The organism is Oceanicaulis sp. UBA6590 (genome assembly GCF_002433705.1).
Lineage (GTDB): Bacteria > Pseudomonadota > Alphaproteobacteria > Caulobacterales > Maricaulaceae > Oceanicaulis.
Map to the genome: position 1 here is coordinate 1 of NZ_DJIQ01000043.1, position 50,912 is coordinate 50,912.

Genomic DNA, 50,912 nt, shown 5'->3' on the forward strand with positions numbered 1-50,912 from the left:
CGATATTCCAGCAGAGCGCCGCTAAGAATGGCTCTGTCTATTGTTGACATATAAGGTAACAACCGTGTCGTAAATAGGGCGTGGATGAAATGCGCGTGATGTTGTCGATGTGTCGCATTATCTAGCTTTTCCCCAAATGGGTGAGAAAAGCTTACATATTCCCGCGTTGGCGCCTAGAGCATCACCTCGTACTTGCCGATCATGACCCGGGCGATGCGGGTTTCATCGCCGTCGCGGAGCATGTCATCGGTCAGCGGGATCTTGCCGGCCCATTTGGGGTTGGATGAGCGCGCCTCGAGCGCATAGCCGGCGCGATCGCGCACCAGGGCCTTCAGCGTGGCTTCAACAAGGCCGCCCCGCAGGCGTTCGGCCACAACAATCAGGTCGCGTCCCTTGGCCTCGAACTCCCTGAGCAGGCCTTCCAGGCCGTCAACGGGCAGGGCCATTTCCAACGGCACGGTGTTCACATAGGCGCCCGGCTGAGCGATGAGGTCGCAGCTGTCGCCGCGCACGCGCAGAGCGAGCTGGGCATCCTTGGGGAAGCGGGGGTGCGGGATGAAGGGAATGGATTCCCCGGTATCAAGCATCTCGATTGCCTCTTGCCAAACTCCGGCGGCGATTTCGCCAATGACGGGTATCTCGCCGGAAGAATGCACCTCAATCAATGCTTTACCGTGATCGCGATTATGTTTGACGTCGACGCCTTTAGGCGGCGTCCCCTTGCCGGTTAGCAGCCAAGCCTCATCAGTTCTGAAAGCCTTGGCGTAGCGCACCGCAACCTCATTTTTGAGTCCGCGTCTTCCGCTTTCGTGGGCCCGATAAGTCGTCTCGTTCCAGCCGAAGGCCCTGGCGGCATCGGTTGCGTTAGCATAGCCCGCACATCGGCGTGCTGCCTGTAGGCGCTCGTACATCTCGTTCATGAGACGCTCCGTATCGCATTCGGCGAGACAAAAGGTCTTGTATGTGCGCGAGACGTTTTGTATCGTGGCGCTCATGAAAACCATCTCCGACATTATTGGCCAGTGGCCGGACGGACTGACCACGTTCTGTGATGATGTCCAAGTAAACCCGTTTCGCGCCAAGAAATGGGCGGCCCGGAATTCAATCCCCGGCCCTTACTGGCGCGCTATCGTCACCGCTGCTGAGAAACGCGGCATTGAAGGCGTCACCTATGACGTACTTGCCGAGATAGCTGCTGCTTCCAGCGACAAGGTGCCGGCGTGATGTCGGGCTCATCCTCACTTCCCCTTAATGCGGAGTCCTTCCATCATGACGGACATGACGGATGCCGAGTTCAAGCAGGCCGAGGGCCAGCGCATTCTGGCCGGTCTGGGCGCGATTGCGGCCCTGCCGGGCGCAGGACTTGTGACCGGGACGGGGGCGGGCGCGCCGCTGTTCGCGGCGGCGCTGTGCTGTGTGGCGCTGGCGTATCTGTTCTGGCTGTATACGGACGGGGTGTACGCCCTGTCGGTGCATCTGAAGCGCCGGGCCGCGCTGGGCGCCTGGCGTTCGCGGCTGCTGGCCGTGGGTATCCCGTTTCAGGTGACCACACTGATCATGGCCATTCTGACTGTGCTGTTGACCCTGTGCGGGTTCGCCGGAGAGCGGGCGGACATCGCCTTGCCGATCAGCGTACAGGCCGGCTTCGCGCTGGCGCTGGGCTGGGGCCTCGTATGCGCGGCGCTCGCCTTCTTCGGGCAGGTCGCGCTGGGTCGGCTTCGCCGGGCAGCGCGGATGGCTATCGCCCCTCAAGACTGAGCCTCACTGACAAGCTTGAGGTGCGGGCGGCCCGGCGCCGCCCGGCGGCGCGCGCACTGTGCCGCGTCCATCTCTCGCGCCCGGATCTCGAGCTCGACGGCCTGACGCATCAGGCGGACGCTTTCGGCGCGCAGTTCGCGGGCGCTGGGCTGGGCGGTGTGTCTGGTCATGCGGGCATCATTGCGCGCCGCCTTTCGCCTGTCATCGCACATTCAAATCAGAACACCACGGGAACGGGGAGCGCATCATGATGGACGCCCAGACCGCACGAGACCTGGAACAATGGTTCGCAGGCCAGTTCAAAGCCATGCCCGGCGGCTTCGAGGGTGCGTGCTCCCTCCCTGATTGCCCGATCACCGCCCGCAAGCTGGGGGAAGCCTCGCGCGCTCTGGCGCGGGTCAGCCTAGCTGATGCGTTGTATCTGTGCGCCGCGAAGGGGCGGGCTGATCTGCTGCGCATGCTGGCTGACCAGATCGATGGCGGGGAGAGCGCCACTCAGGCGCTGGCCCGGCTGGCCCGCGCCGCCTTGTACAGCACCGCGCATCTGGCCGAACGGGTGGAGCGCGCCGAAGAGGATGGCGTCTACACCGCCGCAGAAGTTCATGAGCTGCAGCAGGACTCCGCCAAAAACCTGCAATCGGCTGTGGCGGTGAACGAGGCCACCCAGAAGCTGAACCCCGGGCCGGTGACGCGCCAGCGCGCCGTGGCGGAATAGGGGGCTCACATGGCTATGTCCCTGACCCACAAGCAAGCGCGCTGCCTGCTGCTCATCCAGACGTGTATCGAGCAGAACGGGATGGCGCCGTCCTATCGGGAAATGCGTGTCGCCATGGGCATCGCCAATATCAGCGGCGTTGCGGCCCTGATTGAACGCCTCAAGAAGCGAGGGCGCATCAGCACCCGGTTTGGACAAAAGCGCTCTATCGAAGTGCTTGTGCCGCTCACTGCTGCCGAGATCGCTTGCGCCAAGGGCAAACAGTCTTTGCCGGATGCTTTGCGCGCCATGGCCGACCGGCTTGAAGCGCGGGAGGTGGCGTGATGACGGCCCTAACGCTTGACCTCTCCCCCGCCGCCACCAAGCGTCTGAAGGCCATGGAGCAGCGTAACCGCGCCCGCGCGCGCAAGGCCGGTGTGCCGGTGGCCCCGGTGGACTTCATCGCCGTTCTGAAAGCGCAGAACTGGGCGTGCTGCATCTGTGGCGAGGCGATGGACCCTGAACTGATCGTTGAGGGCAAGGTCCATGAAAGCCGCGCCATCAGCCTTGAACATGAGATCCCGATCGGCGTGGGCGGCGGCCATGTGCCGGGCAATGTCTATGGCGCGCACTGCCGCTGCAACCTGAAAAAGGGCAATGAGCGCGATACGGGCGATGCGGCCTGGTGCGTGCGGATGCAGAAGAAGCACGGCCCGGTCGAGAAGATCCTTGTCGCGGCTGGCGAGACGCCCGCCAAGGCGAAGCGCCGGATCGAAAGCCGGGGTTTCCAGAATGGCCGCAACGGCCCCTTCAAGACACCGCTGGGCGGCAAGACCGTGCGGCGGAAGGGGGGGTGATGGCTGTTCGCATTCTGGTTTCTGATGTGATGGACGGGCTCGCCGCGCTGGGAGATGACAGCGTGGATTGCGTCGTGACTTCGCCGCCCTATTGGGGTTTGCGCGATTATGGCGTTGAGGGGCAGTTGGGACTTGAGCCCACGCTTGCCGAGCACATCGCCGCCATGGTGGCCGTGTTTGAAGAGGTGCGCCGGGTTCTGAAGCCCACCGGGACGCTCTGGCTGAACTATGGCGACTGCTACGCCAGCACCCCGAATGGGCGCAGCGCGGCGGACACCAAGGCCGCCGGCACGGATGACCGCACCTTCCGGGACAAACCGTTCTCGACGGTTCAGGGTGTCCTGAAGGCCAAAGACCTGTGCATGATCCCGAACCGCCTCGCCATCGCCCTGCAAGAGGCTGGCTGGTGGGTGCGCAGTGAGATCATCTGGGCAAAGCCGAACCCGATGCCGGAAAGCGTGACGGATCGGCCAGCCGGATCGCATGAGAAGATATTCCTTCTCACCAAATCGCCCCGCTATGCCTATGACGCGGATGCGGTGCGTCAGGGTCTGGCGCAGTCCAGTGTTGAACGTTTCTCACAGGACATTGCCTCGCAGACTGGTTCAGACCGCGCCCATGCGGGCGGCAAGACCAATGGTCGGATGAAGGCGGTGGGCAAGCCGAAAGCCCGAGGCCACGCCCGAGAGCATCAGGGCTTCAAGGACTCCTGGGACCAGATGACCCGCGAAGAGCAGCAGGCCAATGGCCGCAACCTTCGCAATTGGGAACCTGCGCCCGTCGAAGTCTGGCCCATCGCCACCCGTCCTTTCAAGGATGCGCACTTCGCGACTTTCCCGCCTGAACTGGCTGCGCGCTGCATCAAGGCCGGTTGCCCAGCTGACGGTGTGGTCCTGGACCCGTTCGGCGGCGCCGGGACCACGGGACTTGTGGCGGATCAGCTTCGCCGTGACGCCATTCTTGTCGAGTTGAACCCCGAGTACGCCGAGATGGCCGCGCGTCGGATCGAAGACGCCGCGTCCCTGTTGGCGGATGTGCGCCTTGAGCGCCCCAAGCAGGAGGCATGCGCATGACCGATCATTTCGACCCCATGGAAGCCAAGCGCCGCGTCGACAACGCCAGCCGAGGCCACAAGCAGATCATGCTGGGCCGCAATTACGAGCGCTGCCATGACGCCCTGCGCCGCTGGACGAAGCTGAGCCGGTCCCTGGCTGAGCTTCCCGCTCTGGATCGTGCCGCCATGCGGGAGATCGAGAGGGGCGCGCATGGTTAAGCACAACCTGACCACCGCCCAATGGGAGCGGGTTCTTGAGGTCTATCAGGCCTGCCGCGCCCATGGACATGAGTATGCCCAGGCCGTGATCGAGACCCACAAGGCGCTGGGTTACGCCGAGGCCGATGTGCGCGCCGTCATCGAGGATTTTGAATACATCAACGAAGGGAGCGCGGCATGATTGCGAGCGGCGCCCGCAAGATCGACATCGTGACGCGCCATCTGCGCTTCTCTCCGTCCAAGTCCATGGATGAAATCGGCAGGATTGCGGGCGTGTCTCCATCTTATATCTCGCAGATCAATCGAGACCTGAAGATTCGCACCCAGACCAAGGCAGGACCGCGCGCGAACATCAGTGAGATGGAAGCGTTGGCGCTGGCCGATCTTCAGGCCGCCCTTGCGGATTATGAGACACCGAAAGATCGCCAGCTCATGCTGGAAGGATATCGCCGCGCCGCCGTGTCACTTCTGTCAGAGGTGGGCGGCTGATGCTGGATCATGATGATTACAACCCGGCCCATCCCCTGGATGACGACGCCTACGCGCCGCCCAGCAATATTGAAGCGGAGCAGGCTTTTCTGGGTGCGTTGCTGTTTGAGAACGAGGTTTATTGGTCCGTCTCGGCGTTCCTGACCGCTGATGACTTTTACGATCCGCTTCACGGCCGCATCTATGCGGAATGCGCACGGTTGATCGGCGCGGGGAGTCTGGCGGACGCAGTGACGCTGAAAGACCGGTTCGCCAGTGATGAAGGCATCGCTCAGGTGGGCGGCGTCCGGTATCTGGCCGATCTGATGTATGAGCGCGCCGAGGCGCGTTCAGCGCCCGAGTACGCCCGGCAGGTTCATGATCTGGCCAAGCGCCGAGCGCTGATTGCAGCCGGTGAGGGGCTGATCGTATCGGCCCGCCGCCCTGAAGACGATCAGAGCGCCGATGACGTGCTGGAAGCGCATGAGGGCGCCATCTTCGCGCTGGCTGAGAAGACGCCCGCCGCCCGCAAGGGTCCGGTGAGTTTTCTGGATTCGGTGCGCGCCCAGCTGGACCGTGTGGACGCCTCGGTGAAGTCGGGTAAGGGCCTTGCGGGCCTGTCCACGGGGTTGATGGACCTTGATAACCGTCTGGGCGGACTGTGCCGGTCTGACCTGATCATTCTGGCCGGTCGGCCGAGCATGGGCAAAACCGCGCTGGCCACGAACATCGCCTTTAGCCTGGCCCGGAAATTTCACGCCGAGACGGACGCCGAAGGCCGGGAAGTGGTGAAGGCCGGCGGGCGCGTGGCGTTCTTCAGTCTTGAGATGAGCCATGAACAGCTGACAGGCCGTATTCTGGCCGATGTATCTGGCATCAGCACGCATGACCAGCGCCGCGGGCGGTTGAACCGCGATCAGCTGCAAGACCTGCACGAGGCGGGTCGTGAGATCGAGCACGCCCCGCTGTGGATCGATGATCAGGGCGGTCTGGCCATCGGCCAGCTGTGCGCCCGTGCGCGGCGCCTCAAGCGCATGTACGGGCTGGACGTCATCGTGGTTGATTACATCCAGCTGGTGACCTGTGCGGGCTATGCCGGGCAGCGCGTGCAGGAAGTGTCCGCCATCACCCAGGCGCTGAAGGCGTTGGCCAAGGAGCTGGATGTTCCGGTGCTGGCGCTGTCCCAGCTGTCGCGTCAGGTGGAGAACCGGGACGACAAGCGCCCGCAACTGTCGGATTTGCGGGAGTCCGGATCCATCGAGCAGGACGCCGATGTGGTGCTGTTCTGCTATCGCGAGGAATACTACCTCGAGCGGCTGGAACCGAAGATCGGCACCGCTCAGCACGAAGAGTGGGAGCTTCAGATGGCCGACGCCCGCAACCGGGCAGAGGTGATCATTGGAAAGCAGCGCCACGGGCCCATCGGGGTGGTGCCCCTGCACTTTGACGCCAACACCACGAAATTTTCAGATCAAGACCGGAGGGACGGGCAATGAGCTTTGATGCCGTTACCTGGGCCGTGAAGGCCCCATGCCAGTCGGGCAATGAGAAAGCGATCCTGCTGATCATCGCGAACTATGTTGGCGTTGACGGAACCTGCTATCCGGGTCAGGCGACCATCGCCCAACAGGCGTGCTGCAGTGAGAAGACCGTCGAGCGCGCGCTGAAGGCGTTTGAGGAGCGGGGGTGGATCGAACGCACCCCGCGCCGGCGCCGGGACGGCTCGCGCACGTCCGACCTGATCACTCTGTTGCTGGTTCCGCACCCGGAACCCATTGAGAACGCACAACCCGACACCCTGTCGGATAGGCCGGAACCAACCCGACACCCTGTCCAGACCAACCCGACACCCTGTCCAAAGTCACCCGACACCATGACGGGGCTCACTACGTTTGAAGCGCCAGAGGAACCATCAGGGGACACAGGGCGCGCGAAGCCGGGATTGGACCAGAAGGCCTGTGATCTGTTCTGGGAGGCTTACCCGGAAGCGGGACGGGTGAATTTCGCCCGGTCGAGCCTGCCGATCGCGCTGGGTCGCCATGTGGCTCGCCTGAGATCGGTGGAGCGGTTGATCGGCGCGGCCCGGAACTATGCCGCCGCCATCCGCAAGCAGGACACCAAGCCCAAGGCGCTGGGGAACTGGTTGGCCGATCCGGCCCTGGTGGACCAATACGCCCCACCAGAAGCCCCCCAAGGGTCGGATACGCTCACGGACCCTGCCTCCATCAGCGACCGCCAATGGCGCAGCTATGTCGGGTATTTCCACCGCAAGGGCGACTGGGCCGGGCCGGGGCCGCGCCCGGATCGAGACGGCTGCCTCGCGCCGCAGAGCGTGCTGGATGAGTTCGGCTTCGCCAAGCGTGAGGGGGATGCGGCGTGACCTTCGAGCAATTCGCCCAGGCCCATGCTGGCCGGGATTTTCCAACACATGACGCGTTCACCGCTGAAGTGGCCCGCGCTGGGCTGTCAGACGCCGACAGGCAGCGCGCTTACGAGGCGTGGCGTCTCGGGTGGGGCAGGGCTGTTTCGGGCGGTGGTGAGCTGATTTCAGGCCCGCGCGGACGCGTGAAGACATGGAGCTAGGGATGAGCATTGAACTGGAAGCGCTGAAGATGCTGGCGACGAACTATCGCAGCCGGTTGGAGCGCCTGGCGAACATCCGCGAGCCCATGGCGCCTCGGGATATGTCGGGAGTGGAGGCGACAGCTTTCCGCGCTGGGGCCGCTGCCATGCGTGACCAGCTCACCGAAGTCTTTGGCGACATCGCCCGGGATGAAGCGGCTCTGCACAAAGGAGCGAAGGCATGAAGCGCGTGATTATCGAGAGCCCCTATGCGGGCGATTTGGATGCGAACGTGGCCTATGCGCGTGCGTGCCTGAAAGACAGCCTGTTGCGGGGTGAGGCTCCGATTGCCTCGCACCTTCTGTACACCCAACCGGGCGTTCTGAATGACGACAAGCCCGATGAACGCGCGCTGGGCATCGATGCTGGCCATGCGTGGATGAGCGCCGCCGATCTGGTGGTGGTCTATCACGATATGGGCGTGACCGAAGGTATGCAGGCCGGGATTCGCCGGGCGTTTGCCGAGGGCAGGGCCGTGGAATTTCGCAAGCTCGACGGGTGCGTGATGCCCGTGCGCTCCCATATCGTCACCTGCTCGCCTGCAGACCTGCCCGCTGATGACCCCCGGTACGACTGGGCCGGGTTCGCAAGCCAAAGCAAAGCCGCCGTCATGGACAGTCTGGCATTGCCAACCACCATCGTTGACGGCCCCTCTGAAGGCTTCACCACAGCCTGGTCTTGCCCCCTAACTGGCATCCCGTATGCCGATGTGGACAGGCTGCTTAATGGCTGGTCAGAAGGGGTCACCGCCACGGAGGCCGCCCAGAATGGCTAATACCCGAGGCCAACAGCGCGCCGCTGCCCGTCTTCGTCAGCCCAAGCGTCGGCTTTCCATCACGAGCCGCGAAATCGAGCTGTGCGAGTCCCTGATCTGGTTTGTGCTGGCCACGAAGCCGCAATGTGAAATCCGCGCCGAGAAGGTGATTGCGGAGATGATTCCGGGCGTGTTCGTGTTCACCCCTCGCAGCACGCGCACCATCAAGAAGCCCCGCCATCGCAAGGGTGAGCGGCCCTATCGTGAAATCGAGGTCAGCGCTTATCCGCGGTATCTGTTCATCGGTGTTCCCGAGGTGTGGGGAGGGCTGCCCTGGCACGCGTTGGCCCCTGTGAGCTTCCTGACGGGCTATATCGCTGATCCGTTCGGAAATCCCTATCGCTTGCGGTCCAAGGCCGTGGAGACGGTCATGCGCGCCAGCACGACACCCCTGTTCAAGGGCCGGGACCGCGAAGAAGAAGAGGCTGCCTTCTGCGAGGTGTTCTACCCCTCTGAAATGACGATGGGCGTTGGCGCGCTGTCTTCGTTCTCAGGCCAGATCATCGCCACCCGCGGCGGGTATGCCGAGTTCGACACACAGAGCGGCCCGCTCAAGATCCCGTTCGAGATGCTGCAGGCGTGTGCGTGATGGCTTTAACCTTGACAGAGGGCATGGGCTTTGCCCATGATGCGCGATGTAAGGGGCAGCGGCCGCCGCATGACGGAGGGGCCGGGCCTACGGGCAGAGACGCCTGATAGGGTCAATGTGTCCTGAGTTTCCCAAGATGCGCTGCGTTCACTTTGTCGGCTTCCGGGGTGAAGAATACTGGTCTGCGGTCAGAGCATTCGGCCCACCGGATTACATTCACCGGGGCTGGGACAAGCGGGCGCGCCGAGAGATAGATTTTGCGGTGGATTTGATCGTATTCGCGACCGGGCCACACGATCAGGCCCCAAGGGTCTACAGCTATGACGACATAGACCGCGCCCTGACCACCTGACTGGCGCGCGGGAACGAGGCAAAGTCGGCTGGTTGCGGTTCCCATGCCGTCTCACGCACTAAACCGCACAGCCCCGCTCGCTTCGGCAGGCGGGGCTTTCTCTTATCGGTCAGGTGGTCTCTGGCGCTTTCCACGGTGGAAGGCCATAGGCCAGCGCCGCACAGGCCAGCCCGATGTGATAGGGTGCGCCTTCGTCCTTGTACTTCTTGATGCTGTTGCGAGACATGCCGCCCAGGGCGCGCGCCGCCTGAGCATCCTTGAAGCCCATATGATCTAGCCAGGCTGTGAAGTCTTTGCCGGTCATGCTGATCTCCGCTATAAGGAGGGAAGGCAGCCCCGGTTTGGACCCGGAGCCGCCCTCCTTCTTACCTGCGGCTGGTGACGTACAGGGCGGCCAACCCGATCACCAGTTCGCAGGCTTGAAGGATGAGAAGCGAGACTTCAAAGATCGTCATCGTTCTCTCCTTCTGCGCTTCCGGGGTGCACGATTGCCTCCCGCTCTGCGCATGATCAATATGCTCAAAAATGAGCAGATAAGCAAGCATAAATGCGCATAAATGAGCACTTTTCTGCGTCAAGTGGGAAGGGTGTTTGATGCGCTTTGCCAATCTCAATCACGGAGGCGAACATGACCACTTGCTCTGCATGCAGGCATTGGAGCCAGACCGGGGCCGGGAATGCCCAAAAGGTCGGTGAGTGCCGCCGCTCGGCTCCGTCGCCGTCCACAACGGGCGGCCCGGATCACCAAGCCGCATGGCCGAAAACCCTTGAGCTTGATAGTTGCGGGGAGTTTACGGCGCGTAAGGTTGAGGCCATTGAAAAGCGCGCCGAAGAGCTGCGCACGCCTCGGCGGGTCACCAAAGGCGGGACTGGCCGTCGCAAGCGTTAGACCATGGCCCGCGCAGGGTTTGACATCAGGACCAATGTCAGGGAGTTCAAACGGGGTCTGAACCGGGTAGAGCGGCAACAGCTGCCCTTCGCCACCTTCCTGGCTGTGAACAAGACGGCGACTGACGCTGTAGTTCATAATCAGCGTCAGATGCAGCGCTATATCGACCGGCCCAAGCCGTTCACCATCCGAGGCGTCTATGCCCGGAAGGGGCGATACATGCGCGGTCGGCGTCGGCGCGGTATGGGTGAGGCCATCGCTGAGGCCTCGCTGATGTGGCGTGAGTTTGCTGGCAAAGGCGTTGCAGCAAAGAAGTACCTTCGGCCTATCGTCTATGGCCAGCCGCGCCGGGCCAAGCGTCACGAGATCGCCTTGCGACGGCGTGGCTTCCTCGGACCGAATAGCTTTCTAGCTCCTGCGCCCGGGCAGAGGTTGAACCAGTATGGCAACCTGACCGGCTCACGGTATGTCCAGATATTGAGCGCGCTCGGATCATTTCAGGAGAACGGGTACGTCGCCAATCGCACGGCTCGTTCTGCCGCCCGCAATCAACGCCGCAAGAACTACTTCTACGCCAAGCAGGGCGGGGCTCTTCACCCTGGCGTGTACGAGCGCGCACGCTCGGGCAAGATCAAACCTGTCCTGATCGAGATCAACCAGCCCCGCTATGAGCGGCGCTACGACTTCTTCGGGATATCTGATCAGTTCGTTGCCCGGATGCTGCCCATCAACCTGCGCCTGTCCATGCGCCGCGCGATCCAGACCGCAAGGTAGGGTGTGGCCTGAGCGCCACAGCCGCAGCTACCCCACCCCCACCCGGCTAGGTTCTTCCAAGGGGTAGGGGGATCGTGGGTAAGTTCGATCCCCGTTTTGTCTCTAGCCATAAGGTTTTCAGGCCGGGCTTTCTTCTTTTTCGAGTGAGGATGCGGCGGTGGCGAGAACCTATTCAGGGCTAGAGGTCAATCGCTCAAAGCTCGCTGAAATCTTTGGTGTTTCCGTTGACACGGTTTCCGCGTGGGTAAAGCGCGGCTGTCCGGCTTTGGAGCGTGGCCGGAAAGGAGTTGAGTGGAAGTTCAACACCGCTTCGGTCTCGGGTTGGCTGGTGGAGCAAGCTCAGGAGCCTTCACCGCCTGAAGGTGACGCGCGTCCCGCGCCGAACTTCGACAAAGAGCGCGCCCGTCGAGAGCAAATTGACGCTGACCTTGCGGAGCTCAAGCTGCGCCGGGAGCGCGGCGAGCTCATCGAGCTTGAGACGATCCTGTCTGCGGTGCGGTCCGAGTATGCGGTTGTGCGGACCCGGTTCGGTTCCCTGCCGGGCCGCCTCGCCGCCCAGATCGACCCGACCCGCGCCATTGAGCTTCAGCCGATCATAGCCGACCAGGTGGATGACATTCTCCGGGAGTTAAGCGTGGATGACGATCTCGCCGCCCAACTTGACGGCGATGGCGAGGGCTGTGACGGCGCTGCGGACGATACGCCGCTCGACGCTGAAGCCGACGCCTCGCCGGAATCTGATCGAGTGGGCTGACGAGTTCCGCCGCTTGAGTGCGCGCGCCGCCGCCCAGCCGGGACGCTGGCGCACGGCCACAGTTCCCATGGCGCTCGGGCCGACCGCCGCCGTAACAGATCCGCGCGTGCGCTTTGTGTCGGTCATGGCTCCGACGCAGGAATTCAAGACGGAGCTGATCAATAACGCCGCCGGGTATTACGCCCATCAGGACGCCTCACCGATCTTGCTAGTCCTGCCCACGGTGAACCTGGCCGAATCCTACACCAAGGATCGTCTGGACCCGCTTGTTGACGAGACGCCGGCGCTTGCCGCCATCGCGCCGCCGAAGAAGTCGCGTTCACCCGATCGCACGCTCGACCGTCTGGCTTTTGAGACGGGCGCGGTGATCGACATCGTGGGCGCCAACAGCCCGACTGATCTGGCCTCGCGTCCCAAGCGCATCGTCCTGGCTGACGAAATTGACAAATACCCGCCGAGCGCAGGCAAGGAGGGTGACCCGCTCGCTCTCGCTGAAGAGCGCCAGTCCACCTTCTGGAACGCCAAGTCAATCCGGGCTTGCTCTCCCACCCAGAAGGGCTTCTCGCGGATCGGGCGGGAGTATGAAATGAGCGATCAGCGCAGGCTATTCGTGAAGTGTCCGCACTGTGACGAGGCGCAACCGCTGACCTTTGACCGGGTTCGATGGGACAAGGACGAAAACGGGCAGCACATGCCCGAGACTGCGGGTGTGGTCTGCAAAGGCTGCGGCACGATCTGGACGGAGGCCGAGCGCCGCAAAGCCATTCAGGCGGTCGCGCTTGAGCCTGATTTCGGCTGGCGTCAGACCAAGCCCTTTCGCTGCTGCGGTGAAGACCACAAGCCGCTGAACTGGACCGACGGCGGGCACTGGAATGAACACGGTGAGGCCTGCTGTCCGAAGTGCTCAAAACCCGGCGTGCCGGTGCGGCATGCAGGTTTCAACGCCTCGAAGCTCTATTCGCTGACGCAAAGCCTTGAGCAGACGGTGCGAAAGTTCCTGTCGTCCAAAGATGACCTGTCGCTTTTGCAGGTGTTCACGAACACCCAGCTTGCAGAGCTCTGGGAGGAAAGCGGCACGGCGGTTGATCCTGAAAGCCTGTTGGCGCGCCGCGAAGCCTACGGCCCAGACAATATCCCGTCTGGCGCTCTGGTGCTGACGGCGGGCGTGGACGTCCAGGACAACCGGCTTGAATGCGAGATTGTGGGCTGGGGCGCGGGCCGTGAGAATTGGGGAGTAGAGTATCACGTCATCCATGGCGATCCTTCTCAAGATCAGGTCTGGCATGAGCTCGATCAGATTCTGTTGCGCAGCTACCGCCGCGATGACGGCGCCCTGATGCGCATTCAGGCGGCGTGCATCGACTCCGGCGGTCACCATACCGAGCGCGTCTATGCGTTCACAAAGCCGCGCTTTGGTCGCCGTGTTTATGCGATCAAGGGTGATGGCGGCCCGGCAAAGCCGATATGGCCCAAGCGGGCGTCCAAGTCCAAGACCCGGCAAGTTCTCTTCATGGTCGGCACGAATGCCGCCTCTGACCAGATTTACGGCGATCTAAGGGTCAAGCGTCCTGGCGCAGGGTATTGCCACTTCGCCGCGAATTACGATCAGGCGTGGTTCACTCAGCTACTCGCCGAGCGTCTGGTTCGCAAGCGCGTCAACGGGCAGGACGTGCGTGTTTATGAGTGCCCGAAGGGGACGCGGAATGAAGCCCATGACTGCCGCCGTTATGCGCTCGCTGCTCTTCACGCCTTGCCTCGGCAACTGCCCCCTGGATCGATCCCCGTTTCAGAGCCCCAGCCGACGCAGGAAGCGCCGGAAGTCGAACAGGCGCCTCAGCCCGCGCCGGCCAAGGCGCCCGTAAAACGCAAGTCCCGCCCCCGGCGCGGGCTCAACACCACCGGCAGGAGCTGGCTATGAGCACTCGCTATTCGCAAGCCGATCTTGACGCTCTCAACGCCGCCATCGCCACCGGCGCCAAAAGCGTCAGCTATAACGGCCAGCGCGTGGACTATCGCGACCTTGCCGAGATGAAGTCGGTCCGGGATGAGATGGAGCGTGAACTTGGCGTGGTCAAAACCAAGCGCCGCTCGCGCGCCGTTTTTGCTCGGGGGCTGTAGTCATGGGCTGGTTCACTAAGGCGCTGGGCGCCGTGGCGCCTGAAGCGGCGCTCAAGCGCGCCATGGCGCGCAAGGCGCTCGAAGTTGCCGAGAAGCGTAACTATGACGGCGCATCAAAAGGCCGGCGCATGAAGAACTGGAACCCGCGCGGCACCAGTGCAAATGCAGAGATCGGCCCGGCCATCCAGACTTTGCGCGCTCGCGCCCGTGACTTGGACCGCAATGACGGCTGGGCCAAGCGCGGTGTGGAGATCGTTTCCGAGTGCTCGATTGGCGGCGGCATCATTCCCAAGCCTGAAACGGGCAAGGATCGTCTCGACAAGGAGATCGCTCAGGCGTTCGCTGACTGGTCTGAATTCTGTGATGCTGAAGAGCAAGCGGACTTCTACGGCCTGCAAGACCTCGCTGTTCAGACCATCGCTGTGTCAGGTGATGTACTGATCCGCCGCCGTCGTCGCCGCTCTGATGAAGGGCTCTCTGTCCCGCTTCAGCTTCAGCTGATGGAGCCGGACCATCTTGATTTGACCCACATCAAGAACAACAACACCGGCTTTGACATCATCAACGGGATTGAGCTCGACCGCATTAACCGCCGCGTGGCGTACTGGTTGTACCAGACCCATCCCGGCGAGGTGGGGCTTTACCGCCCCATGCGCTTTGACAGCCAGCGAATCCCGGCTGACCAGATCGCGCACGCCTATCGAAAGACACGCCCCGGCCAGCTTTCGGGCGTGCCGTGGCTGACGGCCGCTATGATCGATCTGCGGGATCTTGGCGAATACGAGAACGCCGAACAGGTGCGCAAGAAGGTCGAAGCCTGCTTTGCGGCCTTCGTCACCACGTCAGACCTTTCCGACCCCGGTCTCCTGGGTGAGGAAGGCGAAGACGATATCGGCCGGCTTGAAACGCTTGAGCCGGGCATGATCGAATATCTTGAGCCTGGCGAAGATGTCTCTTTCGCTCAGCCCTCACCGTCATCCGGCTATGACAGCTATACCCGCGCCCGGCTTCACAAGATCGCCACGGCCATGGGCATGCCCTATCAGCTGCTGACCGGCGATGTCAGCCGGGTGAACTGGTCGAGCTACAAGGCGGGGATCGTGCCGTTCAAGGCCATGATCCGCCGTTTTCAGAAGCGCACCATTCTGCCGATGGTTTGCCGCCCCGCATGGCGCTGGTTCATCGAAAGCGCCTTCGCGGCGGGCCGCATCTCTGAGCTGAACTATGGCGTTCAGTGGACCCTACCCGGGTTTGAGCCCATCGACCGGCAGAAAGAGCTGTTGGCGGACCAGATGGAAGCGCGCATCGGCAAGGCGTCGATGACCGAGCTTATCCGTGCGTCGGGTCGCGACCCGGAGGCGGTCATCGCTGAAATCAAGGCGTGGACCAAGCTGGTGGATGAGCAGGAGCTCGTATTCGACAGCGATCCGCGCAAGACCTCGAACGCTGGTCTCACTCAGGCCCGCCCGGACGGCACTGTTCTGCCTCCGACCGACATTTCCGACGACAACCCCGCAGAGGAGTAAGCCATGCCGAAGGACATGGACGAGACGGTCAAGCTCTCCCGGCTTGGCCGAACGGCAGAGGTGCGCGCGAGCACCGTTGATGAAGATGCTCGCACGGTAGAAGTGACCTGGACTGCCGGCGCCGCCGTGCCGCGCTACATGCCCGGTCTTGGCCGAGTTCTTGAGGAACTTGAAGTCAGCGCCGCCGCCATTCGGCTTGACCGGCTGAACAATGGCGCACCCTTCCTGAACACGCATTCTGACTGGTCCCTTGAGCACGTGATCGGCGTTGTCGAGCGTGCATGGATTGAGGACGGCGAGGGTCGAGCGATCATCCGTTTTTCGGCCCGCGAAAGCGTTGAGCCGATCTGGCGCGATGTGGTCAGCGGCATCCTTCGCAATATCAGCGTGGGCTATCGGGTCCATGGCTATGAGGTGATCGACGGTGATGACGAAAGCGTCACCCGTGTGATCGCGCGGGATTGGGAGCCGATGGAGATTTCCGCGGTTCCTATCGGAGCGGACGACATGGCGGGGTTCCGCTCCCAGAACGACGAAAATCCCTGCCACATCAAACGGGCGGAGCCCGCACATTCTGAAATGGAGACTCCCATGACGGAGAAGACCCAGGGCGCCGCTCCCGATGGCGGCACCGTGACTGAGCAGCGCTCGGAAGCGGACATCAACGCGGCGAAGGCTGAGGCTGTGACGGTGGAGCGCAAGCGCGTTGCCGACATCAATGCGGTTGGCGCCAAGTTCATTGGTCGCGGCCTTGAACAGGGCGACATCACCAAGGCCATCAATGACGGCCTGAGCGTCGACGCCGCCCGCGCGACTTTCCTTGACAAGCTGGCGGACGCTGATGACGCGCCGGGTGAAACCCGCGCCCGTCTCAGTGTCAATCAGGACGAACAGGACACCCGCCGCGCGCTGGCGATCAACGCGATCGAGCATCGCCTCAATCCCAAGGTCGAGCTTGAGCAAGGCGCCCGCGAGTTCCGCGGCATGTCGCTTCTGCGCATGGGTGAAGAACTGCTGCAGGCGCGCGGCGTCAAGGTGCGCGGCATGAGCCGTTCGGAAATCGCCAAGGCCATGCTGTCGCGCGGCGCCCACGGCACCAGCGACTTCCCGTTCATCCTGGCCAATGTGGCGAACAAGAGCCTGCGCGCGGCTTATCAGGCCGCCCCGCAGACCTTCCGCGCAATTGTCAACCAGACCACGCTGCCGGATTTCAAGACCGTCAGCCGTGTTCAGCTGTCTGACGCTCCGTCCTTTGTGCGCAAGCTCGAGGGCGCGGAATACAAGTTCGGAACCATGGCGGAAGGCCGCGAGCAGTACCAGCTGGCGACCTATGGCCGTGGGCTGACCTTCACCCGTGAGATGATCATCAATGATGATCTGGCGGCGTTTGACCGCATCGTACGCCAGTTCGGCACCTCTGCGGCCAACCTGGAGTCCGATCTGGTTTGGGGCCTGATCACCGGCAACCCGGATATGTCGGACGGCACCGCGGTGTTCCATGCCAATCACGCCAACCTTGCGACTGCCGGCGCCATCACCATCGCCAATCTGGGCACTGCGCGGACCCTGATGCGCAATCAGCGCTCACTCGCGCCGGACGATGATACGGACGGCACGCTGCTGAACCTTGAACCGGCCTTCCTGGCTGTTCCGGCCGAACTGGAAACGGTCGCGCTGCAGTACACCCGTCAGACCTCTGTGGTCACGGATCCCGAAAAGCAGAACGTGTATGCGGGCAGCATGCAGCCGATTATCGAGCCGCGCCTTGCCTCGCTGAGCGGCGGTTCGGCTGATGACTGGTACCTGTTCGCTTCGCCCAACCAGGTGGACATCATCGAGTTCGCCTATCTCGAAGGCGAGCAGGGCCCGCAGATCGAGCAGATGGAAGACTTCGACACGGACGGAATCAAGCTGAAAGGCCGTCTCGATGTGGGCGCCGCCTGGATCGATCACCGCGGCGCGGTGAAAAACCCCGGCTCGTAAGGGCTGATCTTCTGAACTGAGACAGGGACGGGCGGCAATGAGCCGCCCGCTCTCGTTTCCGGCCTGAGAAAGGAAACCATCATGGCCAAGAATTTCATTCAGGACGGTCGCCTTCTGACCGTCACCGCCCCCGCCGCCGTGTCGTCTGGCGACATGGTGAAGGTGGGCTCCGTGTTCGGTGTGGCCCAAAACGACGCGGCCAATGGCGCGGATGTCGTTATCGACACCGAAGGCGTTCACACCCTTCCGGTGGCGTCTGCAGTCGTGGTCGCGATCGGTGACGCCCTCTACTGGGACGTTGCTGACGGCGAATTCAACAAGACCGCTGCGTCCAACTGGTATCTGGGCACTGCCGTCACCGCAGCGCCGAACGGCACCGCCGTTGTTCAGGTTCGCCTGAATGGCGCCATGCCTGCGGCTGCTGGCGCGTAAGCCATGGCTGGCCGCGTCTTTTCCGGCGTCGGTCGGGTCTTCACAAGCGCCCTGGGCGAGGGCGTCACCTACACCCCGCAGGGTGGGGCTGGCGTCTCCGTCCGGGGCGTCTTCACGCGCAATTACGTCGCTGTCGGCGCGGATGGTGATCTGTCAGTCGAGAGCGTCAGCCCTGCAGTCTCGGTTCGCGCAGCGGATGCGCCGAACGCCGCCCAGGGTGATGGCGTGACGGTGGGTGCTCAGGATTACACCGTGGTCGAGGTCCAGCCTGACGGGTTCGGCATGATCACGCTCATTCTTCACGAGGCCTGATCATGGCGCATGCCCGCACCCAGATCCGCGATCTGCTGGCGACCCGCGTGACCGGCCTTGAGACCTGCGGGGATCGTGTCTTCAAGAACCGGGTCAAGCCGCTGCCGCAAACAAGCCTGCCCGCCATCAACGTCATGTCCGGCGATGAACAGATGCAGGTTCTGTCCCAGGGCGTCAGCCGCCGCCTTGGCCGTGTCATGCAGGTGCATTTTGACCTGATCGCTGATGCGGATTCAGACGGTGCGGCGGACACGCTCGACACCATCGCCGCCGAGATCGAGGCGGCCATGGTCGAGGGCGCCTGGTCGTCCGCCCTTATCTTCTCCATCAGCCCGGTCAGCCTGACCGAGAGCTATGACGGTGAGGGCCGCAAGGTCATCGCCCAAGCCCGCCTCACCTATGAGGTGGAATACCACACGGCTGAAGGTTCAGCCGGTTCCGTTCTGGCCTAGCATGAAAGGAAACGCTCATGGCCACTTCCCACGGTAAAGCCGGACTGGTCAAAGTCGGCACTGATACGATCGCAGAGACCACCGGCTGGAGCCTCACCGAAACCGCCGAGACGGTGGATGACACCGCCCATGGCGACACCGCCCGGACTCATCTGGTCGGACACACCAGCTGGACCGCCTCAATCACTTGCCATCTGGATCCGTCCGACACGAGCGGGCAGGGCGCTTTGACAGTCGGCGCCAGCGTGACGATCAAACTCTATCCTGCGGGCGATACGTCCGGGGATCGTGAGTATTCGGGGACTGCGACGATCACCAGTGTTTCCCCGAATAACGCTCTGGATGCGGTGAATTCCGTTTCATTTGAGTGCCAGGGCAATGGCGCCCTGACCACGGGCGCGGTGAGCGCATAGCGATGGCCAACGCCACGACCAAGGGCGGCGGCTTTCTTCAGGCCGCCGCCGCCCGCCGCGATGCGGACGGCGCACTTACGCAAATCGCTGTCCCTGAATTCGCCGCCGAGGGAGAGCCCCCGGTCATCGTCTATGGCCGCAAACCCACCCCGGCGGACCGCGCCGCCATCGAGCGCGCCGCGATGGACGTTGAAACCGGCAAGATCAATCATGCCGAGGCGGCGGTGCGGACGGTGATCCAGCTTGCTTGTGATGAAACCGGCGACCGGCTGTTCACGCTTGAGAACGCCCAGTTCATGCGCAGCCGGGTTCCCGCCGATGTGATCGAGGCGCTGGCCTATCGGCTGAACGCCGGTCTGTCGCTTGCGGCCGCAAAAAAAAACTGAGCGAGAACCCGGACCTTCTTTACCGGCTGAACCTTGCCGAAAGGCTGGGGATGACCCTTGCACGCCTTGACGCCGAGATGACCTGTGATGAGCTGATGCTGCACGCCGCGCGTGATGTGCTCAGAGCAGAAGAGGCCAAGAAGGACGGGCGCTAGATCAAAGAGGCCGCCATGCCCCTTGGTATGCCGTCAGATTTCCGCTTTGACATCTTCGCCCGTGACCGGTCTGGCCCGGCATGGCGCGGGGTGGAGAACTCGGTCCAACGCACGCAGCGGGCCGCCGAGAGCTTTGGGCGCACACTGACTGGACTGCTTGCCGGCGTCAGCGCAGCCCTATTGGTGCGCGAGTTCATTCAGGTGGCGGACTCGGTCACCCAGCTTGAGGGGCGGATCGGGCTCTACACCGACAGTGTTGAAGAGGCCAATTCGGTCATTGCCGCTTTGTTCGACCGCTCCACCGAACTGGGGGCGTCTTTCGACGGGCTGGCTGAGACCTATGCTCGCATCGCGCCAGCACAGGACGCCCTGAACCTATCCACTCAGCAGATGCTGGATCTGTCAGAAGCCGTCGCCTCTGCCTTCATTGTCTCCGGGGCCTCCGCAGAGGAAGCGCGTAACGCTACCTTGCAGCTGTCCCAAGCCTTTGCCTCTGGCGAGCTTCGCGGTGAAGAGTTGCGCTCAGTCATGGAGCAAGGCCAGCGCATCATGCTGGCGCTACAGAATCAGACTGGTCTCACGACGGGTGAGCTTCGCGAGCTCGCAGAGCAGGGCGGCTTGACCGCTGATGTGGTCTCACGGTCGCTCCTAGCGGAATTGTCCACTCTGCGGTCAGAGCTGGATGAGATGCCAGAGACGGTTGGCCGGGCGGCCACGGCGCTGGGTAATGAGCTAGCCGCCGCCGTGAGCGACCTCAATGACGAATTAGGCGTGACGGCAGGAATTGCGCGCGTGCTGCGATATGTGGCCGATGACCTTCAAGCCATGCGTTCCGGTCTAAGTCCTGCGGTGGGGGACGCTACCGCTCTGGCTGAACAAATGGAGCGCATAGCGGCGGCTGAATCTGAAGTCGCAAGGCTGGCGTTCCGTGGCGCTGGCGTAAGTGTTATTGACGCCCAGGCGCGCCGCATTCTGGGCGCTGACCGGGTCGAAGAGATCCGGGATAGCATCGAGCGGGGCGAGAACTTCGGTACACAATACGCCGAGGCGCTTCAGGCCGCGCTTCTGGCGAAGCGCCTCGAGGTCCGCGAAGCAATCTTGTCGCTGACGGAGGTGGGCCCGGTTGACCCTGTGCGCGTTCGTCTGGGCGCTGGGGCCGGAGATGGCTCGAAGTCGCCAGCCAATCGCCTCTCCGCCACCGCCACCGGCATGGACGATCCGAGCAAGACCAACACGGCGCGCGAACTCGCAAGGATCGAGGCGGAGGCCAAGGCGGCCGCGTTGTCAGAGGAAAAACGCACGGCTGAAGAGCTGGGCCGTCTTCAGGCTCAGGCTTACAAGGATCAGCTGGGTGAAGATCGCGGCGCGTTCATGGATGAATTCGCGGCGGTGTTCGCGGGCGGCGCCAAGGCGGCATTTGACGGCGATCTTGAAGAGTTCCTGATCGAGCGCCTGCGTCAGGCTTCGTATCAGGGTCTGTATGACGCTTTCCAAGCGCTAGGTGGTTCTCTGTTTGATGGTTTGGGCGGCTCCAAGGGCGGGGGTTTTCTGGGTTCCGTGCTGGGCGTTTTCGGCTTTGGCGGCAAGCGCGCGGCGGGCGGCCCGGCCCGTCCCGGCATGGCGTATCAGTGGCAGGAGAATGGCCGCGAGTTCTTTACCCCTTCGGTTCCCGGCGAAGTGATCCCCGCCAGCGATATGGGCCGCGAGATCATCCGCGAGCGCGTTGTCGTGGTTCAGGTGGACAAGTCCCCTCTGTTCGAGACCGCCGTTCAGGAAGCCGCCGCGCCGGTGGCCGTGCAGGCTGCGCAAGGCGCCGTCCAGCAATCTCGGGCCGACATGGCCGGGCAGACCGCCCGCGCACGCAAGCGTTTGAGGTAAGCCATGGGATTGCTGTTGCCGTCAGGGCAGGTCCGCAACTGGTCGATCACGGTCACGCCGCGCGCCGCGCGGGCCATGTCCAGCTTTGAGACCAATATGAACCATATCACGCGCACCGGTCAGCACCTTGAGGCGCGGGTGCTTCTGGTCCCGATGACCCGTTCGGATGCGCTGGCCTGGTCTGATCTTGAAGAGCCTTTCGACACGCTGATCTGGCCGATCGATCAGGGCGATCTGGTTGCGGCGAATGAGGGCGCGCCCCGTGTGGCCGGTGCAGGCCAGCTCGGCCGCACGCTTAATGTCGACGGCGTGACGGCGGGCTATGTCATCCCCAAGGGTGCCTATGTCACCCACATTGCCAGCACAGGCCGCCGCTATACCTATCCCATCGCCTCGGCGGTGACGGCGAGCGGTTCCGGTACCGCGGCGATTGATCTGCGCATTCCGCTGCGGGTTTCGCCATCGGACAATGATGTGGTCGAGATCGCGAGCCCCAAGCTCGAAGGTCTTGTGACCAGCGATAGCGGGCTGGAATTTGGCGAGGCGGCCCTGTCCCTGCCGCGCACCTTCACCCTGCGGGAGCGTGGCTGATGATGTGGGCTTCGCCGTCGATCAGGACGCGCAATCCAGTCCCTTTGTAAAGCGGGTCCACATAAAAACCTCTGGGCGGCTTGCCGCCATTCGCTTCGCGCACTGCTTTTAATAGCCACCCCGGCGCCGCTTCCCAAGGCAGGCCCTTTATTTCGTACATGCATGGCGAGTGATTTTTCATGGACACTCTTGTAATTGCCGCCTGGCAGGCCGACAACCCTCACGCCTTCATCGCGCTCGAGCTGACCTTGCCCGATGAGACGGTGCGGCTGACCTCGGGCGGCACGGTGGTGTTCGGCGGGCAGACCTATCTGCCCGAGCATGACGATCTGGGTGTTCTGTCTTCGGTGGCCAATATCGAAGAGGGGCAGGTGTCTGAAGCCATCGCGCCCGATCTGACGTTTGAGCCCTATACCGATGACGGCGTTGCAGCGCTGACGGACCCGGCTGCGCAGGGTTCGCCCTGGGTGCTCTATTGGGGGCAGATCAACCCGAACACCGGCGCCGTGATCGGCACGCCTGACACCCTGACCACGGGCCTTCTGAATGTAGCGTCTCTGGCGGTATCGACGGGGCGCCGCTCCGTGGTTCTGACTTCCTACACGTTCGAGCAATTCCAGCTGACCCCGCGCGGGGTGCGGCTGGCGGAGACGCCCGCCCTCAAGCCGCTGATGTCCAGCGTGACGCGCAAGATCTACTGGCGCGCCGAACAGCCGCGCGGCGCGATCCGCTACGGCACCGGCGGCGGCGGATATACCGGCGGCGGCAATGAAGTCGGCGGCGGCCCGGGCAACAGGATCGGCTGACCCTCATGACCGTGAAACACAAGAGCGCCCTGCTGGCCCGTCAGCAGGCGGTGAGCGCGTGCGTGAAGCGCTTTGTGGGGCAGCCGCTCAACTGGGGCCGGACCGATTGTGTGAAGCTGTGCGCGCTGGCCCTGCGCAAGCAAGGCCACCCCGTGCCGCTTCTGAAGGGCGTGCGGTATTCGAGCGAGCAGACCGCCCTGCGCCGGTTCCGCGAACAGGGCCTGTCGAGCCTGTGTGAGGCGGTGGACGCACTGGGGCTGGTGAAGATTGCTCCGGCCATGGCCATGCCGGGCGATCTGATCGCCCTGCCGACGCCGGAGGGTGATGCGTTCAAGGCGTCCCTGATGGTGGTCCACACCGCCGCCGCGCGCCGGGTGATCGGCCTTGATGGTCAGGGCGCCTTCGCGGTGCTCGTTCCCAATCTTGAATTGACTCTCGCGTGCTGGCGCACGCCTGAAACCCGGAAAGGATAACTCATGAGCCAGACTGCCAAGGGCGAACAGGTCTATGATCGCCGCCTTCATGAAGCCCGCATCGCCAAGCTTCAAGCTCAGGTCTCGTCCCTGATGCGTAGCGTTGATTGTCTGGACGCACGGTGCGCGCAGCTCACAGCTGATCAATCAACTCTTGAAGATGAGCTTTCGCTGCTTCGCGAGCAGCTTGCTGGCTCTCAGACTCCGACTGCTCCCCAGGCTGGTCAAACGGCAAGTTCGTGATGGAGACCATCGGTTTCCCAGACAGCAGTTTCCCGCCCTCTTTGATCCATGTGATCTTTGCCGAGTTGCCGCCGAAGTCGAGTTGAAGGCGAAATTCTTTCCAGTCGCTCATAACGTCCTCCCGTGATGGGGGAACGCTACGGCGCCTTTCTTCTGAAAGTCGAGTCTTTCTGCTCACCCCGCCCACGCGCGGGGCTTTTCTGCATGGGAGTTCCGCATGGCTGATCCTGTAAGCTGGGCTGTCGGCGCGATCATCACGGCGGCCAAGGGTGTAGGTGCGTATGTGGCGGGCTCCTTCGTGGCGGTCGCAGGCGGCGGCGCCACCATTGGCCAGACCCTAACAGTGATGAGTGTGCTGTCTGCCGGGCAGATGGCTGCAACTGCACTCCTTCAGCCCGATACGGGGTTTGAAGGCTCCCCCCTCGAGTGGCGCGCTGACCCCACGGCGGGGGTTCCCTTCGCGCTGGGTCGCGTGGCGGCCGCCGGGCGCATCGTGCATCGCGATGAATGGGGCGCGGACAACCGGTATCAGTCGATCTGGACGGTGTGTTCTGGCTGCGGTCCGATCCAGCAGATCGAGGGCTTTTATGCTGACGATGTGGCGGTGAGCTTTGGCGCCAATGGCGCAGCGAGCACCGGCCCCTATGCGGACAAGATGTGGCTGCAGACCAAGCTGGGCGCATCGAGTGATACGGCATTGGCGCAGACCGGGCTGGACGCCGCTACGCCCGGCTATGAGGGGTGGAATGCGTCAAAGGCCTTGCCCTATCGCGCGTCTTGCCAGCTGACCCTGTATCAGGACAGCAAGTTCAAATCCTACCCCTCGGGCGAGCCGCGCACGCGGCTGACGCTGAAGGGGATCAAGCTCTATGACCCGCGCCTTGATTCCACGGTTCCGGGCGGATCGGGCTCGCACCGCTGGGGCACGCCGAGCACCTACGCCTATTCGGACAATGCGGCGCTTCTGGCGCTGAATTGGGCCATGGGGCTTTACGAGGGCTCCCGGCTGGTGGGCGGCATCGGGGCGGGATCGGCCGGCGTGCATCTGCCCGCCTTCATGGAATGGGCGAATGTGTGCGATGCGAACGGCTGGACGGCTTCGGCCTATCCGTCTTCGCTCGATGACCGGCATCAGGTTCTTCTGGGTCTGATGCAGGCGGGCGGGGCGCGGTATGCGCGCTTTGCGGGCAAGATTAGCTGCATCGTCTCGGCGCCGAAATCGAGCGTCGTCACCCTGTCGGTTGAAGACACTGCAGGCCCGTTCGAGATCGCCACGAACGCGGACCGGCTCGAGAAGATCAACACGCTGGTGCCCACCTGCCGGATGGAATCCCATAACTGGGAGGACGTTCCGCAGGATGAGATCAGCGTTGCGGCCTATGTCACCGCCGATGGCGGCGTGATCGATCGCGATCTGACTTATCCCTATGTGGCGCTGCATGCGGATGGGTCGAACCGGGACCAGATCGCAGAGCTGGCCGCCTATGCGATCCTTGACAGCCGGGAGCCGTTCAGCGGGACCGTGCCGCTCAAGCCCTGGGCGATGCAGATCGAGCCGGGCGATGTGTTCACCATCACCGAGCCGGGCTTCCTTCTGGATGGTGTCGAGCTGAAATGCCTGACCCGCTCGTTCGACCCGATGACGAATATCGTCCGCGTGAGCTTCATCTCCGAGAGCGCGGGCAAGCATGACTTCGCCCTTGGGCGCACGAACACCGCGCCGGTTCCGGCCACGCTGACGGTTCCCGACATCTATGACGTGCCGCCGCCCGCAATCGATGTGTGGAGCGCCAGCGCGGGCAATGGACAGCAGCCCACGATCGTGGTGACCGGTTCGGCCGATCAGGACAACGCCAAGGCCATCATTGTCGAATACCGCACCGCGATTGATCCTGCGACGGACGCCGCGTGGGCGGATGATGATGCGGGCTGGCGCGTGTTCGGCCAGTACGACATCGTAACCGAAGGCGTGGTGCTGACCGGGCTTGAGCCCGAGACCGCCTATCAGGTGGCAGTGAAGTATGTGTCTCAGTTCGGCGTGATCGGTGACCGCCGCATTCTGGGCACGATCACCACGGGCGGGATGACCGCGACGGATGCCTTGCGCATTGGCGATTACACCTATGAACGTTTGGCCGCTCTGGCTGACGAGGTGATCGCGACGGGCAAATCAGCCGCCCAGGCGACAATCCGGTCCCTGATCGAAGAGGCCAATCAGCGCCGGGGCGTCGAGCGCAAGGCAGTCAACCTGTTTGTGCAGGAACGCACCGAGCGGATCACCGCCACCGAGGCCGTTCAATCGAGCCTGACGCTGCAGATCAGCGCGGTGGATGACGCCCTCGCGCTGGTAGAGGATGAAGTCACCACGCTGGCGTCCGATCTGGTGGCGGAAACGAACACCCGCACCACGCAGATCAGCGCACTCAACGATTCCATCGCCGGGGTGCAGACGAGCGTCACCACGGTGGCGGATGATCTGACGGCTTTCACCGCGTCCACGACCACGCAATTCAGTGCGGTGGGGGACTCACTCGCCAGCCTGACGCTGCAGTTCAACACGCTGGCCGATGATCAGGATGCGACGTCCACCGCCCTGACCTTGCTGGAAGCGGACGTGAACACGCTGGATGGCGAGGTGGGCGCCATCGCCACGGACCTGACGGCGGTCTCTGCGTCTGTGGATGAGCTTCTGGCCACGCGCCTGATCGCGGTTCAGGCCGGGACAGCGTTCGCCGGGGTGCAGTTCAGCGCACGCCAGTCTGACGGCAATCCGTCTTCGGACATTCGCTTCGCTGCAGGCCAGATCAAGTTCGGCCCGGCCTTCGCCTCGCCGCGCTTTGTCATCGATATGGACGGCTCGGAGGTCTATTCGCTCAACGCCGCCGGTACGGTGAAGACCTTCCAGCTCGACATGGACACCGGGCGTCTGCAGTTGCGCACGGATGCGGGCGTGCTGGTGTTTGACAGCGCCGCGGGCGGGATCCAGGTGGCGGGTCTGCCGCCTTCGATCCGGACCGACGCGATCGTGCTCACCGGCTCCACCACCAGCCTTGCCGCCACCTATCAGACACTCGCCACGGGCACGCTCTCGGGCGCGCCGGGCGAAGGCGTGATCCGTTTCGCCGGGCAGTTCAACGCCCGCCCCACGGTTGTTGATGTTGAAGACCCGCTGGGGGAGATCACGGTGGACTGGCGCATCGTGTTGAGCGCCAGCGGCGAGACCGACTTCACGCTCGCCTCGGGCACGGAAGGCCCTGCCGGCATCATCAATCGGGTGATCTCTGCGCCCGCCGCCATGCCCTATGGCGGGAACGTCTCTGCTGTCTTTCAGGCGCGCGTGACCGGCAACACCGAAAGCCGCGTCGTGGTGGCGGACGTGACGGGCGATCTCACTCGCACCGGCTCTGACTAAGGATCAAGACCATGGCCAACCTTGATAACGCCGCGGCAGCGGCGGCGATTGCTGCTGTCTTCGATGATCTCGCCAATGGCGCGGTGACCGAGGCGGAGGCGACGACTTCGCTGCTCGCCATTTTCAACGCCTGGTACACCCTGCCCACGGCCTATGCCGAACAGATCGCGGGCTTTCTGCTCTCCATCGGGGGCTTCATCGTCACAGATGGCGCGCCGTCTGATTCAGTCGGCTCGGATGGAGAATTCGCGCTCGATAATACCAATGGCGAGCTGTATGGCCCCAAGTCGGGCGGGGCATGGGGCAGCTCCATTCTCACGCTGGGCGGTGAGGATGGCGCGGATGGCCGCACCATCCTTTCAGGGACTGGCGCACCCGGCGCGGGTGTGGGTTCTGACGGGGATTTTTATTACGACACCGCCGCGAAAGTCTTCTATGGCCCGAAAGCGTCCGGCGCATGGCCTGCAGGCGTGTCTCTGGTCGGGCCAAAGGGCGACACTGGCGAGCTATCGGTAGGCACTGTGACGACGCTTGCGCCGGGCGAAAGCGCCACGGTGACCAACTCGGGCACGTCCACAGATGCCGTGCTTGATTTCGGGATACCGGCGGGCGCGGCCGCAACGGTGAGTGTGGGTGACGTTACAGCGCTCTCGCCTGGCTCCACCCCGACCGTAACCAATAGCGGCACTTCCGCTGCTGCAATTCTGGATTTTGGTCTTGTCTCCGGCGCCGCCGCCACCATCAGCATTGGGACCGTCACGACTGGCGCGGCGGGTTCCAGTGTGAGCGTCACCAACAGCGGTTCATCCGCCGCTGCTGTTTTCAATTTCACCATCCCCAAGGGCGATAAGGGTGACGGAGGCCCAAGCGCTTATGAAGTCGCGGTTGATGAGGGCTTTACCGGTACGCAATCGGAATGGTTGGAATCTCTCGTTGGCCCCCAAGGCGCGCTTGCAGACGACTTTCAAGGCGCATGGGGTGGGGGAACAACCTACGCCGCTGACGATATCGTCACCTATCAGGGCGAGACATGGCTGGCGCTTCAGGGCTCCACGGGCACGACGCCGACCGAGGGCGCAACATGGGCCAAGCTGGCGGCCAAGGGCGCGGACGGAACCGGCGCTGGAACCGTCACCAGTGTGGCCGTCTCCGGCTTTGACGGCATCGAGATTGATAGCGGATCACTCATCACCACGAACGGAACGATTGAGCTTGGCGTGAATAAGGCCGCCCTGCTTGCGCATATCAATGTCGAGGATGGCGCGGACGTAACCGATGCGGCCAATGTCGCGGCGGCGGGCGCACGCATGAGCGGGACAGATATCCCGCTGGCGGACCTTGAACAGGATGGCGCGACTGACGGACAGGTGCTGACCTGGAACGACACGGCAGGCGCGTATGTGCCGCAGGATGCAACAGGCGGAGGCGGCGGCGTCACGGTCGCAGCGATCCAGACAAGCGCGTTCACGCCAGCGGCAGGCAAGGCCTATCCGGTTCAGGGCGGCGTCACACTGTCCGGGCTTCCGGCTTCGCCCGTTCAGGGGGATCGCTTCGAGCTGCACGATCCGATCCGCTCATGGGGTGTGGGCGATCCTGTCACCATCCCCGGTCGGATCAACGGGCGATCTGAAAACCAGATTGTCACCGTCCCGGGCGCACGGGTGATCTTTGAATATGTGGACGGTGCGTGGGGGTGGGAAATGAAGGTTCTCGAACCCAAGGACAGGTTCGCGTATTCCGCGCCCTTCGTCAACACGCCCTCGATCACGTATCCGGCGGACGGCGCAACAGGGATACAGGACGAGACACCGACGCTGACGGCCTCGGCTTTCGGAACGACCAACGATAGCGACACGCACGCAAGCAGTGACTGGCAGGTGTCCACGTCGAGCGACTTTAACACCATCCTTGTGCAGACCACGGACGATGCGACCAACAAGACCAGCTGGGAGATCCCGAGCGGCAATCTGCTTGAGTCCAACACCTATTACGCGCGGGTTCGCTACACGGGGACGACCTATGGCGACAGCGAGTGGTCTGATGTGATCAGCTTCACCACGGCGTCCGCGTTTCTGGATGGGGATGCGCAAGCGATTATCGACCAGATGAGCGCGCCACCTGCATCGGCACGCCAGCTTCTGATTGATGATCTGGTCACGGGGCTGAAAGCGGATGGAATCTGGACCAAGCTCGACGCTCTTTGGGTTATGGCGGCCCACTCCGAGCAAGCGGGTAAAATAAATTGGAAAGACCCGACCGGCTCGGCGCTTAGCACCGTCAACAGTCCTGCCTTTACCACGGATCAAGGCTACACGGGCGACGGGACGAGCGCTTATCTGAACACCAATTATGCGCCTAGTGTGGATGGCGTCAGCCTGACACAGAACAGCGGCGCAGCCGGCGTCTGGGTCCGTGCAACTGGCGCGAGTGGAAACTACCTAGGCGTTACTGATCGCACGGGAGTTCCTGAACACCATTTACGGATTGAAAACAATACGGGCACAAATCGCGCGCGGTTCAACGATGTGAGCTGGGTTTCTTACGCAACGTCGAGCGCAGCGAACAAACTTCTTGCCTCAAACCGCAGCAGCAACAACGCGACGCAGCTTTACACCAACGGGACATCTGATGGATCTGGCACCGCAACGGCCATCGGCCTACCAAAATATGCTCTGTACCTGCTGGCGCAAAACTTTGACGGGTCTCCCAACGGCTACACTTCAGGGCAAATCTCCATTGCCTTTATCGGCGGCTCTCTAACCAGCACCGAGCACGCCAACCTTTACTCGCGTCTCAATACCTACATGACGGGGTTGTAATATGATCCTTTTCACACAAGCCCAACGTGACGCCGTGCGGGGCGACTACTACGCCGGACGGCTTGAGCCGGTCGAGGCGGTTCCGGGCTTCTACTTCCTGCCCGAACGGCTGATATCCGACTTTGACGGGCTGGACGCTTACCCGACCGGGGGGCTTCTGGAAGGGGCGCGGGCGCACATGCTGGGCCAGTTATCCGCCCGGCGTGAGCAGGCCGAAACCGCCTTCACTTATGGCGGCGTACCCGTGAAGCTCGACGAAGGCACGACCGCCCGGCTGGCGGCGGCGTCGGCGGGTCTGGCGCGCAAGCCCAGCGGCGAAACGGTCGACTGGCAACTGGCGCGGGGTGTCTTCCAATCGCTTGATCTGGCCGCCCTGGAAGCCTTCGGCGATGCGGCGTTCGATCATGTGCAGGCGTGTTTCGCCAATGCGCGCGCCTTGGCCGACGCGATCAATGCCGCCGCTGATCTGGACGCCTTGCGCGCGATTGATCTGGATGCGGGCTGGCCCTAAGGCATCCCGCCCTGAAACGCCTCCATGGTCTCTTCGTGCGTCTGCAGCAGCACCAGCCGCCGCCCGCATCCCCGGCATTTCACCCGCGCCGCCACCTCATCGAGGTAAAGCTGCTCGGGCGCCTCAATGCCCTTGATCGCCGCGCGTTCGATGATCTCTGCAATGCTGGGCCGCACCGTTCGGCCGCATCCGCCGGGCGGGCATGACAGCTCTACCCGCAGGGCCGGGTCATGATCTCTCAACTGCAAGCCTGATCGCCAGTTCATCACCGCCTCCGGGGTTGGGGGCAGGGACTGAACATTAGCGGAACATCAGAGTCCAGCCCGCTTGGTCAGGCGGGCCCGTTTCCCTGCGTCGTCACCACAAGAAGGGCATGCCATGTCGCATCCTGAAACCGCGCTCGGCTGGCTGAACGCCGCCGGGTTGTTCTGGCAGCTTGTCGCCTATCTGGGCGCGGCGCTGGCCGGGCTCCGGCTGTTCTCGGAGCTCAAATCCGAAGGGGCCCCGAGACCCTTCTGCGTGATCGCCGCGGTGACGCGCTGTCTGCTGGCGCTGAGAGCCCGAGGGCAGCGTGTGGACGCCTCTGACATGCTTCGCTTCGGAGGGCTGGCGCTCGCCGCCCTGTGCCTCGCCATGGCGGGCAACACGGCCTTTTACCTCTTGCACGCGGACTGGCGCGACCTGGGCGCGCTGCAGAGCCTCTTGTGGGTGCTCGGTCATATCGGGGTCGGGTCCGGCCTCATGGTGGCCCTGACGGGCGCCCATCGCCTTATCGTGGAGGGTCGTGATCATGGCGCCTGAGACCGCAACCGGCCTGCTCGCGCGGGCCGAACAGATCATCATCCTCTTCATCGTCGTGTGCCTGGCTGGCGCGGCTGTCGTGACCCTCACGCCGAAAGCGCAGGCCGGCCTGAAATACTTCATCGGCACGGTGGCCTTCGGTCTTGTCGTCGGGGTGATCGCCATCGCCTTCGGCCTTGGCGAGGGCTGGGTGCTTGTCGCCGGTGTCGCCGGCATGGCCACGGCGCCCGCCACCATCGCATGGCTGTCGAACAAGCGGCTCGATGAGGTGATTGACGAAATCCGCCGCCGCGGCGGCCCGGGACGGGAGGGGTGATCATGCACGGCAATATCACCCGCCACTTCACGTGGCGCGAAGCCCTGCGCAGCCAGACGGCGTTTGATAAAGGGCTGGACAACACGCCCGGCCCGGAGGCTGAAAAGGCGATCCGTCAGACAGCCGAGGGGATGGAATTCGTCCGGTCCCTTCTGGGCGTCATCATCGATGTGACGAGCTGGTTCCGCTCGCCCCTGGTCAACGAGGCCGTGGGTGGATCTCCGACCTCTGACCACATCACCGGCTGGGCGGTGGACTTCAAGGCGCGCGGCCTCTCAGCCCACATCGCCGCCCGGCGCATCATCAAAAGCCCGATCATGTTTGACCAGCTGATCTGGTACCCGGCGCAAGACCGCCTGCACATCAGCTTCGCCCCTGGCGACCGCCGCGAAGTGATGACCAAGCCCAAGGGGCAACCGGGCTATCTGCCCGGCCTCGTTCTCTGCACATAGGAGACTGACCATGTCTGTGACCCTCTGGCGGCTCGCAGGGGCCGCCTTCATCGCGCTTGTCGTGTTCCTGATCATCTGGGGCCATCTGTCATGGCTTCCCGCCCTCTCTGTCGCCCTGTGCGCCGGTGCGACCGAATTCGCCCGGCCCTATGCCTGGGCATGGCTGAGATCGATGAAGGCGAAGGTGTTCGGATGATCAGCGCTTTGCTCAGTCTGATCACGTCCAAGCTCGGCCTGTCTGTGATCGCGCTCGCCGGCGCCGCGTCTCTGGTGGCCGGCGCCTACACCACGGGCCGCATTCACGGCTGGCAGAACCATGCGGACCAGAGCGCCCGTGAAGACCTCGCCAGCCTCACCGATCAGCTCAACACCTTCCTGTCTGACCAGAAGACCAATGCCGCGGAAGGCGATCAGGCGCGACTGATCATCACCGATGCCGCCCGCACCATAGAGGATGCCCGCAATGCCATTTCTGAAGCGTCTACTGCTTTTGTTTGTCCTTCTGATCAGTCTGTCAGCCTGTCAGTCGACGCCGCCGCTGAAGCCGCTCGCCGCGCCATTGGTCGCGCCGCCGGACTCGGAACTGATGATCCCCCCGAGGGCTGACGACATACCCGAACTTCCGCCCCCGGAAGCGCGCACCAGTCGGGATTACGAGCTCGCTTATCTCGCGCTCCTCTCGACACACACGACCGTCGCCACGCGCCTTGCCCTTCTTCAAAGCTGGGCCCGGCGTGTGACGGGATCAGACGAATAGGAAAGGCCGCTCCATCTCGGGGCGGCCTTTTTCGTTTCAGGGCTTGGGCGTCTTCTTCACGAGCCGGACAGGGATCGGGAAACCGGTGAGGGTCTTGTAAGCCTCGGCGGTGAGGGCGTAGGCGTAGAGCATTCCGGGGTGATCACCCCAGGCGATCAGAAAGCGCGCGAGCGTAACGAGCTCTTCGGCGGTCTCGTCATAGGTCTGCATCAGGCTGCGAAGCTCTGCGGCTCTCGGCTGGATGCCGCGCGCAATCCTGCGCTCTTCTTCTGTAAGAGACAGAGAAGTCATGGTTTCCCCCTGTTGTTCACAGTTGTGGATAAACCATGACGTTATATTTTATTCGCGTCTAGGGGGAATCTAGCACAGGGGTCTTTGCAGAATTTCCGACATCTCGATGCCGGAAAAGCTGAACCCCCGCTCATAGTCGGATGACCACTCGTCTGGATCGGGCAGGCGATCCAGCAAAGCCCGGGGCAGGGTGGCGGCAAGAGATCGGTTCGCCTCGTCGTCCTGCCGCCCGCCTGTTCGCGCCGCATGAACATGGAAGCTCGCGCCCCCTGTCCAGCACACATTGTCATAGCTCAGCAGAAGCGTGCATGCGGACGCGCACGGGCCGGTGATCCGCACCCGAGTGTCATTGGCCGCCCAGGCGTTGAACTGCATCAGGGCGTTGAAATACCCGCCGCCGGTCGATTGCTGGATATCGACCCGGTTCTGATCGCCTTCGTAGCGGATGAAGAATTGCTGAGCCTGAGCGGCGCAGAAGCCCAGCCCGATCAGGATCGCCAGCGCCATCAAGGCGAGAGTCCAACGGATGATGCCGCGCGAAGCACGTCCGGGGTCTTCGCGATCGCGCCGTTCGTGGTCTGCGGCTTCGCTGTAGGGGTGGGGGTCAGGTGTCCCACGGCCATTTTTGCGTGGGACACCAACACCTCTAGGGCGTTGATATTTATCATTAGAATTTTTGGGGTGTGGCGCCGGCTGAGGGACTCGAACCCCCGACCTTCGGTTTACAAAACCGCTGCTCTACCAGCTGAGCTAAGCCGGCGCGTCAGCGCTTTCTACGCGGGAGATGACCGGTTCGGCAAGCAGGCTTGCAGGCTTGATTGCACAGAGAGAGGCGCCGGGGTGAAGCTTGCGTTCCTAGCCATTTGAGGGAATTCTGAAGCGACGGCAATCAGAGGGTGTCGATAGATGTCGGGTCGATTAAGGCGGGCGCTTGGATGGGTGGTGCTGACAGCGTGCCTGTTCGGGGCCTTCCCTCCGTCAGCCCGGGCGCAGGTCTTGCGCGTGGAAGCGTTGGACGGTGCGCAGCCTATCGTGGAGGCGACGCTCTCAGGAGAGCCGGTGCGTTTGATTGTTGCCCTGGATGCTCCGGCCTTCTTGCTGGTCAACGCCAGTACGGCCGAACGCGCCGGTTTGCGCGCCACGCCGCTTTTGTCGCGTGGGGTCTCCATTCAGATCCGGGACGAAGCGACATTGCGTGGCCGGACGGGGAGGCCCCGCCTGTCTGTTGGGTCCGCAGCCGGAAGTCGCCGGCGAGCGATCTGGATTCCTGACTATGAGTTCACCCCGCTTGCAGACGGCTATGTCGGACTTGGCGCGCTGGAGGCGTTCGATCAGATCGAACTGATTATGGACGCGTCCGCCCCCGAAACCGCTGCAACTGTGCTCCCGGGAAAGAGGGGGCTGCTGGAGTGGCGATTCGAAGCCTCCTCCACGCTGGGGGCTGTCGATCTGGGGCTCAGCCTGATCCAGCGGACGCATCTGGACAGACGCATATTCCGACAGGCTGAGCAAACCGGGCTGGTTGATGAGCCTCTCCCCGACGCTGTTGACGAACCCATCGGCATGTTCGCCATGGGGCAGGCCTTGCTGCACCCCAATCACGGGCTGCTGATCGCCGGATATTTCCCACAGATGCTCGCCTACCAGCTCAGTAACGCCGAACTGGCCATGCATGAAGCGCAGACAGGCTCGGGTCACGCAGAGCGTATTGATGTGATCACCATCACCGAGCGTTCGGGCGCAAACCGTGTCCCACGCGCCAGCCTGGGGCGGGATGTCCTGAGACAATGCGCCCGGCTGGTGTTCGACCTGCAAGATAACAGTGTCACCTTGTGGTGCCCTGAGGGTTTGCACGGGGACGGGCCGACTGAGTGAAGGGGCCGGTTCCCCTTTGCGCCCTGCAGCGCTATGTGTGCGCGCATACTCTGTCATCAGTTGGACGTGACCGCCCATGGCCCGCATTCTCATCACCAGCGCCCTGCCGTACATCAACGGCGTCAAGCATCTCGGCAATCTGGCCGGATCCATGCTGCCGGCGGATGTGTATGCGCGCTTCATGCGCCTGCAAGGTCATGATGTGCTCGCGATCTGCGCCACCGATGAACATGGCACGCCCGCTGAACTGGCCGCCGCCGCCGCCGGTCAGGATGTGCGCGCCTATTGCGACGAGCAGCACGAGATCCAGAAGTCCATCGGCGAGCAGTTTGGTCTGAGCTGGGATTATTTCGGACGCACCTCCTCGCCGCAGAACGCCGAGCTGACCCAGCATTTCGCCGAAACGCTCGAGAAGAATGGTCTGATCGCCGAAGTCGTCGAGCAGCAGGTCTATTCCATCGACGATGGCCGCTTCCTGCCGGACCGGTATGTTGAGGGGACCTGTCCCAATTGCGGGTTCGAGAAAGCGCGCGGCGACCAGTGCGATAATTGCGGCAAGCTGCTCGATCCGATCGAGCTGATCGAACCCTATTCGGCGGTGTCAGGCTCGAAAAACCTTGAAGTGCGCGACACCAAGCATCTCCAGCTCAAGCAGACGGTGATGGAGGAGCGCATTCGCGCCTGGGTGGATGCGGCTGACGGCTGGCCGAGCTTCGCCAAGTCCATCGCCTACAAATGGCTTGATGAGGGGCTGCGTGACCGCACCATCACGCGCGACCTGAAATGGGGCGTGCCGGTCACCAAGAACGGCCAGCCGCGCGAAGGCTTTGAAGACAAGGTCTTCTATGTCTGGTTCGACGCGCCCATCGGCTACATCTCCGCAACCCGGGAATGGGCGGAGCAAAATGGCGGCGACTGGGAAAGCTGGTGGCGCACCGACAAGGGCGCTGATGACGTCCGCTATGTGGAATTCATGGGCAAGGACAATGTGGCCTTCCACACCGTCAGCTTCCCCGCGACGCTTCTGGGCTCTGAAGAGCAGTGGAAGACGGTGGATGCGCTGAAAGCCTTCAACTGGCTGACCTGGTATGGCGGCAAGTTCTCCACCTCCAACAAGCGCGGCGTCTTCATGGATCAGGCGCTCGAATTGCTGCCGGCCGATTACTGGCGCTGGTATCTGACGGCCTATGGCCCCGAGGGCTCTGACTCCCAGTTCACCTGGGATCATTTCCAGTCGAGCGTGAACAAGGATCTGGCTGACGTTCTGGGCAATTTCGTGAACCGGATTCTCAAATTCGGCGCTTCGCGATTTGAAGGCGTCATCCCCGAGGGCGGAACGCCGGGCGAGGCGGAAGCCTGGCTTGAGACCGAAGTCGCAACGCGCCTTGCCAACATCGCCAGCCATTACGAGGCGATGGAGTTCCGCAAGGCCGCAGCCGAGACCCGCGCCCTGTGGGCGGCGGGCAATGAATACCTGACCAGGGCCGAGCCCTGGGTGCATTTCAAGACCGACAAGGACCAGGCCGCGCTGGGCGTGCGCATGGGCATCAATCTGGTGCGTCTGTGCGCCATCGCGGCGCAACCGGTCATTCCTCAGGCTGCGAGCAAGATCCTGGCGGCGCTGGGTCTTGAGGGCGCGCAGGACTGGCCCACGGGCGATGCAAAGGCGATGCTGTCCGCGCTGGAGCCGGGGCGGAGCTTCGAACCGGCCGATATCCTGTTCGCCAAGATCGAGGATGATCAGGTGGCCGAATGGTCAGAGCGCTTTGGCGGCGCCAGCTAGAGGCGAACTGCGACGCTGAATTCCCACATTACGGTTAGTCTTTCGTTTAGGCTGACTTGGCATTGTCATCGCCTGACTGGACGATGGGGCTAGCCATGAGCGAAGCGGCGACCTTGGGCGAGGGGGTGCTGTCAGCGGACGCGCTGAAAGCCGCCAACGTGCATCCCGACACCGGGCTCGCGACCGACTATCTCAACCATTTCAATGAAGTGGTCATGCTTCTTGAAATGCTGCCCGATATGCCCGATTTCGCCGAAGACGTGCTGGCCTGGGAGCCTGTGGGCTATGAGGAGCATTTCGAGCGCACCAATTATGTGGGCAAGGAAACGGTGATCGCGGCCTATGCAGCGGTCGACTACGCGCTCAAGGCGCATCTGGAAACCATAGTTGCGGCCGTGAATGTCGAGTTGCAACGCGCGCAGGACAAGGTCCGGGACGGCGATTTCGCAGGCGCATCCGCCATGGCGGGAAGCGAGATCGAATCCCTGCTGGCGGCGGCTCGCGCGGCGGTGCAGGGTCGTATCGAGGGCGAGGGCATTGATGACAGCGCCGCCGCCCAGGCCGCGGCGGACGCCCTGTTCGACTAGGCGGTCGCAAGCAGCCTTACCTTTATGCGTTGACCTCTCCGGGCTGGCGGTCTGCAATGCCGCCCAGATAATCGGGGAGTCGCACAATGCGTCATTTGTTCATGGCCGCCGCCGCTGGGCTGGCGCTGACCGCACCGTCCCTTGCGCAGGATGATCTGCGCACCGCCATCAGCGCGGATTGGGACAATCATCTGCAATCGCTCTACGAGCATTTCCACGAAAACCCGGAACTCTCCTTCATGGAGACCGAAACCGCCGCGCGTCTGGCGCAGGAGCTGCGCGACGCCGGGTTCGAGGTGACCGAAGGCGTGGGTCGCACAGGCGTCGTCGCCGTGATGGAAAACGGCGAGGGGCCGACCATCATGCTGCGCGCCGATATGGACGGTCTGCCTGTTCGAGAGGACACGCCGGTCGATTATGCGTCTGAAGTGATGGGCGAGGACCGGATGGGCAACACCTTCCCGGTCATGCATGCCTGCGCGCACGACACCCATATGACCTCTCTGGTCGCGGCGGCTCGCTATATGAGCCAGAACCGCGATGACTGGTCCGGCACGCTGGTGCTGATCGGCCAGCCAGCCGAGGAAGTGGGGCTGGGCGCCCTCGCCATGCTGTCAGATGGCCTGTACGAGCGCTTTCCCACGCCGGACGCCGTCGTCTCCTATCATACCTGGGGCTATATGCCGGCGGGCGTGATCCGTTATGCGCCGGGCTGGGCCATGGCGAATGTGGACTCGGTCGATCTGTATGTGCGCGGAGTGGGCGCCCATGGCGCGTCGCCGCACCTGGGCAAGGACCCGGTGGTGCTGGCCAGCCAGATCGTGACCAACCTGCAGACGCTGGTCAGCCGCGAATTGTCGCCGTTTGAAACCGGGGTCGTCACGGTCGGCGCCTTCAATGCGGGGACCAAGCACAACATCATCTCCGATGAAGCCCATCTTCAGATCACCGTGCGCTCCTATACCGATGAGGTGCGCGAGCGTCTGATCAGCGGGATCGAGCGCATTGCGCGCGGTCAGGCGATGGCCGCAGGCCTGCCGGAGGAGCTGATGCCGGTGATGGAGGTCGAGGAGACCTATACGCCGGCGCTCTACAATGACCCGGCCCTGTCTGATCAGGCCGGCGCCGTCCTGGCCGCCCGGTTCGGCGAGGACGCTGTCGCGACGGCGGATCCGGTGACCGGGGGCGAGGACTTTTCCCGCTATGGCCGCACCGATGAGGACGTGCCGATCTTCATGTTCTGGGTCGGCGGCGCTCCGCAGACCGTGTGGGACGAGTATCAGGCGCGCGGCGAGACCCCGCCGGCCAACCACTCGCCCTTCTTCTATCCCGATGGCGAAGGCGCCGTGACGGTATCCTCTGAAGGCATGGTCGCGATTGCGCTCGATCTGTTCGCCAACGGCGTGCCGCAGGGCGAGGAGGGATGAGCGAGGCGGGGCGGGACCGTCTACGCGTCACCACGGGCGCGCCCTGGGAAGACCTGGTCGCCTATCGACGCGCCGTGCGTGTGGGCGATCAGGTGTTCGTGGCGGGCACGGTCGCCGTGGATGACGCCGGTCAGCCCTTCGCCCCGGGAGACGCCGGGGCCCAGGCCTCACGATGTCTTGAAATCATCGCGCAAGCGCTGGAGAAGGCGGGCTCCCATATCAGCCACGTGGTGCGCACGCGCCTGTTCGTGATCGATATGAGCCTTGAAACGCAGAGGGCGGTCGGGCAGGCGCACCGCAAGGTGTTCGCCGACTTTCCGCCGGCCTGTTCCATGATCGGGGTCGCGGCGCTGGCCGGCCCTGATTTCATCATTGAAATTGAAGCCGACGCGGTGATCCCGCCCGGCGCCTAAAACCCCAGGACTCCATCATGGACGCATCCCTGATCCCCGCAGACAACAATCTCGCGGTCATGGCGGGCCTGACCGCCATCGCCGCGGCCGGCTTCCTTCTGGAAAAGACGAAGTTCGGCGCGCTATTGACCGGCACGGTCTGGACGATCCTCTTGGCGATTCTGGCGTCCAATCTGCGCCTTCTGCCCTTTGATGCGCCCGCCTACGGTTTTGTATTCACCTATGCCGTCCCGGTGCTGATCCCGCTGTTCCTGATGAAGGCGGACCTCAAGCGCATCTTCTTTGAAACGACCCGCATGACAGGCGCCTTCCTGATCGCGGCGTTTGCGACGCTGGTGGGCGCTCTGGTCGCCGCTTTCGTCTTGCCGCTCGGCGAGCATGAGGTCGGCATCGCGTCCTCGTTGACCGCGTCTTATGTGGGCGGCTCGGTGAACTTCGCCGCGTTGACGGATGTGACAGGCCTCGCGGAGACGGCGCCCGGCATCGTTTCGGCCATGCTGGCCGCTGACAATATGGCCAGCGCCGCCTATCTGGGAGTGCTCGCCATCCTTCCCGGTTTCGCCTTTATCGCCAAGCGCTTCGTCAAGCGTGATCATACGGCGGGTGAAGTCGAGGAATCCGGTGAGGCCAGCGAGGGCCGCGCAACGCCTCTGAGCCTTGGACTGACTCTGGCCTATGCGCTGATCGTCGTGGCGGTTGGCGATTTCCTGACCCGGCTGAGCGGTCAGCCGCAATTGCGCTATGTGATCATCACGGTGCTGGCCCTGGTACTACCCACCGCAATCCCGAACCGGATGGCGAAACTTCATGGCGGGTTTGAACTCGGCGTGGTGTTCGCCTTCCTGTTCTTCGCCGCCATCGCGGCGGGCGCCAACGTCGTCCAGCTCGTCACCAATGCGCCGATGATCATCGCCTATATCGCGATCCTTCTGTCCATCCACGCCGGGATCGCCTTCACGCTGGCGAAGTTCTGCAAGCTGTCCCTGCCCGAGATCATCATCGCGTCGAACGCCGCCATTCTGGGCGCCACCACGGCTCCGGCGCTCGCGGCGGCGAAAGGCTGGCGCGATCTTGTGACGCCGGGCGTTCTCGTGGGCGTTCTCGGCTATGCGCTGGGCACAGTGCTTGGCACTTTGGTGTTCAGCATTCTGGGCTAGGCCCGATCTCCTGGGACAAAGCGACGGGGCGGACACAGTCCGCCCCGGCGTCTATTCGGCGCTTGCAGCCGCTGTGCCCGGCGCCAGAAAGCCGACGCCGAGATAGGCGATGGCGGCCATCGTGATCGACAGCAGAAACCCGCCGGGGATGACGAGAACAAAGTCCGCAAGCCAGATCGTCACCAAGCCAGCGGCCAGCGCGGCGAGGGCGCTCCATTCGCCGCCGAAGCGGAAATGCAAACCGATCAGGAGCGACACGAACAGGCCTGCGGATCCCAGCGAACTGGCCAGCTCCACCAGCCCGTAAATGCTGTCCCCGGAAAAGGCGACGATCAGGGCGGCGAGACCGGCGACAACGGTCAGTGCGCGTGCGGCGATCAACTTTTCCTGCGGATTTGCGTTGGGGCGCAGCCGCCCATAGAGGTTTTCACTGGCCAGGCCGGAAACCGCGAGAAGCGCGGAATCCACAGTGGACAGAACGGCGGAGAACAGCGCGCCGACGAACACCACAAACAGGGCGCTGGGCATCAGCTCAGCCGCCATGAGCGGCAGGTAGAGATCGCCTGCTGCGGGGTCAAATCCGGCCCCTGCGCCGATGAGGCCGAAGACCAGCGGGAAGGCGCCGAACAACAGATACAGGCCGCCGGCCAGAAGACCGCCGCGAACGGCTGTCTTCGCGGTTCTGGCCCCTAAAAAGCGTGCAATCATCTCCTGGGCGACAATGGAGCCCAGGATCGGGATAGCGAAGGCGTCGATGCGTTCGATCAAGCTTTCTCCGGGCGGCACGAGGACATACTGGGCAGGGTCGATCAGGGCTAAGCCATTGGCGAGCCCATCCGTGCGCTGCAGCAGCAGCACCATCATGATCAGAAGCCCCGCCAGAACCACGATCGTCTGGACGAGATCGGTGACCACATCCCCCAACAGACCGCCCATCAATGTGTAGGCGATCACCAGCGTTCCGGCGCCCAGCAGCGTGGCTGTCACCGGCAGGTCGGTCACTGCGCTCAGAAGGGCGGAGAGAGCGATGAGCTGGGCGGCGGCCCAGATGATGGAAGTCGGGATGGCGACCAGCGCTGCCGTGACCTCGGCGCGCTTGCCGAAGCGGTCTCGGAAGAAGTCCGCCAGGGTCATATAGCCCTTGGCGCGCATGGCGCCGGCCACGAAGAGGGCGGACGCGACCAGACACAGCGCGTATCCAACCGGTTCGGCGCGCGCGCCGGCCAAACCTTCATTGGCGATGGCGGCGCTGGCCCCCATCACGGTCTCTCCGCCAAACCAGGTGGCGAACAGCGAGACCCCAAGCGTGAAAACGCCGAGGCGCCGGCCCGCGACCAGATAGTCGGAATCCCCGGCGATCTTGCGCGACGCCCAATAGGCGATGCCCATTTGCAGGATAATGTAGGCGATCAGCCCGATCGTCAGCGCCGACATGCCGTCTCCCCCTCCAGTTGTTCAACAGGGCGGTTAGCCGATCTCCATGCGCACAGGCAAGTCGCCTTCGCTCGCGAGTCCGGGACGCGGCCTTTCGAGGTGAAGAGCGAACGGTCTTGCTCTTTTATTCTGGGTTGTAAATACTTCTCATATCGGGTGGATGGGGGCGCACATGGTTGATTATTCTCTACCGCAATCGAATGGCTCTGGGGGCGGGAACCGGCTCTGGATGGACGAGGGCGGAGATGACGAGTTCGAGATGCATCTCGAGCTTGAGGTGCGTCTCGATGCGCAAACCGATGATCCGCAAGCTTATGCAGAAACGTTCCGTCAGATGATCAGGCCCCGCCTCGAGGCCTGGCTGCATGAGGCGCTGAGCACTCAAGATGAGCGGTGGTCCGGCGCTTCCGCGCTCGAATTTGATAGCCAGCATGAGCTGAGCGTGGAGCTGCTGGAGGCGCGCGCCGGCAGCGTCATCATGCGGATCGGGATCAGGCTCAAGGCTGTCGGCAAGGCCGTGGTGCAGGTCATCAATGTTCTGGCGGCGGCTGTCACCTTGATGGGAGCCGCAGCGGATCGTCTCCCGGATTCCGACCGAGAGAAAGCGGCTGCCGGTTTTGAGATCGTGGTGATTGAGCAGTGTGAGGCGCTGGGCGAAACCCTCACCGGCAAGAAGCCGCAGGTCACGTCCGTCGGGCCTTCAGATACCAAACCGGTGATCAAATCCTGATCTAGACGGCAAGCCGGGCGCGATTGATCAGCCATTCATGATCAATGGCCGCTTCGCCAGCGCCGAGCGAAGTCGGGTTTTCCGCAATGCGGCGACCGATATAGGCGTCCGCCGCAGGGTCCAGCCCGGCCCGTATCAGGGTGCTGGCGGTCAGCGCGGTGGCGGCCCATTCCGCAAACCGGCGGGCGTCCGCTTCGCCAATCCCTCCGGCCGCCATTCTTGTCAGGGCGTTCAGGCGCGCATCAAGCGCGGGGTGACGGCCATAGGCGGGCGCCAGTTCGGCGGTCAGCGCATCGCGCGCGGCTTCGTCGCGCGCCAGGGCGCGCAGCACATCGAGCGCAATGACATTGCCCGACCCTTCCCAGATCGCATTGAGCGGGCTCTGGCGGAACATGCGGGGCAGGGGGTGCTCTTCCACATAGCCGGCGCCGCCATGAGCTTCCATCGCCTCATAGGTCAGATAGGGCGCCCGCTTGCAGATCCAGTATTTTGCGATAGGCGTGAGAAGCCGCGCCAACGCCGCTTCTTTGGGATCGCTGTCCGCCTTGTCAAAGCTCTCGGCGACTCGGAAGGCGAGGGCGAGCGCGGCTTCGGCCTCCATGGCCATTTCGGCCAGAACTTCTCGCATGAGCGGCTGGTCGATCAGGCGCCGCTGGAACGCGCTGCGACGATCCGCATGCCAGACGGCATAGGCGGCGCCATTTCGAATAAGGCCCGCCGATCCCGCCAGACAGTCCAGGCGCGTATGGTTGACCATCTCGATGATAGTGCGGACGCCGCGGCCGGGTTCGCCCACCCGACGGGCCCAGGCCTGCTTGTATTCAATCTCCGAGCTGGCGTTGGACTTGTCGCCGAGCTTGTCTTTCAGGCGCTGGATCTCGATCGTGTTGCGCTCGCCGTCCGGGGTCCAGCGCGGCACGAGAAAGCAGCTGAGCTGGGCGTCATCCCCATCCCCTTCATAGGCGAGGGTCAGGAACCCGTCGCTCATGGGCGCCGAGCAGAACCATTTATGACCGGTCAGGGTGACGATGTCGCCGTCCGCACTTTCCGCCCGAGTGGCGTTGGCGCGCACGTCGGATCCGCCCTGTTTCTCGGTCATGGCCATGCCCAGCGTAAGCCCGACCTTCTCTTCCGGCGGCAGGAAGCGTGGATCATACCGCCCCGCCGTGACGCCCTGGATCCACGGGCCAGTCCAGTCAGACTTCCTCAGGGCGGGAACGCACGCATAGGTCATCGATTGCGGGCAGCACACGCCGGCGTCAGCCGTGCCCATCAGCATCAACAGGGCCGCATGCAGGGAATGCGGCGCCTGTTCCACCGTCCAGGCGGCGGAGGACACGCCATGCCCCAGCCCCAGCTCCATCAGCGCGTGATAGGCGGGATGGAACTCCACTTCGTCAATTCGGTGACCGAACCGGTCGAAGGGTTTGAATCTGGGCGGGTTTTCATTGGCCATACGGGCCAGGTCCTGCACGCCGTCCGATCCGACCTCGGCGCCCATGGACGACAGCCGTTCGGCATGCACATCCGCGCCATTGCGCGACAGCGCGCTCTTGAGCATGGCGTCATCCGCATACCAGTTCACGCCGACAAGCGGCTCGGACTGATTGGCGACAGTATGGGTGGAAAGGTCGGAGCGGGGGGCGTGATGTCTCATGACGCGCATCAAAGCGCGATGCGCGGTGTCTGTCGACAGGAGCGACATGGCGAAAAGTTTAGACTGCCGCAATGTTGTCGTGGGGTGTGTTCGTTCAGCATGCAGGCAGGGTCGGCGATCGGGGGGACATCCGGAGCCGGTCTGACAATAAAACTCAACGAATGAGGGTCGATATGACGGTCATGGTTCTGGCGCTGGCGACGGCGATGCAAGCGGGCGGCGCTCCGGTTGTCGAGATTGAAAATTTCATCGGTACGGTTCGCGTGGTTGAAGGCGCCACGCTGGACGCCCGCATTGAAAACTCCGGGGAAACCCGGGCGGATATTCGCAATTCGGGCGGTGAGCTCGCGATTGACGGCGGCGTGAGCATGCGTCGCGTGCAGTGCTATGGCGGCTGGCGCGAGCAGCGTGTCGGACGCAGCCGACGGGACGCGAAATCCTTTGATGATCTACCGGTCCTGATCATCACCACGCCCGCGCCGGCGGCCATTGAACTGGGTGAGTCCATTGTGCGGGCTGAAATGGGGGATTCATCCCGTCTCGATATCGAACTCTCGCACTGCTCGTCGCTGTCTGCCGGTGATGTGGACAATGATGCCCGTCTCGCCATTCGCGGCTCGGGCAATGCCCGCATCGGCGAAGTTGGCGGCGCCTTGCAGGCCGCGCTGTCGGGCTCCGGCGCCCTGACGGCTCGTGATATCGGCGAAACGGCGGAGCTTGCGGTTTCGGGCTCCGGCGATGTTGAGCTTGGGGATGTGGGCAGCGATATGGAGATCGGCATTTCCGGGTCCGGCCATGTGCGCGCCGGCCATGTGGCCAGCCTGGACGCCAGCGTGTCCGGCTCCGGCAATGTCGAGATCGGCAATGCTCCGTCCGGCGTGCATTACGCAGCATCCGGCAGCGGCGATCTCAGCGTCGGCGCAACGTCCGACGTTCATGTGCGCAGCTCGGGCTCGTCCAACCTGATGGTCGCCAGCATGGATGGCGTGCTCAACGTCTCCAGCGGCGGGTCCGGTGATATCCGAATCGAGCAGGGCCGCGCGATCAGCGTGGAAGCCGTCCTCGCCGGATCCTCCGATCTGTGGTTCGGCGGCACGGCCGAGGATGTGGATCTGCGCATCAGCGGCGGGTCGGACGCCTATATCCGTACGGTGACCGGCGAGCGCCGCATCCATACCTCGGGCGGCGGCGATTTCACCACCGGCCGGTAAGGTCATTCCGGTTTCGGATTGATCCGGGGATCAAAGCGGGACGCCTCATACAATGCGATCGCCGCCGCGTTCGACACATTGAGGCTTTCCGCCTTGGGACCCATGGGAATACGCGCCAGTGAAGAGCAATGCTCGGCCACACGCGGGCGCAGACCCGACCCTTCAGCGCCCAGAACCAGCACCAGACCCGGTCCGGCATGGGCGGCGATCTCGTCGCCCAGCCGCGCCTCGGCCTCGCCAGCCAGCCCGATGACATGACGTCCGGCCTCCTGCAGCGCGATCAGCGTGTCAGCGATGTTGGTCACCTGGACCTGCGGGATCGTCTCCGCAGTACCGACCGCCGTCTTGCACAGCGCGCCGAAGAAGGGCGGGGATTTGCGGTCCTGACAGATGACGGCGCGCACGCCGAAGGCCGCGCAGGAGCGCAGGATGGCCCCCACATTGTGCGGATCGGTGATCTGGTCGAGCACCACCAGAAGACCGTGGGTCGGCTCCAGCACGGCGTTGAGTGATTCCGCGGGCGGCGCGCTGGTCTTCAGGGCAAAGCCCTGGTGCACCGCGCCGTCGGGCAGGCGGGACGTGATCTGACCGGGCAATTCGATGTCCGCAAGCTTCCTGAACGTGTCGTCCAGCTCGGTCGCGGCGTTGCGCGTCACATGCAAAGAGATGTGTTTTCGCTTGGGGTTAGCCAGGGCGGCCAGGACCGCATGGCGGCCCCAGATCCAGCCCTGATCGGGGCTGTCTCGCCGGGCTGCATTTCGCGCTGCAGAACCCTTTTTATCGGTGTTGCGCCGTTGAAAAGCCATGACTATAGTCCGCGCTCCAAATCGGGGAGCGGCCTCGTTAAAGCCCTTGGCGCTCCGGCGCAATCGGTTGATGCGGTAGATCCTCGAAATGGCCCGGCGGCTGAGCTCCCAATCAGTCGTCGCCGCGGATGCGGACCCTGTGGAGGGGTGGGAGAGTGGTTAAATCCAGCAGACTGTAAATCTGCCCGCTTCGGCGTACGCTGGTTCGAATCCAGCCCCCTCCACCATCCTTCGCTCGCTGCGCGAGCTTCGGCTGGGCAAGCCTAAATCTTCCCCCTCACTTCCATCTGCAACTCAGCCGCCTGTGCCGTCTCGACAAGGGCAGGCGGGCCGCGCTATCAAGTCGGTCCCGGCGCGGGTGTAGTTCAATGGTAGAACGGCAGCCTTCCAAGCTGCATACGTGGGTTCGATTCCCATCACCCGCTCCATTCTTCTTCTTCCTTTGACGGCCCTGGAACGCGCAGCGACTTTGCGCGCGAGCCTCATATTACCGATGCTTCACTAGGGTTTGCGGCCTGCCTCGGGTCTGCTGGGTCTTGCCTCAGCCAGACGGAGACCGCTCTGAATGCCCCTGACTATCTGCACGCTCGCCCTGACAGCCGTCCTCAATGCCTGCTCCGGAGCGGCGTGTCTGGAGGCGCGGACCTGGCCAGCGCCCATGCGCACGGTCGACGGCGCCAGCCTGTCTTCGCCCTACCAGCCTGACGCCCGCATCAGCGTGCCGGACGAGGCGGTCCATGTCGGGGCGCAGCGCTGGGCGCTCCATGATGCGGTGGATGCCGAGATGCATCTGTTTGTGGAGGCAGGCGAGGATCGCATTGTCGACCGGCTCTACTGGATTCAGTTCGAGGCCTATCTGCCAAGCCTGCCCAATGCGGGGTATGACTTTCACCTGTCCGATCTGGAGCGGCGTCAGCTTGGAGAAGCCGAATTCTTCGTACGGGCGCGCTTTGGCGAAGGCGAGGGGGATACGCCCGAGCCCGGTTCCGACAACGCCATGATGCGGGCTGTCCTGGCCGATGCGGGCTATGCCCTGCCGGCGGAAACCATCAACGCGACCATGAAGCACGTCATAGATCCCAATGATCCGCGCGAAGAGCTGATGATCATCTACATCGAGGACCTCGAACCCACGGGCGCCACCATGGACGAGATCATCGAAACCCGCCTCGAAGGCCCGCTCTGGGCCGGCCTGTCCCAGGGCGTGCTTGATCGCGCGCAGCAGCGGATCAGCGTTGAGGTGGGGGAGTAGCGCCCGGCACTCGTCCAGCCCGATTGCACTCTGCACCCGAAGCGCGGCATGCTGACCTCAACGGGTCATCCGGGGTGAGAGGGGCGAAGCATGTCACGCATACTGGTCTATTTCGCCCATCCCGGACGCCGCTATTCGCGGGCCAATCTGGGGATGGCGGAGACAGTCAGTCATCTGGCGGGCATCACCTATATCGACCTTTACGAGCATTATCCCCGCCACGATATCGAGATCGAGACCGAGCAGGACCGGTTGCTGGAGCATGACGTCATCGTCTTCCAGTTCCCGCTGTTCTGGTATTCCACGCCATCGCTCCTGAAAGACTGGATCGATCTCGTACTCGAGCACGGCTTCGCCTATGGCGAGGGCGGGGAGGCTCTGAAGGGCAAGGCGCTGCTCTGCGCCATCACGACCTCGTCGCCGGAAGACGCGTATTCATCCGAAGGCTTCCAGCACTATCCGCTGCGCACCTTCCTGACCCCGCTCGAGCAGACCGCACGATTGTGCCAGATGCGCTTCCTGCCGCCCTATGTGCTCTATGAGGCGCTGAAGGCGGCCGAGGATGAGCGGCTTCAGGTGCATGAAGACGGCTACAAGCGCCTGCTGATCGGTCTGCGTGAAGGTCATTACGACTATGAGCGGGCGCGGGAGGTCCACATTCTGCAAGCCGGAACGCTCGACGCGGTCCTGAATGACGGGGAGACGGGGCATGGGTGATTTCCTGTTGCTGACGACCCTGTTTCTGGGCGCCGGCGTTCTGGCCGTGCCCATCGCGTCGAAACTCGGCCTGGGGTCGGTGCTGGGCTATCTGCTGGCCGGAATTGTGCTGAGCCCGATCCTTGGGCTTTTGCATGTGGATGTGATCGCCATCCAGCATTTCGCCGAGTTCGGAGTGGTGATGATGCTGTTCATTGTCGGGCTGGAGCTGGAGCCGCGGCGCCTGTGGGAGATGCGCGGACGTCTTCTGGGGCTGGGCGGTCTGCAGGTCGGGATCACGGCGCTTGTCGTGTTCGGCGTGTGCCTGTTCCTTGATCTGCCCTGGCGGCAGGGCGTGGCGATCGGCTTCATCCTGGCGCTGTCCTCGACCGCCATTGTGCTGCAGACCCTGACCGAGCGCGGGCTGATGAGTTCGGATGGCGGCCGCAGCAGTTTCTCCGTGCTGTTGTTTCAGGACATCGCCGTCATTTTCATGCTGGCGCTGTTTCCGCTCCTCTCAGCGCCGGACCTGGTCGCGAGCGTGGCCTCCCATGGCGCGGGCGCGCATGGCGCCGACGCGGCCGGCGGGCATGGCGCGGGTGGCGATCTCGCGCCGTTCGAGCATCTGCCAGGATGGGCGAAGGGGCTGGTCAGTCTTGCGGCCATCGCGATCGTCGTGGGCATTGGCAGCTATCTGACCCGGCCGCTCTTCCGCTTCATCGCCATGGCGCGCCTGCGCGAGCTGTTCACCGCCGCCGCCCTGATGCTGGTGGTGGGAATCGCCCTCTTGATGACGCTGGCCGGTCTGTCTCCGGCGCTGGGCGCGTTTCTGGCGGGCGTGGTGCTTGCCAATTCCGAATACCGGCACGAGCTCGAAAGCCATATCGATCCGTTTCGCGGCCTGTTGCTGGGCCTGTTCTTCATCACTGTGGGCGCAGCCGTGGACTTCCAGCTCCTGGCTGACCAGCTGTGGACCACGCTGGCGATGACGCTGGGGCTCATCGTGATCAAGGCGCTGATCCTGTTTGCTCTCAGCCTTGCCTTCCGCATTGGCGGTTCGGACCGCTGGCTGTTCACGCTGGGATTGGCGCAGGCGGGCGAATTCGGCTTCGTTCTGCTCACGCTGACCGTGTCTGAGAGCATCCTGCCGCAGACGGTGTCGAGCCAGCTCTTGCTGGTGGTGGCGCTCTCCATGCTGCTCACGCCCGGCCTGTTCGTGCTCTATGACCGGATCTGCGCCCTCATGGCCAAGCAGACCCGGCCCGCCGAGGCGGACGAGATCGATTCCCATGCCGAGATCATCATCGCCGGTCACGGCCGCGTGGGCGGCATCGTCAACCGCATGCTGCGCGCCTATGGCCACGAGACGACCGTGCTCGACTATTCCTCCAGCCAGCTTGAGGCGCTGAGGGCGTTCGGATTCAAGGTCTTCTTTGGCGACGCCACGCGTCCGGACCTGCTGCATGCCGCGGGCATCGAAAAGGCGAAATTGCTGATCGTGGCCCTGAACAATCGTGACCAGATCACCGAGCTGGTCCGGCATGTCTGCAAGCATCACCCGCATGTTCACGTGATCGCGAGAGCCGTCTCGCGCGAACATGTCTATGACCTGTACGCGGTGGGGTGTCGGGACATGATCCGGGAAACATTTGATTCGAGCGTCCGGATCGGCCGCAGCGCCTTCGAGGCGCTGGGAGCGCATGCGTTCGACGCTGAACAGATGTCACGCGCCTTTGTTCAGGAAGACCGCAAGATGCTGCGCGAGATGGCCGAAGTCTATGATCCGGAAATTCCCAACCACAAGAACCCGGCCTTCGTGACCCGGGCCCGCGAGGTCTTCGCCCGGCAGCAGGATGAGCTGAGCGGAGGCGGGCGTGTTCTGGGCGCGATGAATGATCGGCGCTGGTCGCCGCCGACGCCCAAGGATGTACGGGTGGAGCGCGACCAGGCGCGCTCCGACCCGGACGCGCCGGACTAGGCCGCTTTCACATGCGCCATGGCGTCGCTGATGGAGTCCTTGCCCTGGCTGAGCTGAAAAACCGCGCCTGAAGCTTCAGAAACGCTGACGCACCGTTCCAGCACCTCGGCGACATCCTCGCGCGGGATTTCAGAGCCGCTGACCTGCTCGGGCGAAACCTCGACGCAACCTGTTCCGGGATCGTTGGTGAGGGAGACCGGACGCACGATGGCGAAGTCGATGCCCGCGGTCTGAAGATGCTCGTCTGCCGCCTTCTTGGCCTTCAGATAATGACGCAGGCCTTCCGGGCCTTCTTCAGGATTGTCGGTTCCGACCGAGCTGAGCATGACGAAGCGGCGCGCTCCGGCGCGCTTGGCCTTCTCGATCAGGGATATGGCGCCATCGCGGTCGATCTTGTCGGTCAGCTCCGCCGGGGTGTCGCCGCCCGAGCCCGCCGCAAAGATGACCGCATCCATGCCCTCCGCCACATCGTCAGGCAGGCTGGCGAGGTTGGCGGTGCGGGTCTCCGTTCCTGAAGGCAGGGCGCCGAGATCAGAGCTTTTGCGGACGAGGGCGACCGGAGTGCGGCCCGATTGCTGGATCTTGCGAGTCAGATGGCGGCCGGTCAGGCCGGTCGCGCCAGCGATGAGAATACGCATGGTGTTCTCCTTTCATGACGGCATGAGACAAATCCCAGCCTTGGCCGGTAAAACGGTTGAGGCTGGGCCTTCGTTCCAACAGTCTGGAAAGCTGGCGCAGAGGCGGTGGGCGGGCGCCTTCATCTGCAGAAGCCTGCGCTCCGGACGCTTTCTCCCTTGCCTTGGACGAGAACGGGCGCTATGCCCCGCGCAATCGCCCTGGCGCATCGTTCAGCAGTCGGACCGTCGGCTGATGCAAGCGCCGCAAATCCATGTTCCAGCTTGAGGGTCCACGACAATGGCCAAGGAAAAGTTTGA

60 protein-coding genes and 3 tRNA genes are annotated in these 50,912 nt (G+C 63.4%); 50 read left to right on the top strand and 13 right to left on the bottom strand.

What is annotated here, in order from left to right; all coding sequences use genetic code 11:
• Window positions 1-173 precede the first annotated feature (173 nt).
• Window positions 174-995, bottom strand: coding sequence for a helix-turn-helix domain-containing protein (locus tag B2Z70_RS09475; protein ID WP_292982776.1), 822 nt, complete (start codon window positions 993-995; stop codon window positions 174-176).
• On the opposite strand from B2Z70_RS09475, the gene B2Z70_RS09480 reads away from it, so the two are divergent.
• Window positions 994-1,224, top strand: a complete 231-nt coding sequence (locus B2Z70_RS09480; protein ID WP_292982778.1) for a hypothetical protein — start codon at window positions 994-996, stop codon at window positions 1,222-1,224. The two genes, B2Z70_RS09475 and B2Z70_RS09480, sit on opposite strands and share 2 nt — an antisense overlap.
• A 45-nt stretch (window positions 1,225-1,269) precedes the next feature.
• Window positions 1,270-1,758: a hypothetical protein gene (locus B2Z70_RS09485; RefSeq protein ID WP_292982780.1), complete on the top strand. Its 489-nt coding sequence runs from the start codon at window positions 1,270-1,272 to the stop codon at window positions 1,756-1,758.
• Here B2Z70_RS09485 and B2Z70_RS09490 read toward each other — a convergent pair.
• The gene (locus B2Z70_RS09490; protein ID WP_292982782.1) at window positions 1,749-1,928 is read right to left on the bottom strand and encodes a hypothetical protein; all 180 of its coding nucleotides are present in this window, start codon (window positions 1,926-1,928) and stop codon (window positions 1,749-1,751) included. The genes B2Z70_RS09485 and B2Z70_RS09490 overlap by 10 nt on opposite strands.
• A gap of 77 nt (window positions 1,929-2,005) precedes the next feature.
• Between B2Z70_RS09490 and B2Z70_RS09495 the strand changes: the two genes are divergently transcribed.
• The 12 genes from B2Z70_RS09495 (at window position 2,006) to nusG (ending at window position 9,075) form a co-directional block, all read left to right on the top strand.
• On the top strand, window positions 2,006-2,473 hold the full coding sequence (locus B2Z70_RS09495; protein WP_292982784.1) for a hypothetical protein: 468 nt from the start codon (window positions 2,006-2,008) through the stop codon (window positions 2,471-2,473).
• A gap of 9 nt (window positions 2,474-2,482) precedes the next feature.
• Window positions 2,483-2,797: a LexA family protein gene (locus B2Z70_RS09500; RefSeq protein ID WP_292982786.1), complete on the top strand. Its 315-nt coding sequence runs from the start codon at window positions 2,483-2,485 to the stop codon at window positions 2,795-2,797.
• Complete coding sequence (locus B2Z70_RS09505) at window positions 2,797-3,309, top strand: hypothetical protein (RefSeq protein WP_292982788.1); 513 nt, start codon at window positions 2,797-2,799, stop codon at window positions 3,307-3,309. Before B2Z70_RS09500 ends, B2Z70_RS09505 begins: the two co-directional genes overlap by 1 nt.
• On the top strand, window positions 3,309-4,382 hold the full coding sequence (locus B2Z70_RS09510) for a DNA-methyltransferase (protein WP_292982790.1): 1,074 nt from the start codon (window positions 3,309-3,311) through the stop codon (window positions 4,380-4,382). The genes B2Z70_RS09505 and B2Z70_RS09510 overlap by 1 nt, the downstream gene beginning before the upstream one ends.
• Window positions 4,379-4,582 carry a hypothetical protein gene (locus tag B2Z70_RS09515; protein ID WP_292982792.1) on the top strand — a complete coding sequence of 68 codons (204 nt, stop codon included), beginning with the start codon at window positions 4,379-4,381 and terminating at the stop codon, window positions 4,580-4,582. Before B2Z70_RS09510 ends, B2Z70_RS09515 begins: the two co-directional genes overlap by 4 nt.
• Window positions 4,575-4,763, top strand: coding sequence for a hypothetical protein (locus B2Z70_RS09520; protein ID WP_292982794.1), 189 nt, complete (start codon window positions 4,575-4,577; stop codon window positions 4,761-4,763). Before B2Z70_RS09515 ends, B2Z70_RS09520 begins: the two co-directional genes overlap by 8 nt.
• Window positions 4,760-5,071, top strand: a complete 312-nt coding sequence (locus B2Z70_RS09525; RefSeq protein WP_292982796.1) for a hypothetical protein — start codon at window positions 4,760-4,762, stop codon at window positions 5,069-5,071. Before B2Z70_RS09520 ends, B2Z70_RS09525 begins: the two co-directional genes overlap by 4 nt.
• Window positions 5,071-6,546, top strand: coding sequence for a replicative DNA helicase (locus B2Z70_RS09530; protein ID WP_292982798.1), 1,476 nt, complete (start codon window positions 5,071-5,073; stop codon window positions 6,544-6,546). Before B2Z70_RS09525 ends, B2Z70_RS09530 begins: the two co-directional genes overlap by 1 nt.
• On the top strand, window positions 6,543-7,430 hold the full coding sequence (locus tag B2Z70_RS09535) for a helix-turn-helix domain-containing protein (RefSeq protein ID WP_292982800.1): 888 nt from the start codon (window positions 6,543-6,545) through the stop codon (window positions 7,428-7,430). The genes B2Z70_RS09530 and B2Z70_RS09535 overlap by 4 nt, the downstream gene beginning before the upstream one ends.
• Before the next feature lie 205 nt (window positions 7,431-7,635).
• Entirely contained in the window at window positions 7,636-7,857 is a 222-nt protein-coding gene (locus B2Z70_RS09540) for a hypothetical protein (RefSeq protein WP_292982802.1), read from the top strand.
• Complete coding sequence (locus B2Z70_RS09545) at window positions 7,854-8,447, top strand: DUF7768 domain-containing protein (protein ID WP_292982804.1); 594 nt, start codon at window positions 7,854-7,856, stop codon at window positions 8,445-8,447. The genes B2Z70_RS09540 and B2Z70_RS09545 overlap by 4 nt, the downstream gene beginning before the upstream one ends.
• Window positions 8,440-9,075 carry a transcription termination/antitermination protein NusG gene (nusG, locus tag B2Z70_RS09550; protein WP_292982806.1) on the top strand — a complete coding sequence of 212 codons (636 nt, stop codon included), beginning with the start codon at window positions 8,440-8,442 and terminating at the stop codon, window positions 9,073-9,075. The genes B2Z70_RS09545 and nusG overlap by 8 nt, the downstream gene beginning before the upstream one ends.
• Before the next feature lie 461 nt (window positions 9,076-9,536).
• Here nusG and B2Z70_RS09555 read toward each other — a convergent pair whose 3' ends face one another.
• Window positions 9,537-9,731, bottom strand: coding sequence for a hypothetical protein (locus B2Z70_RS09555; protein ID WP_292982808.1), 195 nt, complete (start codon window positions 9,729-9,731; stop codon window positions 9,537-9,539).
• A gap of 588 nt (window positions 9,732-10,319) precedes the next feature.
• Here B2Z70_RS09555 and B2Z70_RS09560 point away from each other — a divergent pair.
• The 13 genes from B2Z70_RS09560 to B2Z70_RS09620 all read left to right on the top strand — a co-directional run bounded on the left by B2Z70_RS09560 (window position 10,320) and on the right by B2Z70_RS09620 (window position 22,090).
• Window positions 10,320-11,090 carry a hypothetical protein gene (locus tag B2Z70_RS09560; RefSeq protein ID WP_292982810.1) on the top strand — a complete coding sequence of 257 codons (771 nt, stop codon included), beginning with the start codon at window positions 10,320-10,322 and terminating at the stop codon, window positions 11,088-11,090.
• A gap of 157 nt (window positions 11,091-11,247) precedes the next feature.
• The gene (locus B2Z70_RS09565; RefSeq protein ID WP_292982812.1) at window positions 11,248-11,844 is read left to right on the top strand and encodes a DUF1441 family protein; all 597 of its coding nucleotides are present in this window, start codon (window positions 11,248-11,250) and stop codon (window positions 11,842-11,844) included.
• Window positions 11,845-11,857: 13 nt separating this feature from the next.
• Complete coding sequence (locus tag B2Z70_RS09570) at window positions 11,858-13,762, top strand: phage terminase large subunit family protein (protein ID WP_292982814.1); 1,905 nt, start codon at window positions 11,858-11,860, stop codon at window positions 13,760-13,762.
• Window positions 13,759-13,962 (top strand): phage head-tail joining protein, encoded by a 204-nt coding sequence (locus B2Z70_RS09575; protein WP_292982816.1) that lies wholly within the window; start codon window positions 13,759-13,761, stop codon window positions 13,960-13,962. Before B2Z70_RS09570 ends, B2Z70_RS09575 begins: the two co-directional genes overlap by 4 nt.
• 2 nt (window positions 13,963-13,964) lie before the next feature.
• Window positions 13,965-15,488 carry a phage portal protein gene (locus tag B2Z70_RS09580; RefSeq protein WP_292982818.1) on the top strand — a complete coding sequence of 508 codons (1,524 nt, stop codon included), beginning with the start codon at window positions 13,965-13,967 and terminating at the stop codon, window positions 15,486-15,488.
• Window positions 15,489-15,491: 3 nt separating this feature from the next.
• Window positions 15,492-17,471: a prohead protease/major capsid protein fusion protein gene (locus B2Z70_RS09585; RefSeq protein WP_292982820.1), complete on the top strand. Its 1,980-nt coding sequence runs from the start codon at window positions 15,492-15,494 to the stop codon at window positions 17,469-17,471.
• An 81-nt stretch (window positions 17,472-17,552) separates the two neighbouring features.
• Window positions 17,553-17,903, top strand: a complete 351-nt coding sequence (locus tag B2Z70_RS09590; RefSeq protein ID WP_292982822.1) for a DUF2190 family protein — start codon at window positions 17,553-17,555, stop codon at window positions 17,901-17,903.
• 3 nt (window positions 17,904-17,906) lie between these two features.
• Entirely contained in the window at window positions 17,907-18,215 is a 309-nt protein-coding gene (locus B2Z70_RS09595; RefSeq protein ID WP_292982824.1) for a head-tail joining protein, read from the top strand.
• Between the two features lie 2 nt (window positions 18,216-18,217).
• Window positions 18,218-18,667: a hypothetical protein gene (locus B2Z70_RS09600; RefSeq protein WP_292982826.1), complete on the top strand. Its 450-nt coding sequence runs from the start codon at window positions 18,218-18,220 to the stop codon at window positions 18,665-18,667.
• A 17-nt stretch (window positions 18,668-18,684) separates the two neighbouring features.
• Complete coding sequence (locus B2Z70_RS09605; protein ID WP_292982828.1) at window positions 18,685-19,080, top strand: hypothetical protein; 396 nt, start codon at window positions 18,685-18,687, stop codon at window positions 19,078-19,080.
• Window positions 19,081-19,082: 2 nt separating this feature from the next.
• Window positions 19,083-19,466: a hypothetical protein gene (locus tag B2Z70_RS09610; RefSeq protein WP_292982830.1), complete on the top strand. Its 384-nt coding sequence runs from the start codon at window positions 19,083-19,085 to the stop codon at window positions 19,464-19,466.
• A 170-nt stretch (window positions 19,467-19,636) separates the two neighbouring features.
• Window positions 19,637-21,499 (top strand): tape measure protein, encoded by a 1,863-nt coding sequence (locus B2Z70_RS09615; RefSeq protein WP_292982832.1) that lies wholly within the window; start codon window positions 19,637-19,639, stop codon window positions 21,497-21,499.
• A 3-nt stretch (window positions 21,500-21,502) separates the two neighbouring features.
• On the top strand, window positions 21,503-22,090 hold the full coding sequence (locus tag B2Z70_RS09620) for a hypothetical protein (RefSeq protein WP_292982834.1): 588 nt from the start codon (window positions 21,503-21,505) through the stop codon (window positions 22,088-22,090).
• Here the strand turns inward: B2Z70_RS09620 and B2Z70_RS09625 are convergent.
• Window positions 22,068-22,271, bottom strand: coding sequence for a hypothetical protein (locus B2Z70_RS09625; RefSeq protein ID WP_292982836.1), 204 nt, complete (start codon window positions 22,269-22,271; stop codon window positions 22,068-22,070). The genes B2Z70_RS09620 and B2Z70_RS09625 overlap by 23 nt on opposite strands.
• Here B2Z70_RS09625 and B2Z70_RS09630 point away from each other — a divergent pair.
• Together B2Z70_RS09630 and B2Z70_RS09635 are read left to right on the top strand one after the other, a co-directional pair.
• On the top strand, window positions 22,270-22,896 hold the full coding sequence (locus tag B2Z70_RS09630) for a hypothetical protein (protein ID WP_292982838.1): 627 nt from the start codon (window positions 22,270-22,272) through the stop codon (window positions 22,894-22,896). The genes B2Z70_RS09625 and B2Z70_RS09630 overlap by 2 nt on opposite strands.
• Window positions 22,897-22,901: 5 nt before the next feature.
• Window positions 22,902-23,369 carry a DUF6950 family protein gene (locus B2Z70_RS09635; protein WP_292982841.1) on the top strand — a complete coding sequence of 156 codons (468 nt, stop codon included), beginning with the start codon at window positions 22,902-22,904 and terminating at the stop codon, window positions 23,367-23,369.
• A 133-nt stretch (window positions 23,370-23,502) separates the two neighbouring features.
• On the opposite strand, the gene B2Z70_RS09640 is transcribed toward B2Z70_RS09635, so the two are convergent.
• Window positions 23,503-23,724 (bottom strand): hypothetical protein, encoded by a 222-nt coding sequence (locus B2Z70_RS09640; RefSeq protein WP_292982843.1) that lies wholly within the window; start codon window positions 23,722-23,724, stop codon window positions 23,503-23,505.
• Window positions 23,725-23,829: 105 nt separating this feature from the next.
• On the opposite strand from B2Z70_RS09640, the gene B2Z70_RS09645 reads away from it, so the two are divergent.
• The 3 genes from B2Z70_RS09645 to B2Z70_RS09655 are packed head-to-tail and all read left to right on the top strand — an operon-like array spanning window position 23,830 to window position 30,354.
• Window positions 23,830-27,024 (top strand): hypothetical protein, encoded by a 3,195-nt coding sequence (locus tag B2Z70_RS09645; RefSeq protein ID WP_292982845.1) that lies wholly within the window; start codon window positions 23,830-23,832, stop codon window positions 27,022-27,024.
• 11 nt (window positions 27,025-27,035) lie between these two features.
• Complete coding sequence (locus tag B2Z70_RS09650) at window positions 27,036-29,843, top strand: hypothetical protein (protein ID WP_292982847.1); 2,808 nt, start codon at window positions 27,036-27,038, stop codon at window positions 29,841-29,843.
• 1 nt (window position 29,844) lies between these two features.
• The gene (locus B2Z70_RS09655) at window positions 29,845-30,354 is read left to right on the top strand and encodes a DUF4376 domain-containing protein (RefSeq protein WP_292982849.1); all 510 of its coding nucleotides are present in this window, start codon (window positions 29,845-29,847) and stop codon (window positions 30,352-30,354) included.
• Here the strand turns inward: B2Z70_RS09655 and B2Z70_RS09660 are convergent.
• Window positions 30,351-30,620, bottom strand: a complete 270-nt coding sequence (locus tag B2Z70_RS09660) for a hypothetical protein (protein ID WP_292982851.1) — start codon at window positions 30,618-30,620, stop codon at window positions 30,351-30,353. The two genes, B2Z70_RS09655 and B2Z70_RS09660, sit on opposite strands and share 4 nt — an antisense overlap.
• A 112-nt stretch (window positions 30,621-30,732) precedes the next feature.
• Between B2Z70_RS09660 and B2Z70_RS09665 the strand changes: the two genes are divergently transcribed.
• From B2Z70_RS09665 to B2Z70_RS09685, 5 genes are read left to right on the top strand one after another with little or no spacing between them, the layout of a single operon-like run.
• Window positions 30,733-31,155, top strand: coding sequence for a hypothetical protein (locus B2Z70_RS09665; protein WP_292982853.1), 423 nt, complete (start codon window positions 30,733-30,735; stop codon window positions 31,153-31,155).
• The gene (locus B2Z70_RS09670; RefSeq protein ID WP_292982855.1) at window positions 31,145-31,471 is read left to right on the top strand and encodes a hypothetical protein; all 327 of its coding nucleotides are present in this window, start codon (window positions 31,145-31,147) and stop codon (window positions 31,469-31,471) included. Before B2Z70_RS09665 ends, B2Z70_RS09670 begins: the two co-directional genes overlap by 11 nt.
• Before the next feature lie 2 nt (window positions 31,472-31,473).
• Window positions 31,474-31,923 (top strand): D-Ala-D-Ala carboxypeptidase family metallohydrolase, encoded by a 450-nt coding sequence (locus tag B2Z70_RS09675; RefSeq protein WP_292982857.1) that lies wholly within the window; start codon window positions 31,474-31,476, stop codon window positions 31,921-31,923.
• A 10-nt stretch (window positions 31,924-31,933) separates the two neighbouring features.
• Window positions 31,934-32,119: a hypothetical protein gene (locus B2Z70_RS09680; RefSeq protein WP_292982859.1), complete on the top strand. Its 186-nt coding sequence runs from the start codon at window positions 31,934-31,936 to the stop codon at window positions 32,117-32,119.
• Entirely contained in the window at window positions 32,116-32,529 is a 414-nt protein-coding gene (locus tag B2Z70_RS09685) for a hypothetical protein (protein WP_292982861.1), read from the top strand. The genes B2Z70_RS09680 and B2Z70_RS09685 overlap by 4 nt, the downstream gene beginning before the upstream one ends.
• 187 nt (window positions 32,530-32,716) lie before the next feature.
• Here the strand turns inward: B2Z70_RS09685 and B2Z70_RS09690 are convergent, their stop codons facing one another.
• The 3 genes from B2Z70_RS09690 to B2Z70_RS09700 form a co-directional block, all read right to left on the bottom strand.
• Window positions 32,717-32,971: a hypothetical protein gene (locus tag B2Z70_RS09690; RefSeq protein WP_292982863.1), complete on the bottom strand. Its 255-nt coding sequence runs from the start codon at window positions 32,969-32,971 to the stop codon at window positions 32,717-32,719.
• A gap of 69 nt (window positions 32,972-33,040) precedes the next feature.
• The gene (locus B2Z70_RS09695; protein WP_292982865.1) at window positions 33,041-33,478 is read right to left on the bottom strand and encodes a hypothetical protein; all 438 of its coding nucleotides are present in this window, start codon (window positions 33,476-33,478) and stop codon (window positions 33,041-33,043) included.
• 177 nt (window positions 33,479-33,655) lie between these two features.
• A tRNA-Thr gene (locus B2Z70_RS09700) sits at window positions 33,656-33,731 on the bottom strand.
• A 236-nt stretch (window positions 33,732-33,967) separates the two neighbouring features.
• Between B2Z70_RS09700 and B2Z70_RS09705 the strand changes: the two genes are divergently transcribed.
• From B2Z70_RS09705 to B2Z70_RS09730, 6 genes are all read left to right on the top strand, one after another.
• Window positions 33,968-34,846, top strand: coding sequence for a hypothetical protein (locus tag B2Z70_RS09705; RefSeq protein ID WP_292982867.1), 879 nt, complete (start codon window positions 33,968-33,970; stop codon window positions 34,844-34,846).
• 76 nt (window positions 34,847-34,922) lie between these two features.
• Window positions 34,923-36,629, top strand: coding sequence for a methionine--tRNA ligase (gene metG, locus B2Z70_RS09710; RefSeq protein ID WP_292982869.1), 1,707 nt, complete (start codon window positions 34,923-34,925; stop codon window positions 36,627-36,629).
• A gap of 95 nt (window positions 36,630-36,724) precedes the next feature.
• Window positions 36,725-37,216 (top strand): hypothetical protein, encoded by a 492-nt coding sequence (locus tag B2Z70_RS09715; RefSeq protein WP_009801182.1) that lies wholly within the window; start codon window positions 36,725-36,727, stop codon window positions 37,214-37,216.
• An 86-nt stretch (window positions 37,217-37,302) separates the two neighbouring features.
• The gene (locus B2Z70_RS09720) at window positions 37,303-38,643 is read left to right on the top strand and encodes an amidohydrolase (protein WP_009801181.1); all 1,341 of its coding nucleotides are present in this window, start codon (window positions 37,303-37,305) and stop codon (window positions 38,641-38,643) included.
• Entirely contained in the window at window positions 38,640-39,056 is a 417-nt protein-coding gene (locus B2Z70_RS09725; protein ID WP_292982872.1) for a RidA family protein, read from the top strand. The genes B2Z70_RS09720 and B2Z70_RS09725 overlap by 4 nt, the downstream gene beginning before the upstream one ends.
• A 17-nt stretch (window positions 39,057-39,073) precedes the next feature.
• Window positions 39,074-40,213, top strand: a complete 1,140-nt coding sequence (locus tag B2Z70_RS09730) for a DUF819 family protein (protein ID WP_292982874.1) — start codon at window positions 39,074-39,076, stop codon at window positions 40,211-40,213.
• A gap of 51 nt (window positions 40,214-40,264) precedes the next feature.
• Here B2Z70_RS09730 and B2Z70_RS09735 read toward each other — a convergent pair whose 3' ends face one another.
• Window positions 40,265-41,647: a high affinity choline transporter 1 gene (locus tag B2Z70_RS09735; RefSeq protein WP_292982876.1), complete on the bottom strand. Its 1,383-nt coding sequence runs from the start codon at window positions 41,645-41,647 to the stop codon at window positions 40,265-40,267.
• Window positions 41,648-41,819: 172 nt separating this feature from the next.
• On the opposite strand from B2Z70_RS09735, the gene B2Z70_RS09740 reads away from it, so the two are divergent.
• On the top strand, window positions 41,820-42,377 hold the full coding sequence (locus B2Z70_RS09740) for a hypothetical protein (RefSeq protein WP_292982878.1): 558 nt from the start codon (window positions 41,820-41,822) through the stop codon (window positions 42,375-42,377).
• 1 nt (window position 42,378) lies between these two features.
• On the opposite strand, the gene B2Z70_RS09745 is transcribed toward B2Z70_RS09740, so the two are convergent.
• Entirely contained in the window at window positions 42,379-44,034 is a 1,656-nt protein-coding gene (locus B2Z70_RS09745; RefSeq protein WP_292982880.1) for an acyl-CoA dehydrogenase family protein, read from the bottom strand.
• A gap of 173 nt (window positions 44,035-44,207) precedes the next feature.
• Here B2Z70_RS09745 and B2Z70_RS09750 point away from each other — a divergent pair, with 173 nt between their 5' ends.
• Entirely contained in the window at window positions 44,208-45,245 is a 1,038-nt protein-coding gene (locus B2Z70_RS09750) for a GIN domain-containing protein (RefSeq protein ID WP_292982882.1), read from the top strand.
• Window positions 45,246-45,247: 2 nt separating this feature from the next.
• Here the strand turns inward: B2Z70_RS09750 and B2Z70_RS09755 are convergent, their stop codons facing one another.
• Window positions 45,248-46,051, bottom strand: coding sequence for a TrmH family RNA methyltransferase (locus B2Z70_RS09755; RefSeq protein WP_083783188.1), 804 nt, complete (start codon window positions 46,049-46,051; stop codon window positions 45,248-45,250).
• A 141-nt stretch (window positions 46,052-46,192) separates the two neighbouring features.
• Here B2Z70_RS09755 and B2Z70_RS09760 point away from each other — a divergent pair.
• The 5 genes from B2Z70_RS09760 to B2Z70_RS09780 all read left to right on the top strand — a co-directional run bounded on the left by B2Z70_RS09760 (window position 46,193) and on the right by B2Z70_RS09780 (window position 49,977).
• A tRNA-Tyr gene (locus B2Z70_RS09760) sits at window positions 46,193-46,278 on the top strand.
• A 127-nt stretch (window positions 46,279-46,405) separates the two neighbouring features.
• Window positions 46,406-46,479 (top strand) — tRNA-Gly (locus B2Z70_RS09765).
• 137 nt (window positions 46,480-46,616) lie between these two features.
• Complete coding sequence (locus B2Z70_RS09770; RefSeq protein WP_292982885.1) at window positions 46,617-47,303, top strand: hypothetical protein; 687 nt, start codon at window positions 46,617-46,619, stop codon at window positions 47,301-47,303.
• 90 nt (window positions 47,304-47,393) lie between these two features.
• Window positions 47,394-48,020 (top strand): NAD(P)H-dependent oxidoreductase, encoded by a 627-nt coding sequence (locus tag B2Z70_RS09775; RefSeq protein WP_292982887.1) that lies wholly within the window; start codon window positions 47,394-47,396, stop codon window positions 48,018-48,020.
• A complete protein-coding gene (locus B2Z70_RS09780) occupies window positions 48,013-49,977 on the top strand; it encodes a cation:proton antiporter domain-containing protein (protein WP_292982889.1) in 1,965 nt (654 codons plus the stop codon). Before B2Z70_RS09775 ends, B2Z70_RS09780 begins: the two co-directional genes overlap by 8 nt.
• On the opposite strand, the gene B2Z70_RS09785 is transcribed toward B2Z70_RS09780, so the two are convergent.
• Window positions 49,974-50,615 carry an SDR family oxidoreductase gene (locus tag B2Z70_RS09785; RefSeq protein WP_292982891.1) on the bottom strand — a complete coding sequence of 214 codons (642 nt, stop codon included), beginning with the start codon at window positions 50,613-50,615 and terminating at the stop codon, window positions 49,974-49,976. The two genes, B2Z70_RS09780 and B2Z70_RS09785, sit on opposite strands and share 4 nt — an antisense overlap.
• Between the last annotated feature and the right edge of the window lie 297 nt (window positions 50,616-50,912).

What these genes read in the sequence shown, in the direction of transcription:
- B2Z70_RS09505 (WP_292982788.1), top strand. Translation starts at nt 2,797, where the DNA reads ATGACGGCCCTAACGCTTGACCTCTCCCCCGCCGCCACCAAGCGTCTG.
- B2Z70_RS09510 (WP_292982790.1), top strand. Translation starts at nt 3,309, where the DNA reads ATGGCTGTTCGCATTCTGGTTTCTGATGTGATGGACGGGCTCGCCGCG.
- B2Z70_RS09770 (WP_292982885.1), top strand. Translation starts at nt 46,617, where the DNA reads ATGCCCCTGACTATCTGCACGCTCGCCCTGACAGCCGTCCTCAATGCC.
- B2Z70_RS09525 (WP_292982796.1), top strand. Translation starts at nt 4,760, where the DNA reads ATGATTGCGAGCGGCGCCCGCAAGATCGACATCGTGACGCGCCATCTG.
- metG (WP_292982869.1), top strand. Translation starts at nt 34,923, where the DNA reads ATGGCCCGCATTCTCATCACCAGCGCCCTGCCGTACATCAACGGCGTC.
- B2Z70_RS09485 (WP_292982780.1), top strand. Translation starts at nt 1,270, where the DNA reads ATGACGGACATGACGGATGCCGAGTTCAAGCAGGCCGAGGGCCAGCGC.
- B2Z70_RS09495 (WP_292982784.1), top strand. Translation starts at nt 2,006, where the DNA reads ATGATGGACGCCCAGACCGCACGAGACCTGGAACAATGGTTCGCAGGC.
- B2Z70_RS09545 (WP_292982804.1), top strand. Translation starts at nt 7,854, where the DNA reads ATGAAGCGCGTGATTATCGAGAGCCCCTATGCGGGCGATTTGGATGCG.
- B2Z70_RS09665 (WP_292982853.1), top strand. Translation starts at nt 30,733, where the DNA reads ATGTCGCATCCTGAAACCGCGCTCGGCTGGCTGAACGCCGCCGGGTTG.
- B2Z70_RS09600 (WP_292982826.1), top strand. Translation starts at nt 18,218, where the DNA reads ATGGCGCATGCCCGCACCCAGATCCGCGATCTGCTGGCGACCCGCGTG.
- B2Z70_RS09670 (WP_292982855.1), top strand. Translation starts at nt 31,145, where the DNA reads ATGGCGCCTGAGACCGCAACCGGCCTGCTCGCGCGGGCCGAACAGATC.
- B2Z70_RS09585 (WP_292982820.1), top strand. Translation starts at nt 15,492, where the DNA reads ATGCCGAAGGACATGGACGAGACGGTCAAGCTCTCCCGGCTTGGCCGA.
- B2Z70_RS09745 (WP_292982880.1), bottom strand. Translation starts at nt 44,034, where the DNA reads ATGAGACATCACGCCCCCCGCTCCGACCTTTCCACCCATACTGTCGCC.
- B2Z70_RS09640 (WP_292982843.1), bottom strand. Translation starts at nt 23,724, where the DNA reads ATGAGCGACTGGAAAGAATTTCGCCTTCAACTCGACTTCGGCGGCAAC.
- B2Z70_RS09715 (WP_009801182.1), top strand. Translation starts at nt 36,725, where the DNA reads ATGAGCGAAGCGGCGACCTTGGGCGAGGGGGTGCTGTCAGCGGACGCG.
- B2Z70_RS09620 (WP_292982834.1), top strand. Translation starts at nt 21,503, where the DNA reads ATGGGATTGCTGTTGCCGTCAGGGCAGGTCCGCAACTGGTCGATCACG.
- B2Z70_RS09660 (WP_292982851.1), bottom strand. Translation starts at nt 30,620, where the DNA reads ATGAACTGGCGATCAGGCTTGCAGTTGAGAGATCATGACCCGGCCCTG.
- B2Z70_RS09685 (WP_292982861.1), top strand. Translation starts at nt 32,116, where the DNA reads ATGATCAGCGCTTTGCTCAGTCTGATCACGTCCAAGCTCGGCCTGTCT.
- B2Z70_RS09780 (WP_292982889.1), top strand. Translation starts at nt 48,013, where the DNA reads ATGGGTGATTTCCTGTTGCTGACGACCCTGTTTCTGGGCGCCGGCGTT.
- B2Z70_RS09605 (WP_292982828.1), top strand. Translation starts at nt 18,685, where the DNA reads ATGGCCACTTCCCACGGTAAAGCCGGACTGGTCAAAGTCGGCACTGAT.
- B2Z70_RS09725 (WP_292982872.1), top strand. Translation starts at nt 38,640, where the DNA reads ATGAGCGAGGCGGGGCGGGACCGTCTACGCGTCACCACGGGCGCGCCC.
- B2Z70_RS09680 (WP_292982859.1), top strand. Translation starts at nt 31,934, where the DNA reads ATGTCTGTGACCCTCTGGCGGCTCGCAGGGGCCGCCTTCATCGCGCTT.
- B2Z70_RS09595 (WP_292982824.1), top strand. Translation starts at nt 17,907, where the DNA reads ATGGCTGGCCGCGTCTTTTCCGGCGTCGGTCGGGTCTTCACAAGCGCC.
- B2Z70_RS09695 (WP_292982865.1), bottom strand. Translation starts at nt 33,478, where the DNA reads ATGGCGCTGGCGATCCTGATCGGGCTGGGCTTCTGCGCCGCTCAGGCT.
- B2Z70_RS09645 (WP_292982845.1), top strand. Translation starts at nt 23,830, where the DNA reads ATGGCTGATCCTGTAAGCTGGGCTGTCGGCGCGATCATCACGGCGGCC.
- nusG (WP_292982806.1), top strand. Translation starts at nt 8,440, where the DNA reads ATGGCTAATACCCGAGGCCAACAGCGCGCCGCTGCCCGTCTTCGTCAG.
- B2Z70_RS09775 (WP_292982887.1), top strand. Translation starts at nt 47,394, where the DNA reads ATGTCACGCATACTGGTCTATTTCGCCCATCCCGGACGCCGCTATTCG.
- B2Z70_RS09650 (WP_292982847.1), top strand. Translation starts at nt 27,036, where the DNA reads ATGGCCAACCTTGATAACGCCGCGGCAGCGGCGGCGATTGCTGCTGTC.
- B2Z70_RS09500 (WP_292982786.1), top strand. Translation starts at nt 2,483, where the DNA reads ATGGCTATGTCCCTGACCCACAAGCAAGCGCGCTGCCTGCTGCTCATC.
- B2Z70_RS09475 (WP_292982776.1), bottom strand. Translation starts at nt 995, where the DNA reads ATGAGCGCCACGATACAAAACGTCTCGCGCACATACAAGACCTTTTGT.
- B2Z70_RS09490 (WP_292982782.1), bottom strand. Translation starts at nt 1,928, where the DNA reads ATGACCAGACACACCGCCCAGCCCAGCGCCCGCGAACTGCGCGCCGAA.
- B2Z70_RS09690 (WP_292982863.1), bottom strand. Translation starts at nt 32,971, where the DNA reads ATGACTTCTCTGTCTCTTACAGAAGAAGAGCGCAGGATTGCGCGCGGC.
- B2Z70_RS09750 (WP_292982882.1), top strand. Translation starts at nt 44,208, where the DNA reads ATGACGGTCATGGTTCTGGCGCTGGCGACGGCGATGCAAGCGGGCGGC.
- B2Z70_RS09555 (WP_292982808.1), bottom strand. Translation starts at nt 9,731, where the DNA reads ATGACCGGCAAAGACTTCACAGCCTGGCTAGATCATATGGGCTTCAAG.
- B2Z70_RS09480 (WP_292982778.1), top strand. Translation starts at nt 994, where the DNA reads ATGAAAACCATCTCCGACATTATTGGCCAGTGGCCGGACGGACTGACC.
- B2Z70_RS09675 (WP_292982857.1), top strand. Translation starts at nt 31,474, where the DNA reads ATGCACGGCAATATCACCCGCCACTTCACGTGGCGCGAAGCCCTGCGC.
- B2Z70_RS09755 (WP_083783188.1), bottom strand. Translation starts at nt 46,051, where the DNA reads ATGGCTTTTCAACGGCGCAACACCGATAAAAAGGGTTCTGCAGCGCGA.
- B2Z70_RS09735 (WP_292982876.1), bottom strand. Translation starts at nt 41,647, where the DNA reads ATGTCGGCGCTGACGATCGGGCTGATCGCCTACATTATCCTGCAAATG.
- B2Z70_RS09610 (WP_292982830.1), top strand. Translation starts at nt 19,083, where the DNA reads ATGGCCAACGCCACGACCAAGGGCGGCGGCTTTCTTCAGGCCGCCGCC.
- B2Z70_RS09630 (WP_292982838.1), top strand. Translation starts at nt 22,270, where the DNA reads ATGGACACTCTTGTAATTGCCGCCTGGCAGGCCGACAACCCTCACGCC.
- B2Z70_RS09730 (WP_292982874.1), top strand. Translation starts at nt 39,074, where the DNA reads ATGGACGCATCCCTGATCCCCGCAGACAACAATCTCGCGGTCATGGCG.
- B2Z70_RS09590 (WP_292982822.1), top strand. Translation starts at nt 17,553, where the DNA reads ATGGCCAAGAATTTCATTCAGGACGGTCGCCTTCTGACCGTCACCGCC.
- B2Z70_RS09560 (WP_292982810.1), top strand. Translation starts at nt 10,320, where the DNA reads ATGGCCCGCGCAGGGTTTGACATCAGGACCAATGTCAGGGAGTTCAAA.
- B2Z70_RS09520 (WP_292982794.1), top strand. Translation starts at nt 4,575, where the DNA reads ATGGTTAAGCACAACCTGACCACCGCCCAATGGGAGCGGGTTCTTGAG.
- B2Z70_RS09515 (WP_292982792.1), top strand. Translation starts at nt 4,379, where the DNA reads ATGACCGATCATTTCGACCCCATGGAAGCCAAGCGCCGCGTCGACAAC.
- B2Z70_RS09635 (WP_292982841.1), top strand. Translation starts at nt 22,902, where the DNA reads ATGACCGTGAAACACAAGAGCGCCCTGCTGGCCCGTCAGCAGGCGGTG.
- B2Z70_RS09740 (WP_292982878.1), top strand. Translation starts at nt 41,820, where the DNA reads ATGGTTGATTATTCTCTACCGCAATCGAATGGCTCTGGGGGCGGGAAC.
- B2Z70_RS09530 (WP_292982798.1), top strand. Translation starts at nt 5,071, where the DNA reads ATGCTGGATCATGATGATTACAACCCGGCCCATCCCCTGGATGACGAC.
- B2Z70_RS09625 (WP_292982836.1), bottom strand. Translation starts at nt 22,271, where the DNA reads ATGAAAAATCACTCGCCATGCATGTACGAAATAAAGGGCCTGCCTTGG.
- B2Z70_RS09720 (WP_009801181.1), top strand. Translation starts at nt 37,303, where the DNA reads ATGCGTCATTTGTTCATGGCCGCCGCCGCTGGGCTGGCGCTGACCGCA.
- B2Z70_RS09575 (WP_292982816.1), top strand. Translation starts at nt 13,759, where the DNA reads ATGAGCACTCGCTATTCGCAAGCCGATCTTGACGCTCTCAACGCCGCC.
- B2Z70_RS09535 (WP_292982800.1), top strand. Translation starts at nt 6,543, where the DNA reads ATGAGCTTTGATGCCGTTACCTGGGCCGTGAAGGCCCCATGCCAGTCG.
- B2Z70_RS09580 (WP_292982818.1), top strand. Translation starts at nt 13,965, where the DNA reads ATGGGCTGGTTCACTAAGGCGCTGGGCGCCGTGGCGCCTGAAGCGGCG.
- B2Z70_RS09785 (WP_292982891.1), bottom strand. Translation starts at nt 50,615, where the DNA reads ATGCGTATTCTCATCGCTGGCGCGACCGGCCTGACCGGCCGCCATCTG.
- B2Z70_RS09540 (WP_292982802.1), top strand. Translation starts at nt 7,636, where the DNA reads ATGAGCATTGAACTGGAAGCGCTGAAGATGCTGGCGACGAACTATCGC.
- B2Z70_RS09615 (WP_292982832.1), top strand. Translation starts at nt 19,637, where the DNA reads ATGCCCCTTGGTATGCCGTCAGATTTCCGCTTTGACATCTTCGCCCGT.
- B2Z70_RS09655 (WP_292982849.1), top strand. Translation starts at nt 29,845, where the DNA reads ATGATCCTTTTCACACAAGCCCAACGTGACGCCGTGCGGGGCGACTAC.